Source organism: Sinorhizobium sp. BJ1 (genome assembly GCF_002531555.1).
GTDB classification, from domain to species: domain Bacteria; phylum Pseudomonadota; class Alphaproteobacteria; order Rhizobiales; family Rhizobiaceae; genus Sinorhizobium; species Sinorhizobium fredii_B.
In genome coordinates this window covers 1-44936 of record NZ_NWTH01000040.1, presented here as the reverse complement: position 1 = coordinate 44936, position 44936 = coordinate 1, and the positions used below count along the sequence as shown (strand labels likewise).

General features: G+C 61.8%; 54 protein-coding genes and 1 tRNA gene. 25 read left to right on the top strand and 30 right to left on the bottom strand.

Annotated features, from left to right (window positions below; translation table 11 throughout):
• Nucleotides 1–185: 185 nt before the first annotated feature.
• On the bottom strand, nt 186–1130 hold the full coding sequence (locus CO676_RS29970) for a LysR family transcriptional regulator (protein ID WP_014766083.1): 945 nt from the start codon (nt 1128–1130) through the stop codon (nt 186–188).
• A gap of 245 nt (nt 1131–1375) precedes the next feature.
• Between CO676_RS29970 and CO676_RS29965 the strand changes: the two genes are divergently transcribed.
• Genes CO676_RS29965 through CO676_RS29940 form a run of 6 tightly spaced genes read left to right on the top strand, consistent with a single transcriptional unit; the run spans nt 1376 to nt 7599 of the window.
• Nucleotides 1376–2581, top strand: coding sequence for an ABC transporter substrate-binding protein (locus CO676_RS29965; protein WP_097523757.1), 1206 nt, complete (start codon nt 1376–1378; stop codon nt 2579–2581).
• A gap of 13 nt (nt 2582–2594) precedes the next feature.
• Nucleotides 2595–3377 carry an ABC transporter ATP-binding protein gene (locus CO676_RS29960; RefSeq protein WP_014766085.1) on the top strand — a complete coding sequence of 261 codons (783 nt, stop codon included), beginning with the start codon at nt 2595–2597 and terminating at the stop codon, nt 3375–3377.
• Between the two features lies 1 nt (nt 3378).
• Nucleotides 3379–4080 (top strand): ABC transporter ATP-binding protein, encoded by a 702-nt coding sequence (locus CO676_RS29955; protein ID WP_014766086.1) that lies wholly within the window; start codon nt 3379–3381, stop codon nt 4078–4080.
• Nucleotides 4081–4083: 3 nt separating this feature from the next.
• Entirely contained in the window at nt 4084–4971 is an 888-nt protein-coding gene (locus tag CO676_RS29950; RefSeq protein ID WP_097523756.1) for a branched-chain amino acid ABC transporter permease, read from the top strand.
• Entirely contained in the window at nt 4964–5965 is a 1002-nt protein-coding gene (locus tag CO676_RS29945) for a branched-chain amino acid ABC transporter permease (RefSeq protein WP_041414698.1), read from the top strand. Before CO676_RS29950 ends, CO676_RS29945 begins: the two co-directional genes overlap by 8 nt.
• Before the next feature lie 35 nt (nt 5966–6000).
• Nucleotides 6001–7599: a GMC family oxidoreductase N-terminal domain-containing protein gene (locus CO676_RS29940; protein WP_097523755.1), complete on the top strand. Its 1599-nt coding sequence runs from the start codon at nt 6001–6003 to the stop codon at nt 7597–7599.
• Between the two features lies 1 nt (nt 7600).
• Here the strand turns inward: CO676_RS29940 and metH are convergent, their stop codons facing one another.
• The 4 genes from metH to CO676_RS29920 form a co-directional block, all read right to left on the bottom strand.
• The gene (metH, locus tag CO676_RS29935; RefSeq protein WP_097523754.1) at nt 7601–11371 is read right to left on the bottom strand and encodes a methionine synthase; all 3771 of its coding nucleotides are present in this window, start codon (nt 11369–11371) and stop codon (nt 7601–7603) included.
• A gap of 173 nt (nt 11372–11544) precedes the next feature.
• Complete coding sequence (pmi, locus tag CO676_RS29930; RefSeq protein WP_210202649.1) at nt 11545–12714, bottom strand: mannose-6-phosphate isomerase Pmi; 1170 nt, start codon at nt 12712–12714, stop codon at nt 11545–11547.
• Nucleotides 12714–13208 (bottom strand): heme-degrading domain-containing protein, encoded by a 495-nt coding sequence (locus CO676_RS29925; protein WP_097523753.1) that lies wholly within the window; start codon nt 13206–13208, stop codon nt 12714–12716. The genes pmi and CO676_RS29925 overlap by 1 nt, the downstream gene beginning before the upstream one ends.
• A 95-nt stretch (nt 13209–13303) precedes the next feature.
• Nucleotides 13304–14200, bottom strand: a complete 897-nt coding sequence (locus CO676_RS29920) for an ROK family protein (RefSeq protein WP_097523752.1) — start codon at nt 14198–14200, stop codon at nt 13304–13306.
• A 228-nt stretch (nt 14201–14428) separates the two neighbouring features.
• Between CO676_RS29920 and CO676_RS29915 the strand changes: the two genes are divergently transcribed.
• Nucleotides 14429–14505 (top strand) — tRNA-Arg (locus CO676_RS29915).
• A 209-nt stretch (nt 14506–14714) separates the two neighbouring features.
• Here the strand turns inward: CO676_RS29915 and CO676_RS29910 are convergent.
• The 3 genes from CO676_RS29910 to CO676_RS29900 are packed head-to-tail and all read right to left on the bottom strand — an operon-like array spanning nt 14715 to nt 15609.
• Nucleotides 14715–14996: a hypothetical protein gene (locus CO676_RS29910; RefSeq protein ID WP_097523751.1), complete on the bottom strand. Its 282-nt coding sequence runs from the start codon at nt 14994–14996 to the stop codon at nt 14715–14717.
• Nucleotides 14993–15364, bottom strand: coding sequence for a hypothetical protein (locus tag CO676_RS29905; protein WP_042778231.1), 372 nt, complete (start codon nt 15362–15364; stop codon nt 14993–14995). Before CO676_RS29905 ends, CO676_RS29910 begins: the two co-directional genes overlap by 4 nt.
• Complete coding sequence (locus CO676_RS29900; protein ID WP_097523750.1) at nt 15361–15609, bottom strand: hypothetical protein; 249 nt, start codon at nt 15607–15609, stop codon at nt 15361–15363. The genes CO676_RS29905 and CO676_RS29900 overlap by 4 nt, the downstream gene beginning before the upstream one ends.
• A gap of 194 nt (nt 15610–15803) precedes the next feature.
• Between CO676_RS29900 and CO676_RS29895 the strand changes: the two genes are divergently transcribed.
• From CO676_RS29895 to CO676_RS29880, 4 genes are all read left to right on the top strand, one after another.
• Nucleotides 15804–16037 carry a helix-turn-helix transcriptional regulator gene (locus CO676_RS29895; protein ID WP_097523749.1) on the top strand — a complete coding sequence of 78 codons (234 nt, stop codon included), beginning with the start codon at nt 15804–15806 and terminating at the stop codon, nt 16035–16037.
• Nucleotides 16034–16480: a hypothetical protein gene (locus tag CO676_RS29890; RefSeq protein ID WP_097523748.1), complete on the top strand. Its 447-nt coding sequence runs from the start codon at nt 16034–16036 to the stop codon at nt 16478–16480. Before CO676_RS29895 ends, CO676_RS29890 begins: the two co-directional genes overlap by 4 nt.
• Before the next feature lie 254 nt (nt 16481–16734).
• The gene (locus CO676_RS29885) at nt 16735–16935 is read left to right on the top strand and encodes a hypothetical protein (protein ID WP_097523747.1); all 201 of its coding nucleotides are present in this window, start codon (nt 16735–16737) and stop codon (nt 16933–16935) included.
• 349 nt (nt 16936–17284) lie between these two features.
• Entirely contained in the window at nt 17285–17758 is a 474-nt protein-coding gene (locus CO676_RS29880) for a hypothetical protein (RefSeq protein ID WP_097523746.1), read from the top strand.
• Here the strand turns inward: CO676_RS29880 and CO676_RS29875 are convergent.
• From CO676_RS29875 to CO676_RS29835, 9 genes are all read right to left on the bottom strand, one after another.
• Nucleotides 17755–18387, bottom strand: a complete 633-nt coding sequence (locus tag CO676_RS29875; RefSeq protein WP_097523745.1) for a DUF3102 domain-containing protein — start codon at nt 18385–18387, stop codon at nt 17755–17757. The two genes, CO676_RS29880 and CO676_RS29875, sit on opposite strands and share 4 nt — an antisense overlap.
• A gap of 2 nt (nt 18388–18389) precedes the next feature.
• On the bottom strand, nt 18390–21122 hold the full coding sequence (locus tag CO676_RS29870) for a phage tail length tape measure family protein (protein WP_097523744.1): 2733 nt from the start codon (nt 21120–21122) through the stop codon (nt 18390–18392).
• Nucleotides 21123–21129: 7 nt separating this feature from the next.
• Nucleotides 21130–21519: an HK97 gp10 family phage protein gene (locus CO676_RS29865; protein WP_042778962.1), complete on the bottom strand. Its 390-nt coding sequence runs from the start codon at nt 21517–21519 to the stop codon at nt 21130–21132.
• A gap of 4 nt (nt 21520–21523) precedes the next feature.
• Nucleotides 21524–21841, bottom strand: coding sequence for a hypothetical protein (locus CO676_RS29860; protein ID WP_244427943.1), 318 nt, complete (start codon nt 21839–21841; stop codon nt 21524–21526).
• A 73-nt stretch (nt 21842–21914) separates the two neighbouring features.
• The gene (locus CO676_RS29855) at nt 21915–22187 is read right to left on the bottom strand and encodes a hypothetical protein (RefSeq protein ID WP_097523743.1); all 273 of its coding nucleotides are present in this window, start codon (nt 22185–22187) and stop codon (nt 21915–21917) included.
• A gap of 17 nt (nt 22188–22204) precedes the next feature.
• Nucleotides 22205–23095: a hypothetical protein gene (locus CO676_RS29850; protein WP_097523742.1), complete on the bottom strand. Its 891-nt coding sequence runs from the start codon at nt 23093–23095 to the stop codon at nt 22205–22207.
• A gap of 13 nt (nt 23096–23108) precedes the next feature.
• A complete protein-coding gene (locus CO676_RS29845; protein ID WP_097523741.1) occupies nt 23109–24506 on the bottom strand; it encodes a hypothetical protein in 1398 nt (465 codons plus the stop codon).
• Entirely contained in the window at nt 24503–24781 is a 279-nt protein-coding gene (locus CO676_RS29840) for a hypothetical protein (protein WP_197560541.1), read from the bottom strand. Before CO676_RS29840 ends, CO676_RS29845 begins: the two co-directional genes overlap by 4 nt.
• 189 nt (nt 24782–24970) lie before the next feature.
• Entirely contained in the window at nt 24971–25627 is a 657-nt protein-coding gene (locus CO676_RS29835) for a recombinase family protein (RefSeq protein ID WP_097523740.1), read from the bottom strand.
• Nucleotides 25628–25727: 100 nt separating this feature from the next.
• Here CO676_RS29835 and CO676_RS29830 point away from each other — a divergent pair, with 100 nt between their 5' ends.
• Together CO676_RS29830 and CO676_RS29825 are read left to right on the top strand one after the other, a co-directional pair.
• Nucleotides 25728–26288 (top strand): hypothetical protein, encoded by a 561-nt coding sequence (locus CO676_RS29830; RefSeq protein ID WP_144340221.1) that lies wholly within the window; start codon nt 25728–25730, stop codon nt 26286–26288.
• Nucleotides 26289–26295: 7 nt separating this feature from the next.
• Nucleotides 26296–26499, top strand: a complete 204-nt coding sequence (locus tag CO676_RS29825) for a hypothetical protein (RefSeq protein ID WP_097523738.1) — start codon at nt 26296–26298, stop codon at nt 26497–26499.
• 1302 nt (nt 26500–27801) lie between these two features.
• Here CO676_RS29825 and CO676_RS29805 read toward each other — a convergent pair.
• The 3 genes from CO676_RS29805 to CO676_RS29790 form a co-directional block, all read right to left on the bottom strand.
• On the bottom strand, nt 27802–28311 hold the full coding sequence (locus CO676_RS29805) for a hypothetical protein (protein WP_097523734.1): 510 nt from the start codon (nt 28309–28311) through the stop codon (nt 27802–27804).
• 193 nt (nt 28312–28504) lie between these two features.
• Entirely contained in the window at nt 28505–28774 is a 270-nt protein-coding gene (locus tag CO676_RS29795; protein WP_097523732.1) for a hypothetical protein, read from the bottom strand.
• Nucleotides 28771–28959 (bottom strand): hypothetical protein, encoded by a 189-nt coding sequence (locus tag CO676_RS29790; protein ID WP_097523731.1) that lies wholly within the window; start codon nt 28957–28959, stop codon nt 28771–28773. The genes CO676_RS29795 and CO676_RS29790 overlap by 4 nt, the downstream gene beginning before the upstream one ends.
• A gap of 105 nt (nt 28960–29064) precedes the next feature.
• Between CO676_RS29790 and CO676_RS29785 the strand changes: the two genes are divergently transcribed.
• The gene (locus tag CO676_RS29785) at nt 29065–29385 is read left to right on the top strand and encodes an Arc family DNA-binding protein (protein WP_097523730.1); all 321 of its coding nucleotides are present in this window, start codon (nt 29065–29067) and stop codon (nt 29383–29385) included.
• A gap of 6 nt (nt 29386–29391) precedes the next feature.
• Nucleotides 29392–30627, top strand: coding sequence for a site-specific integrase (locus CO676_RS29780; protein ID WP_097523729.1), 1236 nt, complete (start codon nt 29392–29394; stop codon nt 30625–30627).
• 335 nt (nt 30628–30962) lie between these two features.
• Here CO676_RS29780 and CO676_RS29775 read toward each other — a convergent pair whose 3' ends face one another.
• Nucleotides 30963–31124, bottom strand: coding sequence for a hypothetical protein (locus CO676_RS29775; protein ID WP_097523728.1), 162 nt, complete (start codon nt 31122–31124; stop codon nt 30963–30965).
• A 174-nt stretch (nt 31125–31298) separates the two neighbouring features.
• Here CO676_RS29775 and CO676_RS29770 point away from each other — a divergent pair, with 174 nt between their 5' ends.
• The 4 genes from CO676_RS29770 to CO676_RS29755 all read left to right on the top strand — a co-directional run bounded on the left by CO676_RS29770 (nt 31299) and on the right by CO676_RS29755 (nt 33976).
• On the top strand, nt 31299–31610 hold the full coding sequence (locus tag CO676_RS29770) for a PepSY domain-containing protein (protein WP_014766115.1): 312 nt from the start codon (nt 31299–31301) through the stop codon (nt 31608–31610).
• A gap of 76 nt (nt 31611–31686) precedes the next feature.
• Nucleotides 31687–32292 carry a hypothetical protein gene (locus CO676_RS29765; RefSeq protein ID WP_014766116.1) on the top strand — a complete coding sequence of 202 codons (606 nt, stop codon included), beginning with the start codon at nt 31687–31689 and terminating at the stop codon, nt 32290–32292.
• 148 nt (nt 32293–32440) lie between these two features.
• Nucleotides 32441–33250, top strand: coding sequence for a hypothetical protein (locus CO676_RS29760; protein WP_014766117.1), 810 nt, complete (start codon nt 32441–32443; stop codon nt 33248–33250).
• 12 nt (nt 33251–33262) lie between these two features.
• The gene (locus CO676_RS29755; protein ID WP_097523727.1) at nt 33263–33976 is read left to right on the top strand and encodes a metallophosphoesterase; all 714 of its coding nucleotides are present in this window, start codon (nt 33263–33265) and stop codon (nt 33974–33976) included.
• 32 nt (nt 33977–34008) lie between these two features.
• Here the strand turns inward: CO676_RS29755 and CO676_RS29750 are convergent, their stop codons facing one another.
• Both CO676_RS29750 and CO676_RS29745 read right to left on the bottom strand, forming a co-directional pair.
• A complete protein-coding gene (locus CO676_RS29750) occupies nt 34009–35178 on the bottom strand; it encodes a zinc-dependent alcohol dehydrogenase (RefSeq protein WP_097523726.1) in 1170 nt (389 codons plus the stop codon).
• A 53-nt stretch (nt 35179–35231) separates the two neighbouring features.
• Nucleotides 35232–36215: an SDR family oxidoreductase gene (locus CO676_RS29745; protein WP_097523725.1), complete on the bottom strand. Its 984-nt coding sequence runs from the start codon at nt 36213–36215 to the stop codon at nt 35232–35234.
• Between the two features lie 269 nt (nt 36216–36484).
• Between CO676_RS29745 and CO676_RS29740 the strand changes: the two genes are divergently transcribed.
• On the top strand, nt 36485–37615 hold the full coding sequence (locus tag CO676_RS29740; protein ID WP_245424544.1) for a DNA topoisomerase IB: 1131 nt from the start codon (nt 36485–36487) through the stop codon (nt 37613–37615).
• Here the strand turns inward: CO676_RS29740 and CO676_RS29735 are convergent, their stop codons facing one another.
• The 3 genes from CO676_RS29735 to CO676_RS29725 form a co-directional block, all read right to left on the bottom strand.
• Nucleotides 37616–38305 (bottom strand): BON domain-containing protein, encoded by a 690-nt coding sequence (locus CO676_RS29735; RefSeq protein WP_097523723.1) that lies wholly within the window; start codon nt 38303–38305, stop codon nt 37616–37618.
• A gap of 117 nt (nt 38306–38422) precedes the next feature.
• A complete protein-coding gene (locus CO676_RS29730) occupies nt 38423–38617 on the bottom strand; it encodes a hypothetical protein (RefSeq protein ID WP_014766123.1) in 195 nt (64 codons plus the stop codon).
• 27 nt (nt 38618–38644) lie between these two features.
• On the bottom strand, nt 38645–38890 hold the full coding sequence (locus tag CO676_RS29725; protein ID WP_097523722.1) for a hypothetical protein: 246 nt from the start codon (nt 38888–38890) through the stop codon (nt 38645–38647).
• A 185-nt stretch (nt 38891–39075) separates the two neighbouring features.
• Between CO676_RS29725 and CO676_RS29720 the strand changes: the two genes are divergently transcribed.
• Nucleotides 39076–39933 (top strand): SDR family oxidoreductase, encoded by an 858-nt coding sequence (locus CO676_RS29720; protein WP_097523721.1) that lies wholly within the window; start codon nt 39076–39078, stop codon nt 39931–39933.
• A 124-nt stretch (nt 39934–40057) separates the two neighbouring features.
• Complete coding sequence (locus CO676_RS29715) at nt 40058–42034, top strand: protein-L-isoaspartate(D-aspartate) O-methyltransferase (protein ID WP_097523720.1); 1977 nt, start codon at nt 40058–40060, stop codon at nt 42032–42034.
• 29 nt (nt 42035–42063) lie between these two features.
• Here the strand turns inward: CO676_RS29715 and CO676_RS29710 are convergent, their stop codons facing one another.
• Nucleotides 42064–42387 carry a hypothetical protein gene (locus CO676_RS29710; RefSeq protein ID WP_014766127.1) on the bottom strand — a complete coding sequence of 108 codons (324 nt, stop codon included), beginning with the start codon at nt 42385–42387 and terminating at the stop codon, nt 42064–42066.
• Nucleotides 42388–42404: 17 nt separating this feature from the next.
• On the bottom strand, nt 42405–42536 hold the full coding sequence (locus tag CO676_RS36890; RefSeq protein WP_080605701.1) for a hypothetical protein: 132 nt from the start codon (nt 42534–42536) through the stop codon (nt 42405–42407).
• Nucleotides 42537–42710: 174 nt separating this feature from the next.
• Between CO676_RS36890 and CO676_RS29700 the strand changes: the two genes are divergently transcribed.
• Entirely contained in the window at nt 42711–43217 is a 507-nt protein-coding gene (locus CO676_RS29700; protein ID WP_097523719.1) for a DUF892 family protein, read from the top strand.
• Nucleotides 43218–43390: 173 nt separating this feature from the next.
• On the opposite strand, the gene CO676_RS29695 is transcribed toward CO676_RS29700, so the two are convergent.
• Nucleotides 43391–43909, bottom strand: coding sequence for a DUF1236 domain-containing protein (locus CO676_RS29695; RefSeq protein ID WP_014766130.1), 519 nt, complete (start codon nt 43907–43909; stop codon nt 43391–43393).
• 150 nt (nt 43910–44059) lie between these two features.
• Here CO676_RS29695 and CO676_RS29690 point away from each other — a divergent pair, with 150 nt between their 5' ends.
• Together CO676_RS29690 and CO676_RS35525 are read left to right on the top strand one after the other, a co-directional pair.
• Nucleotides 44060–44317: a hypothetical protein gene (locus CO676_RS29690; RefSeq protein ID WP_014766131.1), complete on the top strand. Its 258-nt coding sequence runs from the start codon at nt 44060–44062 to the stop codon at nt 44315–44317.
• A gap of 77 nt (nt 44318–44394) precedes the next feature.
• Nucleotides 44395–44568 (top strand): hypothetical protein, encoded by a 174-nt coding sequence (locus CO676_RS35525; protein ID WP_014766132.1) that lies wholly within the window; start codon nt 44395–44397, stop codon nt 44566–44568.
• Between the two features lie 26 nt (nt 44569–44594).
• Here CO676_RS35525 and CO676_RS35795 read toward each other — a convergent pair.
• Nucleotides 44595–44936, bottom strand: a 342-nt coding sequence (locus tag CO676_RS35795) for a hypothetical protein (protein ID WP_245424542.1), incomplete at its 5' end; no start/stop codon positions are given.

Genomic DNA, 44936 nt, shown 5'->3' with positions numbered 1-44936 from the left:
GCTTATAGACCCACCACCTCCAACACGTCAACAGACTTCTTCAAAAAAAAGATAGAAATTTGTAAGCTGTTGATTTGTAACGCAATTTCAACGCGAGTGCAAAAGCGCTCGAAATCGACGGCGCGTCCTGGACATCTGCACAAGGAGAGAAGCCCCTGGGGCGTGTTCCTTATATGGTTAACGCTTCATTGCTCTTCAAGAGGACGCTTCTGGCCGATTGCCGGGGCGCCTTCCCTGAGGAAGGAGCCGCGGCTCTCCCTGGCTGCTTCAACCAGAAAGTCGCGCACCGCCCTGACCCGCGGCATCGCCATCAGGTCGCGATGGCAGATCAGCCAATAGGTGCGTTTCAGCTCGATTTCCTCCGGCAGCACGATCTGAAGGTTGGGTTCGTCCTTCGCCATGAAATAGGGCAGCACGCAGAGGCCAAGCCCCTGCCGCGCCGCCTTCAGCTGCGTCAGGATGCTCGAACTCTGGAAATGGGCGCGCAGCCCCGGCTGGATCTCGCCGAGATAGTCGAGCCCCGGCGTGAAGATCATATCCTCGATATAGCCGACGAAGCGGTGGGAGCTCAGATCGTTGCGCGTCCGGATCATCGGCTGCCGGGCGAGATAGCTTCGCGCCCCATAGACATGCAACGTATAGGGCGTCAGCACCTCGGAATGGTAGGGGCCGGCCTTGGGCGCGGCGAGCGCCACGGCGATATCCGCCTCCTTGCGAGACAGCGACATGATCTGCTGGATCGCCACGAGCTCCAGCGAAATGTTCGGATAGCGGCTGGCGAATTCGGCTAGCCGGTCGGAAAGAAAGAAATTGCCAAAACCCTCGAGCGTGCTCAGCCGCACGACACCGCGTTGCGCGGTCATGCCATCGCTGATGTCGTGCTGGAGCTGCTCCGTCTCCCGTTCGATCCGTTCGGCAGTCTCGACGAAGCGTTGACCCATGCTCGTCAGCACGTAGCCGCGCGGATTGCGCTCGAAGAGCTTGACCTTCAGGGCAAATTCCAGCCGATCGATGCGGCGGGAGACCGTCGCGTGGCTGGTGCGCAACCGCCGCGCCGCAGTGGAGAGCTGGCCGGTGCGCGCCACCGCCAGAAAGAACTGCAGGTCGTCCCAGGTGAAATTCGGATTCATGCCCTCTCCCCTCTGTTCAAAAATGAACAGATGCTGTTTGCAATTTACGGTTCAACCGACTTGCTTCCAAGTAGAATTTTCTGGATGGTGAATGTCAGGCGGGGCATTTGAGGAGCATGTCTGGCCAAATTTGAACAGAGCGGTGCAGGGGAAGCGGCCGAGGCCTCGAAAGGCAACGGTGGAGTCCTATGTGTTTCCCGACGACCAACCCGTGTGGCCATAATGATTCTTTGGGAGGAGGACAGATGAACAAGAAACTGATCGCAACGCTCGCAATGCTGCTCGCCAGCAGCACCGCCGCTCTTGCCGACGCGTCCGACGGCAAGGTCAAGATCGGCATTCTCAATGACCAATCCGGGGTCTATGCCGATTTCGGCGGCAAATTCTCCTATGAAGCGGCGCTGATGGCGGTCGAGGATTACGGCGGCAAGGTGCTTGGCGTCCCCGTCGAGGTGGTGACTGCCGATCACCAGAACAAGGCCGACATCGCCTCCAACATCGCCCGACAATGGTACGATACCGAGCAGGTCGACAGCATCATGGAGCTTACGACCTCGTCGGTCGCGCTTGCCGTTCAGGCGATCTCGAAAGAGAAGAAAAGGATCGACATCGTCACCGGCGCGGCGACGACGGAGCTCACCGGCAAGCAATGCAGCCCCTATGGCTTCCACTGGGCCTATGACACCTATTCGCTCGCAGTCGGCACCGGCGGTGCGCTCGTCAAGCAGGGCGGCGACAGCTGGTTCTTCCTGACCGCCGACTATGCCTTCGGCTATTCGCTCGAGGAAAACACAAGCAACTTCGTCAAGCAAAGCGGCGGCAAGGTCGTCGGCGCGGTGCGCCATCCTCTCGCCACCACCGACTTCTCGTCCTTCCTGCTGCAGGCGCAGTCTTCCGGCGCCAAGGTGATCGGGCTTGCCAATGCCGGCCTCGACACATCGAACGCCATCAAGCAGGCAGCCGAATTCGGCATCGTCCAGGGCGGCCAGCGTCTCGCGGCGCTGCTTTTCACGCTCGCCGAGGTCCACGGCCTCGGGCTAGAGGCCGCGCAGGGGCTGACGCTCACCGAGGGCTTCTACTGGAACCGCAACGAGGAAAGCACCAAGTTCGGCAAGCGCTTCATGGAGCGCACCGGCAAGATGCCGAACATGGTCCATGCCGGCACCTATTCCGCCGTCACGCAGTATCTGAAGGCGATCGAAAAGGCCGGCACCGACGATGCCGACGCGGTCTCCAAGGAACTGCACGCGATGCCGGTCAACGACGTCTTCGCTGAAAACGGCACGGTGGCAGCGAATGGCCGCATGATCCATGACATGTATCTGCTCGAGGTGAAGAAGCCGGAAGAGAGCAAGGAGCCATGGGATTACTTCAAGGTTCTTGCGACCATTCCCGGCAAGGAGGCCTTCATCGATCCGGCCCAGAGCGGCTGCGACCTCGTGAAATCCTGACCGGCGACAAGCGATGAGCGTCGCCGCGCCTTTGGAGAATGGAGCGCCGCGGGTGGTTTTGTCCGCCCGCGGACTCCGCCGCGACTTCGGCGGCTTCACCGCCGTCAAGGACGTCGACCTCGATGTCCATCATGCCCGCGTGCATGCGCTGATCGGCCCGAACGGGGCCGGCAAGACCACCGTCTTCAACCTGTTGACCAAGTTCCTGCAGCCGACCCGCGGGACGATCACGCTGCTCGGCGAGGACATCACCAGCACTGCACCCGACAAGGTGGCCCGCATGGGCCTGGTGCGCTCTTTCCAGATCTCGGCGGTGTTCCCGCACCTGACCGTCATCGACAATGTCCGCGTCGCGCTGCAGCGGCCGAACGGCCTGGCGATCCAGTTCTGGAAACCGCTCTCGGCGCTGGATGCCCTGAACGGCAAGGCCGAACAACTGATCCGCTCCGTGGGCCTCGACAAGGAACGCAACGCCGTCGCTGCCGACCTCTCCTACGGCCGCAAGCGCGTCCTCGAGATCGCCACCACCCTGGCGCTCGACCCGAAGGTCCTGCTGCTCGACGAACCGATGGCCGGCATGGGCCACGAGGATGTCGGCATGGTGGCCGAGATCATCCGCGAGGTGGCGAGCGAGCGCGCCGTGCTGATGGTCGAGCACAATCTCTCCGTCGTCGCCACGCTCTGCCATCACGTCACCGTGCTTCAGCGCGGCGAGATCCTTGCAGAGGGCGACTACGCGACTGTCTCCGAGGATCCGCGGGTGCGCACCGCCTATATGGGCACGGAGGAAACCTGAGATGAAACCGTTGCTGAAAGTCTCCGGCCTCAACGCCTGGTACGGCGAGAGCCACATCCTGCACGGCGTCGACATGACTGTCGGCGAGGGCGAGATGGTGACGCTGCTCGGCCGCAACGGCGTCGGCAAGACGACGACGCTCAGGGCGATCATGGGCATCGTGCGCGAGCGCAAAGGCGAGATCACCTTCGCCGGCGAGGATTTGATCCGCGTGCCGCTCCATCGCGTCGCCCACCGCGGCCTCGGCTTCGTTCCCGAGGAGCGCGGCATCTTCTCGACGCTCTCCGTCTATGAGAACCTCTTACTGCCGCCGGCGGTCGCTCAGGGCGGCATGACGATCGACGAGATTTTCGAGCTCTTTCCCAATCTCCACGAACGTCGCAACAGCCAAGGCACCAAGCTCTCCGGCGGCGAGCAGCAGATGCTGGCGATCGCCCGGATCCTGCGCACCGGTGCCCGGATGATGCTGCTCGACGAGCCGACCGAAGGGCTCGCCCCGGTCATCGTCCAGCGCATTGGCGAGGTGCTGAAGAAACTGAAGGAGCGCGGCATGACCGTACTCCTGGTCGAGCAGAACTTCCGTTTCGCCAGCAAGGTCGCCGACCGCTTCTATCTCATGGACCATGGCCGGGTCGCAGGCGAGTTTCCGGTCTCGGAGCTTTCCGAGCGCATGGACATGCTGCATGACGTGCTCGGGGTGTAAGTCATGACGACGATCTTCGGAATTCCGCTCCAGGCCCTTCTCGGACAGCTCTTGATCGGCCTCATCAACGGCTCCTTCTATGCGCTCCTGAGCCTCGGACTTGCCATCATCTTCGGCCTGTTGCGCGTCATCAACTTCGCCCACGGCGCGCAATACATGCTCGGCGCCTTCATCGCCTGGCTGCTGCTCGCGCATCTCGGCATCGGCTACTGGCCGGCGCTGATCCTCGCACCGCTCCTCGTCGGCCTCATCGGCGCCATCATCGAGCGCACCATGCTGAGGCGCCTCTATTCGCTCGACCCGCTGTATGGCCTGCTCTTCACCTTCGGCCTGGCGCTGACGGTCGAGGGGACGTTCCGCTACCTCTACGGCGCTTCGGGACAGCCCTATGCGACGCCGGCTCTGCTGGCCGGCGGCGCTAATCTCGGCTTCATGTTCCTACCCATCTATCGCGGCTGGGCGATCGCCTTCTCGCTATTCGTCTGCATCGGGACCTGGCTCGTCATCGAGAAAACCAAGCTCGGCTCCTATCTGCGCGCCGCCACGGAAAACCCGGTACTCGTGCAATCCTTCGGCATCAACGTGCCGTTCCTGCTGACGTTGACCTATGGCCTCGGCGCGGCGCTCGCCGCACTCGCCGGCGTGCTCGCCGCTCCGATCTACCAGGTGTCGCCGCTGATGGGATCTAACATCATCATCGTCGTCTTCGCCGTGGTGGTGGTCGGCGGCATGGGCTCGATCATGGGGGCGATCGTCACCGGTTACCTGCTCGGCGTCGCCGAGGGCCTGACCAAGGTCTTCTATCCGGAGGCCTCCAACATCGTGATCTTCGTGATCATGGCCATCGTTCTCCTGCTGAGACCCGCGGGCCTCTTCGGCCGGGATGCTTGATATGACGCTGACACTCGAACTTGAAAAGCAGAAGGAACGCACACCGATCGTCGTCCAGACGGTGTTTCTCGGCGTGGGTCTCGCGCTTCTCCTGCTTGCCCCCCTGTTCTTCTACCCCGTCTTCCTGATGAAGATTCTGTGTTTTGCGCTCTTCGCCTGCGCCTTCAATCTGCTGCTCGGCTATACGGGGCTACTCTCCTTCGGCCATGCCGCCTTCTTCGGCGGGGCGGCCTATTTCACCGCCCATGCGGTCAAGGAATGGGGCTTCCCGCCCGAACTCGGCATCCTTGCCGGCGTTGTCGGCGCCGCCCTCCTCGGCGTGGTCATCGGCTTCTTCGCCATTCGCCGCCAGGGCATCTATTTTGCGATGATCACGCTGGCGCTGGCGCAGATGTTCTATTTCTTCTGCCTTCAGGCCGAGTTCACGCATGGCGAGGACGGCATCCAGTCGGTGCCACGCGGCCATCTGTTCGGCTTCATCGACCTCTCGCAGTCCTCGAACATGTATTACTTCGTGCTCGCCGTTTTTGTGATCGGCATTGCCATCATCTGGCGGATCATCAATTCGCCGTTCGGCATGATCCTGAAGTCGATCCGGGAAAACGAAACGCGGGCGATCTCGCTCGGCTATTCGGTCAGGAACTACAAGCTCGGCGCCTTCGTCATGTCGGCGGCATTGACCGGCCTTGCCGGAGGCTTGAAGGCGCTGGTCTTCCAGTTCGCGACGCTGACCGACGTCGGCTGGCAGATGTCCGGCGAGGTCATCCTGATGACGTTGCTCGGCGGCATCGGAACGCTGATCGGACCGCTCTTCGGCGCCGCACTCGTCGTGACGCTGCAGAATTATCTGGCGACCTCGGAATTTCCGGTGACGATCATTACCGGCGTCGTCTTCATGGTCTGCGTGCTTCTGTTCCGCCGCGGCATCGTCGGCGAGTTCTACAACTCGCGGCTCGGCCGCAGGCTCGGCTTCGAGCACCGGCACAAGCACTGACCCTGGGTCCATAGGATCCGAACAAGAGAAAGCTCATGGAAACGTTCGACTACATCGTCGTCGGAGCGGGGAGCGCCGGCTGCGTCCTCGCCAACCGTCTGTCGGAAAATCCGGCCCATCGCGTGCTGCTGCTCGAGGCCGGCGGCAGCGACAATTATCACTGGATCCACATTCCGGTCGGCTATCTCTATTGCATCAACAATCCGCGCACCGACTGGTGTTTCACCACGGCCGCTGAAGAGGGCCTCAACGGCCGGTCGCTTGGCTATCCGCGCGGCAAGGTGCTCGGCGGCTGCTCCTCGATCAACGGCATGATCTACATGCGCGGCCAGGCGCGCGACTACGACCTCTGGCGTCAGCTTGGCTGCACCGGCTGGAGCTGGAACGACGTGCTGCCCTTTTTCAAGAAATCCGAGGACCACTATCGCGGTGCGAACGATATGCACGGCGCGGGCGGCGAATGGCGGGTCGAGAAGGCGCGCGTCCGCTGGGCGGTGCTCGATGCCTTCCAGAAGGCAGCCGGCGAGGCGGGCATCCCCGAAACCGACGATTTCAACCGCGGCACCAACGAAGGCTCCGGCTATTTCGACGTCAATCAGCGCTCCGGCATCCGCTGGAACACCGCCAAGGCCTTCCTGAAGCCCGCAAGGCAGCGGCGCAACCTGACGATCTTGACCAAGGCGCATGTCCGCAAGCTGATCCTCGAAAAGGGACGCGTTGCCGGGGTCGAGTTCCAGCATGACGGCGTGACAAAAAGCGTACGCGCTCGGCGCGAGACGGTGCTTTCGGCCGGGGCGATCGGCTCGCCGCATATCCTGGAACTCTCCGGCATCGGCCGTCCGGAAATTCTGCAGGCCCACGGCATCGACGTCCGTCACGAACTGCCTGGCGTCGGCGAGAACCTGCAGGATCATCTGCAACTGCGCCTTGCCTACAAGGTCACGGGCGTTCCGACGCTGAACGAGAAGGCGAGCTCACTCATCGGCAAGGCGGCGATCGGCCTCGAATATCTCGTCCGCCGCTCCGGGCCGATGGCGATGGCGCCGAGCCAGCTCGGCATCTTCACCCGCTCGGGTCCCGAGAAGGACACGCCGGACCTGCAGTATCACGTCCAGCCGGTGACCCTCGAAAAATTCGGCGAACCGGTGCATTCCTTCCCGGCGATCACCGCCAGCGTCTGCAATCTGAGGCCGGCGAGCCGCGGCTCCGTACATCTGAAGGGCCCGGATTTCGCCGCCGCACCCGACATCCGCCCGCGCTATTTCACCGCCGAAGCCGACCGCGACGTGGCGGTGAAGGCGATCCGGCTTACCCGTCGCATCGTCTCGCAGCCCTCTTTCGCGCGCTACAAACCGGTCGAGTTCAAGCCAGGGCCGAGCTACGAGACGGACGAGGAGCTGAAGCGGGCCGCCGGCGACATCGGCACGACGATCTTCCATCCCGTCGGCACCTGCCGCATGGGTGCGGACCCGGAGAGCGTCGTCGACCCGGAACTTCGGCTACGCGGACTGGAGGGCCTGCGCATCGCAGACGCCTCGATCATGCCGACGATCACCTCCGGCAACACCAATTCGCCGACCATCATGATCGCCGAAAAGGCGGCCGCGATGATCCTCGCGGCAAACCGTCCCTAGACTATTCCGCCGCCTCCGTTTCTGGCATCGGCACATAGTTGAGGATCGGCGAGAGCCAGCGCTCGACCTCGCGAACGCTCTTGCGCTTGCGTGTCGCATAATCCTCGACCTGGTCGCGCTCGATCTTGGCAACGCCGAAATAGTAGGCGTCCGGATGGCCGACATAGAGGCCGGAGATGGAGGAACCCGGCCACATCGCGTAGTTCTCCGTCAGGCTGACACCGATCGCCGCCTCCGCGTCGAGCAGCCGGAAGAGCATTTCCTTCTCGGTATGGTCCGGTTGTGCCGGATAGCCCGGCGCGGGACGAATGCCCGCGTAAGGCTCGGCGATCAGCTCCTGAGGCGTGAAGGATTCTTCCGATCCGTAGCCCCAGAGCTCCTTACGGACATGTTCGTGCATGCGCTCGGCAAACGCCTCGGCGAAGCGGTCGGCAAGCGCCTTGACCATGATCGAGGAATAATCGTCATTGGCGCGCTCGAACCGCTCGGCGATCGCCACTTCCTCGATCCCGGCGGTCACCACGAAGCCGCCGAGATAGTCCCGCCTGCCGCTGTCGACGGGAGCGACGAAATCGGCCAGCGCCACGTTCGGACGCCCGTCGCGCTTCGTCAGTTGCTGTCGGAGGGTGAAGAAGGTCGCAAGCTCTCGCTGGCGTTGCTCGTCGGTGAAGAGGCGGATATCGTCGCCGGCCGCGCCTGCCGGCCAGAAGCCGACGACCGCCTTCGGCGCGAACCATTTCTCCGCAATGATCTTCTCGAGCATCACCTGCGCATCGGCGAAGAGCTGCCGTGCCGCCGACCCCTGATGCTCATCGTCGAGAATGCGCGGATAGACGCCCTTCAGCTCCCAGGTCTGGAAGAATGGCGTCCAGTCGATATAGCGGGCAAGCTCCGCCAGGTCCCAGCTTTCGAAGACACGCGTACCGAGGAACGAGGGCGTCTTCGGCTGATAAGCTTCCCAGTCGAGTTTCTGTGCATTGGCGCGGGCCTGCGACAGCGGCAGGCGGCGCTTCTCGGCCTCGTTCCGCGCATGCGTATCGGCGACCTTCAGATATTCGGCGCGGACCATCGCCTTGTAGCCGTCCCTCGCCGCCGGCGAGAGCAGGCTCGACACGACGCCGACAGCACGGCTGGCATCGGTGACATAGACGGTCTGGCCGAGGCTGTAGCGCGGATTGATCTTGACCGCCGTATGCACGCGGCTGGTCGTCGCTCCACCGATCAGCAGCGGAATGTCAAAACCTTCCCGCTCCAGTTCGGAGGCGACATGCACCATCTCGTCGAGCGAAGGGGTAATGAGCCCTGAAAGCCCGATGGCGTCAACCTTCTCTTGCTTCGCCACGTCGAGGATCTTCGCCGAAGGCACCATGACGCCGAGATCGATGATCTCGTAATTGTTGCAGGCGAGGACGACGCCGACGATGTTCTTGCCGATATCGTGCACGTCGCCCTTCACGGTCGCCATCAGGATCTTGCCGGCACTCTCGCGGGTCCCCGCGCCGCCATTGGCAAGCTTTTCCGCCTCCATATGGGGCAGCAGCACAGCCACCGCCTGCTTCATCACGCGCGCCGACTTGACCACCTGCGGCAGGAACATCTTGCCAGCGCCGAAGAGGTCGCCGACCACGTTCATGCCGGCCATCAGCGGTCCTTCGATGACGTGCAGCGGGCGCTCGGCGGCAAGCCGCGCCTCTTCCGTATCCGCCGCGATGAACTCGGTGATGCCGTTGACGAGCGCGTGCTCGAGGCGCTTCGCGACCGGCCACTCGCGCCAGGTTAGGTCCTTCTCTTTGCTCTGCGAGCCGCCCTGGCCGCGGTAACGCTCGGCGATCTCCAGCAGGCGCTCGGTCCCATCCTCACGGCGGTTGAGCACCACATCCTCGCAGGCCTCGCGCAGCTCCGGATTGATCGCGTCGTAGACGGCCAACTGGCCGGCATTGACGATGCCCATGTCCATGCCCGCCTGGATGGCATGGTAGAGGAAAACGGCGTGCATCGCCTCGCGCACCGGCTCGTTGCCGCGGAAGGAGAAGGAAAGGTTCGACACGCCGCCGGAGATATGGACATGCGGCATCGTTGCGATGATTTCATGCGCCGCCTCGATAAAATCGACGCCGTAATTGTTGTGCTCTTCGATGCCGGTGGCGACCGCGAAGATATTGGGATCGAAGATGATGTCTTCCGGCGGGAAGCCGAGCTCTTCGGTCAGCAGCCGATAGGCGCGCCGGCAGATCTCGACCTTGCGCACCTTGCTGTCGGCCTGCCCCTTCTCGTCGAAGGCCATGACCACGACGGCCGCGCCGTAGGCGCGCACCAGCCGCGCGTGATGCAGAAACGCCTCCTCGCCTTCCTTCAGCGAAATCGAGTTCACCAGCGCCTTGCCCTGGACGCATTTTAGGCCGGCCTCGATCACGTCCCATTTGGAAGAATCGATCATCACCGGCACCCGGGCGATGTCCGGCTCGGACGCGACGAGGTTCAGGAACTCGACCATGGCGCGGGTCGAGTCGATCAGCCCCTCGTCCATGTTGATGTCGATGATCTGCGCACCGTTCGCCACCTGGTCGCGCGCCACGTCGAGGGCCGCGGCATAGTCGCCGGCGGTGATCAGCTTGCGGAACTTCGCCGAGCCGGTGACATTGGTGCGTTCGCCGATATTGACGAAGGGAATTTCGTCGGTGAGCGTGAAGGGTTCGAGGCCGGAGAGCCGCATGCGCCGTTCGATCTCCGGTATCTGGCGCGGCGGATATTTTTGGACGGCCTCGGCGAGGGCGCGGATATGGGCCGGCGTCGAGCCGCAGCAGCCGCCGACGATGTTGACGAGGCCATCGCGGGCAAATGCCTCGACCTGCGCCGCCATCGCCTCCGGGCTTTCATCGTAGCGACCGAACTCGTTCGGCAGGCCGGCATTCGGATAGGCGCAGACGAGGGTGTCGGCGACGCTCGAAAGCTCGTCGATATGGGCGCGCATCGCATTGGCGCCGAGCGCGCAGTTGAGTCCGATGGTGAAGGGCGCCGCATGGCGCACCGAATACCAGAAGGCGGTCGGCGTCTGGCCGGAGAGGGTCCGGCCGGAAAGGTCGGTGATCGTGCCGGAGATCATCACCGGCAGGCGGATGCCCTTTTCGGCGAAAACTTCCTGGGTCGCGAAGATCGCTGCCTTGGCGTTCAGCGTGTCGAAGATCGTCTCGATCAGGATGATGTCGGCGCCGCCGTCGATCAGGCCGCGGAGCTGCTCGGCATAGGCAATCCTGAGATCGTCGAAGCTGACGGCACGATAGCCGGGATTGTTGACGTCGGGGGAGATCGAGGCGGTGCGGTTGGTCGGCCCGAGCGCGCCGGCGACGAAACGCCGCCTGCCATCATCCGCTTCGGCGCGCTTCGTCGCACGCCGCGCCAGACGCGCGCCGTCGCGGTTGAGCTCGTAGACCGCGTCCTCCATGCCGTAATCGGCCTGGGCGATCCGCGTCGAGGAGAATGTGTTGGTTTCGAGAATATCGGCGCCGGCGATCGCGTAGCGGTAGTGGATCTCCTCGATCGCCTTCGGCTGCGTCAGGGTCAGGAGATCGTTGTTGCCCTGCTGATGGCAGGCGCAGCCACCGAAGCGCTCGCCGCGGAAATGGCCTTCAGCGAAACCGAGCTGCTGGATCTCGGTGCCCATCGCTCCGTCCATGATCAGGATGCGGTCGCTGGCCGCCTGCCGCAGGGCGCGGAAAATTTCCGAGCCATCGGGCCTGGGGGAGAGATCTCCAAAGAGGGACGCGGCGGACATGGAAAATCTCCCGTTCTGAAAACGACAATTATTTTCTCGATTAAGTCACATAAAGATATCTTTATGTCAACATACGATCCGATCACAATTTTGGCCAGAGACAATGAACAGCGGCAATAAAAAAGCCCGCCGCAAGCGCGACGGGCCATCATTGGCAGCGACGGAGCCCAAGCTCACATCCGCTTCAGGCAATCCGTGAGTTCGTAGATCGCGCAGAGAATGTGATAGGAGCTGCTGGCCGGCGCAGGCTCGTCGATGAAGCTTCCATCCGCCTTCTGCTTGTCACGCCACAGACCGCGGGTCGGCGTGTCGAGGAACCGCTGAAGCGCCGCCGCGGCGCGCGAAGCCGAAGCGAGATAGCGTTGCCGCTCGCTGCCCTCCGAAAGCGTGGCGAAGCGGATCGCCGCCTTCAGCCATTCGGTCTGTGGCCAGAGCCGGGCCACCGAATCGGCGACCGACAGATCGTCGAAGAGCGTCATGACCGCGACATCGCGCTCCGGGCAGATGCCGTGCGCTTCGCCGATTTCGAAAAGGCGCCGCGCCTTGACGATGGCTTGCGCCTTGCCGCGCCGCTCGGCCCAGCGAAGGAGCAGCCATGCCCATTCGAACTGATGACCGGGCTCGACGATGCGGCCCTTTTCACCTGGAAATGGCCTCCAGTCGTGATCGAAGAATTCGCGCAGCACGCCCGTCTCGGCGTCGATGAAGCAATCCATCGCCAGATGGGCGATCTCGTCGGCGAGATTGGCCCAGGCGACCCGGTCGAATCCCTCGACTGTTTCGCTGGCGAGACAGGCCTCGAAAAGGTGCATGTGTGGGTTGGAGCCAAGCGGCAGGCGCGGCGGCTTGTCCTCCTCGAAGCCGGCGACCGGATGCTTGCAATGGGCTTCCAGCTTGTGCCGAAGCTCGTCGCTGCGCGCGATCATCTCGGCCTTCCGCTCCGGAAGGACCTCGGCCAGATAGGCGAAGGCAAGCAGCGCGAAGGCCTGGTTGTAAAGGTCGAAGGACGGATCGATGATTTCTCCGTCCGCATTGGCAAGCGCACCATAGAAGCCGCTCGGCTGCCGGTAGACGCGATCGAAATAGACAAGTCCGCCTTCGGCGACGGTGCGCCAGTCGCCGCGCCAGCCGCGCCGCCCCGCCTCGGCGAAGCAATAGACCTGCCGGGGCTGGACGCGCGAGCGGCGATTGGCTCGCGTCGGTTCGCCGGCCATGTCAATCGTCTCGACGAAACCGCCGCCGGCCGCATCAAATCCCTTGTCGCGCCAGAGCGGCAGGGCGGCTTCCGCGAGCCAACGATCGAGCTCCCTCGCCTGCAATGAAATCTCCATCGGCCGGCCCATCAATTCTCGAGTCTCAGCGCGTCGTGATCCGCACCGAGAAGTTCGGACAGTGCTTCGACGACGAGAGTATGGTCGTCGCGCTGCGGCAGTCCGGATACGGTGACGGCACCGATGCAGCCGGTTCCCTTCACGACGATCGGGAAGCTGCCGCCATGCGCGGCGAACTCGGCATCTGGCAGCCCGAGCTTCGCCTGCAGGGTCGTCTGCTGCTTGAGAAGACTGAGACCGGTGGCGTAGCTGCTTCTGAACAGGCGGAAAACCGTGTTCCGCTTGCGCCGCACCCAGTTCGGATTGTCCGGCGTCGCGCCGTCGAGCGCCGCATAGAAGACCTGCATGGAAAACAGCGTGATGTCGATGACCACGGCTAGCTTGCGCTCTGCCGCCATGCGGCGGAGCGTCGAACCGAGCGTCCAGGCCGCGTCGAGATCGAAGCGGTCGAACTGCAACTCTTTTTCCTGTTGCGCGATCCGGCGCAGATCGTTGTCGATATTCATGATGCCTCCGCTGTCCTATTCGGTTCGGATGAGTGGGACGCGAAATACGGGTTGAAAATTCCCGTGTCTCTGTCGGCCGAAGCCTGGTGTGTACCCTAGTCCTTCCAGAGCCATGCGGCGCCGCGCACGCCGGAGCTGTCGCCGTGCACCGCCTTGCGTATCGGCGTCTCGAAACTATCGCCGAACAGATATCGGGTAATCAAATCGGGCAATTCGCCGTAAAACTCGTCGACATTGGACATGCCGCCGCCGAGCACGAAGACGTCCGGATCGACGATGTTGGTCAACAAGGCGAGGCTGCGGGCGAGCCGGTCGACGAAGCGGTTGTAGACGCCGGTGGCGGCCGCATCGCCCGCACGTTTAGCCTCGATGATGTCGCGGCCGCGGCGGTCGACGCCCGTCGTCAAACGATAGTCGAGCTCGAGCCCGGTGCCGCAGGCATACATGTCGAGGCAGCCGAGCTTGCCGCACCAGCATTTGTGGCCGGGATATTCGTCTTGCCGCATCCACGGCAGCGGATAGTGGCCAATCTCCGCGGCGACGCCCTGGTAGCCGGCATGCACCTTCTTGTCGATCGCCAGCCCGCCGCCATGGCCGGTGCCGACGATGATGCCGAAGACGACATGCGCATCCCTGCCGGCCCCGTCGACCGCTTCCGAGACCGCCAGGCAATTGGCGTCGTTGGCAAGGCGCACCTCTCGGCCGAGCGCCGCCTCGAGGTCGCGTCCGAGCGGCTTGCCGTTGATGAGGACGGCGTTGGAGTTGCGGACGATGCCGCTGCGCGGATTGGGGCTGCCGGGAATGCCGATGCCGATCGACCCGCGCTGACCCGCCGTCTGTTCGGCGGCGGCGACGAGATCGACCACGGCGCGAATGCACGCGTCATAGCCGCTGGTCGGGGTTGCAACACGGTGCCGCGCACGCGTCTCGCCATCGCGGTCGAGCGCGATGACTTCCATTTTGGTGCCGCCCCAATCGATTCCGATAAACATGTGCGGATCAGGTCTCAGATGGATGTCGCTTCGGGAAGGGCGGCATCTCCTCCGATCGCCGCCGGCTCCTGCTTAGCATTCACCCCGTCGGTGACGCTAGCCCCATGATTTCGCATCGGCCGATCGCCCCTCGCCACGCGCAACGCTGTCTCCGGCGGCAAATCGCCGGCCTCGAACGCAAAAACACTTGGCGAAAAGGCCTCGCTTTTGTATGGGTCTATACCGAGTGGTCCCGTAGCTCAGCAGGATAGAGCACCAGATTCCTAATCTGGGGGTCGCGCGTTCGAATCGCGCCGGGATCACCATCAACAGCCCAACGATTTCAATCGGTTACGGTCTTTGAAAGGCTTCGATAGGCGCCTTTTCGTGTCGCATGCGGTTGCAACAATTTCCGTTGATTTCCAAGGATTACCAACCCGTTGCGGCGACTCCGTGCGACATGGAATGCAACATGAAAATCCCGCCTATCCTCTCGGAAGGGCGGGAGATCTTAGGTCGGCTGTTTTCTTTGGGTTCAGGCAGTCGGCGCCGGCAGGAAGCCGCTGACCAGTTGCGCGCGCGTAAAGTCGGGATCGCCACCTTCGCCCCCTACGAAGACGAAGCAATCCGACATGTAAGCTGCCTTCAGGTGGACGCCCTCGATCGTGGCGGGGCGATAGACGCACAGCGCCTCAGCGGTCGTCATCATCTCGGCTTCGATGTCATCCGGGACGTCGCCGTCCGGGAGGCCGTCGTAGCGCTCCATGGCGGCCCTGTGGGCGTCTATCAGGGCCTGGACAGTCGGAAGATCGGTCATAGCTGACCCTCCATAGCCTTCCGGAGAAAGCGCTCGTCCTTGACCTTGATTTCGGCGATCACGAAGCCGACGACGCACTCCTCGAATTTCTCAAGGGTCAGCACGTATTCCTCATATCGCTTGTTGTCCCTGAAGAGACGCAGGCCCTTGCCAAACGCGGACGTGACGCGGAAGAGATCAGGAACTCCAAAGCCGTCGAAGATCGCGTAGATACCCTCGCCGACGTAGCTCGAGATCGGCGCCAGCAGGACATAGTCCCGGCGCGCCTTAAGATCGGGTTCCATCCCGTCGCTCATGACCGCATGAACGCGGAATTTATCGGACAAGATGTGTTCGGCAGGAATGACCGGGGCGACAAGATTGTTCATTTCAGCAACTCCCTCAGATCTTCGATGCGGTCGCGCAACGAAGCGATGTCCTTGTTGATCTGCATCGACAGGGCCTGCAGGGCATTGCAATGGCGGGGCTCCTCGATCGAGCCGGCGGCCAGGAACATGGCATCATTCAAGCAGTCGATGGCGCCGAGGCGGTCGTCGACGACAAGCAGATCGGTGGAAGAGATGCGGTTTTTCGGCAGACCTTCGGCGGCTGCCTGAATCGGTCGATCAAGCATTTCAGGGACTCCGGATTGTCGGGTTAATCAGACCAGGTAGATGTCTCGCAGCAACCAAGCGGCTGCGAAGGCAAAGAGGATGACGACAAGGGCTCCGAACATAGCGGTTGAGCTCCAAATGGTGATATTTACACCACTAACGATAATATCATTACCGATTTGCTGTCAACCATATTTGGTGATAAAAACACCACATGAAGCCAAATCAATGTCGCATGGGGCGTGCAGCCCTCAATTGGAGCACTCAGGAACTCGCGCGCAAGTCGGGCGTGGGGGCCAACACCGTCAATCGCTTTGAGTCTGGCCAGGATGCCCGCGTGAGCAGCGTCGACAAGATGCGGAAGGCTATGGAAGACTCTGGCGTCGTCTTTATCACGGAAGGAGAGACGTCAGCCGGCGGCGGACCTGGGGTGAGGCTGAGCAAGTGACTGCGGAACATGACACGCCCGAACGGATCTCACTGGAAACGCGCTATCAGGTGGCTAAGGAGATGTACTTCGCGACCGCCGAACGGCAGTACTCGTATGGCAAGTGGCTTTTAGCCTCATTGTTGGCGGTTCATGCCGGATCGCTGGTCGCGATCTCACAGGCCGAGGACGCTGCGCCGCGCCTTTATCAAGCTTGTGGTCCACTGTTGATTTATGGTGTCGCCGTCACGCTCATTTCCGGTGGGCTTGGTTGGATCAACTTCTCAGTTGCCGCCAACGTTTATGCCTTCGCGATGAAGGACCTTCGAGAGGGGCGAGATCCATCGCCGACCGCTCTAAAAAAGGTGCTCGTCAATTTCACTTTCTGGTTCACACCTCTGGTAGCCATGGCCTCGCTGATACTCTTCATCATCGCGGCAATCCGGGCGACCACTGTTCTCTGAATGAAGGTCCCTTCCTCAAAATTCCCGTGTAGGAGGCGGATTTCCGCCGTCCGGCATGGTGCGGGTATCCAGGCATAGGCGAGCACCTGGCCGATCGTTTTCCCGCTGTAGGGAGATGCGTCACGCAATCGACATGATCGGCGGTTACACAGATCTCACTTCGTCATTGACCACGGATGTACTGGCAATGGCTGCAGGAAGGTCGGGTTAAGCCCGGCCTTTTTTGTTGCCACCGGTAGCCCCACATAGGTGGAATGGCTGACACAGTCCTCGAGGCCGCTCGTCGGCGCTACAACGAGCTCTATCCGGATCGCCCGATCAAGCGCATCGGCGACACGACGGACCCGTATTATTACCTGGTCCTTCTGAGCGTGGTCTGGCTGAACGGCAGGCCGCTGTCGGATCGGCAGATCGCCGCCGTCGAGGCGATGACCCCGGCCGGATGTTTCTCATGAATTGCAACGCGATCTCGTGCCCATTTGTGCGGCCGAAAGTTCGAGGCTGAACGGCTTTTTTGTTGCCTTTAGGACCGATCCAAAAGCAAAGCGCCCGCTGTTTGGACGGGCGCCGAGTCGTCTCTAGGACTCTTCGCTCCTGTTTGGGGATTCCGCATAGGGCATATATGCGTGGAGCGATCTGAGTTAACTCATTGGCAGGCAAAAGGTTCCTGCGATCGATCGAGCCATAGACGACGAAAAAAGGCTCCACGTTTCAGTAGCCCGATCGGGCGACTCCCCTAATTCTTGACTGCAACCTACGCTGTGAGACGCTGAGCCTTTCGCTTGTAGTGCGTAGGGGGTAAGGATGATGATACGGCGCGCGAACAAAACGGCCAGTGCACTCCTGATATTGTCGGCGCTGCCTGGCTGCAGTTTCTTCGATTCCGAAATGCTGACTGCATGCGAGGCCAGTTTGAAAAAGCGGCTGCGGTCCCCATCAGAATATGAGCGAATCGAGATCCACCGCTCCGAAGAAAAGTTGGATCGGAATGCTTTTTCAAAGCACCTTGCGTCGATCAACAGCACTACCTACTCAAGCACGATGAGGCGATTTGACAGCGGGGATCTAAGCCCCACGCAGTTTACCCTTATCATCAGCTATGACGCGCCGAATGCGTACGGCACACCAATTCGCGGAATCGTTCAATGCGAATATGTGGACATAGGGGGAGACGAGTCGCGAGCCCATGAAGTCACTGTAGAGATCGACGGGCAGACATACACGGATTGGCTCACCGACGCTATTATGGCGGAGGCAGCGTCCTCTGCCGCGGACTAGGCAGCCGCTCTATCTTGCTGCTGGTCTGCCTCTCTGGCGAGGCGCATGTAGTTATGCACCGTCGCGGGAGACAATCCGGACTTATCCCGCACCCAGGGCCCGAAATGACCGTGCGGCAGATCTGCCTTGATCTTGATTAGGCGCCGGCCGAGCTCGATACGCCGCTCGAGAGTGTTGGCTTCACCGACACGCTTTCTCAGTTTGTCGGTCGCGCCTTTGCCGGTCATGCTTTCCTGTGCCATCACCCATAGCCGGTGATAGATCGCCCCAGCCAGGGCGTGGCGCTGCTGACTGACGCCGCGGAGATGGCTGACCGAATACATGATCCAGCCGAGCGGCAGCTTGTCCCACCATTCCAACCATTCGGAAGTGCGCTTCTCCACCCACTCGGGGCAGGCCCTCACAAGGTCTGAGACGGCTCCGAGGCTGTGCTCATCAATAAGCCCTTGATTGTCCTTAGTTTCGGCCAACGTCGTCATGACGAGCCGGAAATGGCCTTCACCATGGTTACGCAAGATCCTGCACATGGTTGCAACTGCCCGCGTCTGCCCGGGCATCGGAAAGACATTCGCCGGGACGATCTCAATCTCGAACTCCGCGCAGATGGATCGGACGAGCGCTTCGGACATGGTCAGCTCCTCACTGCCTGTTGAACAACGCGGCGGATTTCATCTGCCTGTGCCTGGCGGGACCGCTGATCGCGCTGGTCGACGCCGTACTGGTTGATGGTGACTTGAACCGGACGTTCGGAGCGGCTCGACTGCGGCGCCCCGCGCTGATCCGACACACGGTTGTCATCGACGATGATCACCCGTTCCTTGTTGCGCTTGAAGAATTCGACCTTCTGGTCCTCGCCGGCCATGATCTGGCCGTTGTTGGCGAAGCCGACCTGACGCTTGAGGCGATCGAGCAGCGACGGCATGTTATGACCGCTGAGCAACCGGGCAATCCCCTGGGTCGGGCCGCCGCTGACGCCATTCAGCGCCGCGGTGTTGCCGTTCAGCATGGCATCGGCCACGGGATCATACCGGCCGCCGCCCGTGCCCGCGAAGTTGCGAGCCGCGTTGAAGTAATAGGCCGAATACGGGTCGAGATGGCTGGAGCCGCCGCCGGACGACCCGCCCGAGTAGCTGCCCCGCGAAGACGACGAGCCGGAATAGGACGATCCGCCCGAATACGAGACCGAACCGGAGGCGGACTTCAGCGCCTTCAGGCAGGCAATCATCTCCTGATCGTTGCTCTCGGCCGTCTCCCAATAGTTCGTGTGGATGCGGAGCTCCTGCACGACGTTGAAGAGATGGTCCTCGATCAGCGACAGCGCGTCACGGCCGCCGGAGAGGATGGATGCGGTCGCGTTGGTGTTGGCGACACTGCCGGCGCCGGACATCTTCAAGAGTTCCGGACCGTTCTCGCCGACCAGATAGGTGCCGCCGGCGGATACGGGACCGCCAGCCGCACGCGCCCCGCTGATGGAGTAGCCGAGCGTGCTGTTCATCGTGTCTATGTCGTCTTGCGTGACGAGATAGCCGGTCTGGCGGCCATAGTAGCCATTGCCGCCAGAGACGCCCACCGTCTTGCCACCACCGACCTGATACTGCTGATACGAGAAATCAGCATTGCCCCCGTAGACGTTGACGCCCTTGGTGCCGCCGCCTGCGGTCCCTACGGTATATTGCTGGATGCCGATCTGAACGACACGGTTCGGAATGCCCATGATCGAGGCCGACAGCGACTTGATAGATGCCTCGAGGTCGCGAACCCGCATATTCCCGTTGATGAGGGCATTTATGAAGCCATCGATGACGCGCGGATCTCCACCGATCTGATAGAGGCTCTGGCGGATGAGCTCCAGGCTCTCATGAGCCTTCGCGGCAGTGATTTGGCCGCCCTCAAGTGCTTGAAACACCTTCTGAATTGAAGATGCAGCCCGAGAGACCGCGTCCGTGGCCGCCGAACCCTTCACACCGTCGCCGAATACCGTCGACAGCGGAGTCTTGGCCGCGTTGGCAAGGGTTGCCTGTATGTCCGCCAGCTCGGTTTTCATGCCACGGAGTTGAGTGCTCGTCTGCTCCAGCGACGCCAACGACTGCCGGCGCGCCTGGGCAAGAGACTCGGTGACGTTCACAACACCGGTGTTCGCGGTCTGAGCGGACGTCGCTACCTGGCTAACCGACGTTGCCAGCGAGGAAGCGCCCTGAGCGGCCGACGTAAAGCTGGTGCCGAGCGTCGAAAGCCTATCCAGTCCGGACGATACAGCAGCGCCGCCAAAGGTCTGCGACAGCGTGTCCTTGAGCTTTTTGGCCTGGTTTTCACTCAGCGCCAGTTCAGCCGACATCTTGGCGATCTCCAGCGCAAGGGGGCTGTTCGCGATGGTGCTGTTCAGCTTTTCAAGGCCGGTGACGGAGTCGGGGAGTTGTGTGAACCGGCCGATGCGCGGATCGGAGAAGCCCTGCGCCTCGAGATCGCCGCGCGTGAAGACCTGGCCGCCGATTTCCTCGCGAAGCTGCGCCTTCTTGACCTCCAGATCAGCCCGCATCGTGGCAAGCTTCGCGTCCTGCAAGCGGGACTCGATTTCGAGCAGCGAACGTTTCGCCTCATACTCCCGGCGAAGGTCGGAGACGATTGAAGATGACGTGCGGGTCTGTATTCCGGCACTCTCGCCGATCGCTGCGCTGTAGTTGCCTTGCAGGGTGATCAGTTCGCCCAACGCGCCCTTGACGCCCATTGCTTCGACCAGGCCCTCCCTGAGAACCACGAAATCGGCAATCGACCCCTTCAGGGCGCCTGCGGACTGCGCCTGAGCGGCCATGCTACGGGTTAGATCGTCGACCTGGAGGCGAGCTTCAGCGGAATAGGACGTCACAAGCTTATAGGCGCCGTAGACTCCCGCTGCGGCGGCTGCGACAGGCCACAGACGGGCGACGAGGGACGTTGCCATTGCCGCAGTCTCTTTGAACGCCCTGCCGATTCCACCCTCTCCTGCACCGTAAATCTGGGCAAGCTGCGGGCCCTGCTGCAAAAGCACCTGCTGAACGGGCATTCCCAGCGCCATCGACTGGAATACATCGTTCAGTTGGAAGGCAAGCATCCGGCTCTGCGAAGTGGCGAGGCTCGCGTTCCTGCTGACTGTCGTAAGCGCTTGCTCAGTCGTCATGGAGAAGTCTTTGACGTGGCGCGCGCTCTCCCTCGTTGCCTCGCCGACGTCGCGGATCGCCTTCGTACCCTTCGATGAAAAGCTGTCGATCGCCCGTTCGGCCTTCGCGGCTGAAGTGGCCACATCCTCAATCGTTCGTGTAACGACGCGACCGCCGGTCTGCGCTCCGGAGGGGTCAATGACGAGGCTGAGTGTCTTAGTCGTGGTCATGTCGCCCTCACAGGATGATGGATTCGAGTTCAGCGAACGTCAGAGCGACGACGCCGGCCGGTGCTTGGTTGGAGTGCCCATTTTCGAGCGCGACCGCATAACTGACGTTGTTGGAGATGCAGATCGCCTGGTCCGGTTCGGCCGATGCGATTACCGCGGCGCCCTTGGCAATGACGCTTCCCCCGGATTTGTCCGTTTCACCGGTTACGGAATAATCGATCCGATTGACTGCCACATTCCAATTGCCACGGAAGCGGCCAGTGTCGACAGGGGATTTCGTCACGACCCCGCGCAACGCATGCATTGCGAGCTTCTGAACAACCGGCTTCACCATCTCCTCAGGGATGGAGTCGGCGAATTTCCGAAGATCGAGCGCAAAGTTAAACGCGTTGGCCATCCTCTCACCCCTTTTCATGCAAGATGTTCACGCCACGGCGGAATTGCTTGTAGAGCCCGTCCAGATTCGTCAGGGAGAGCTCCAGGGCGAACCGCAGCAAATTGCGGTCGTCTTCCGTCACGCAACGCCGACCGAATGCCTCGGCAATCCGCTTGATCTCCGCTCTACGCTGTCGATGGAGCGTAACCACGTTGGCCCTGGCCGCCTTGCGGTCGACGTCTGAACGCAAGAGCTCGTCAGTCGCAGCGCAACCAAAAGCGTCGATGCTCTCGACGAATGCTGCGCCTGCCTGCTCTGCGAGCGCGCTATGACCTTCAGGCAAGGGTGCGCCCCCCGCCGCTGTGACGCCACGATCTATGGCCGGAAAACCGTGGAACGGCGGGGGGCGCATCTCGTCAGGCCGCCTTGGCCGAAACGTTGGATTCGGTGCGCGAAATCCGCAGAACTTCGCGGGCGAAAGCACGAGCCGTTTCAAAGGCTTCGCGTTCGCCGGCGCCGCTCTGGCCGGCTCGCTCGATGTTCGCCACCTTCGCGAGGAAGCGATCGAAATGACCGTCGATCCGGTTCGCGATCTCCGCCGGCGGCAAAGTGGTGTTGGCAATGTCCTCCAGAGCGGCCCGCAGGAGCCCTCTTGCGAGGTCGGTAAGTTCGATGCTGTTCGTGTCCATAGTCTGTCCTTTCCCGGTTAGGCGGCCTCGCCGCTCAGTCTGGCGATCTCGTCACGAAACGCGCGGTCATCGGCGCGTCTTTGTTCGAGTTTAATTGCATTCACGAGTTCTTCCTGCTCATTCACGTTCAAGGCCTTCACGGTCGACATGACGGAATCGAAGTCGATCTTAGGCTGAGGCTTGGAGGCGCGAAGCGCTGCAAGGCGGTCGATCTCGTCCTCGACGTCCCGGAATTCAGCGGTGAAGTCGTGCTCGCGCATGCCAAGAGCCTCGCGGACGTCATCGCGGGCGCCGTCAACCGCCCGTTCCACCGTCTGAACGGCCTGGTCCAGTTCGTTCAGGGCCTCGAGCTCGCCACCGTACCGTTGCTCGATGAGCTTCTGCGCAAGGTCGTCGCGGGTCGACGGCAGCAAGCCGCTCAGTTCCGCCGGAACCGAGATGGCAGCTTCCACGATGAACGGGTCACTGGCACGTCTCACGGCATTGGTGCGCTCGTCCGGTTTCATGGTCCGAAGCCATGCCCGCACCTCCTGGCGCCGCATTTCGCTGACGATGTCTTTGGGATCGTGGTCGAACGGCTTCATTGCCGCACGGCGGGATTCGATCTCGAGACGATATTTACGCACCTGTTCGGCTGCGGCCGTGCGGATACCGGGGATAGTTTCGGCGCGTGCCACTTCCTTCAGCTTGTCGGCAATGCCGGCGTCCGTGTACTTGCCCGACTGTTTCAGCGCGTCGCGCTTCGCCTTCAGCCCTTCAGCTGCGTCCTGAACGTCGCTATAAAGCTGTCGCAGGGTCGTGAACGGCCCTTTGTCGCCTGGGTCACGCCAGCGCGGCATCCAAGGCCCGACCCACTTACCTTTGTCTGATCGTTCCTTGCCCGGGAATTTCGAAGCTTCGTTGATCATCGATGAGATCCTTTCAAATCCTAAGCGGTTCGCTGATGACGACATTGCGCGGCTTGACCGATGCGTTGAGAACGCCGGCCACCGCGTTCGCCAGGTCGTCATGACCGCCTGGCGCGTGATCTATGGATTCCTTTCCGCCGCGGCTCACACGACGCTCGAGCCCAACGATCTGATTGACCAGACGATCGGAATCGAGAAGATCAGCCGTCCCGCTGTTGAGCAGCGGTAAGAGGTCGCGATAGAGATCCGACCGCGGCTTTTCGCAAAGCTTGTAAGCAATGCCCTTTTTGCGGAACTGCTCTCTGGGCCATTCGCCGGCGTAACGGTCGCCTTCGACCTCCCGGACCCTATACGACGCCAACGTGTCGGCGAACTCTGCCACGACAGCCTCGGGGCTGAAGGGCGGCTTGCGCTCCCGCGTGCAGTCGAGAATAACGCGCTCGCCTTCGGTGTGGCCGATCGCCAAAGTCATGCTGTCGTTGCTGCCACCGCTCGGGTCCACAAATGCGCGATAGCGAATGCTTGAGATCGGCGGCCGCTCGCGAACACCAGGGGTAACGCAGGCCTCCACCACTTCGATATTCACAAACTGCTCGATATCGGCGCGGAACTCGGCTCCGAATTCAGCCATTGCCGATGCATGGTCACGCTCGAGCGCCCGGTCGACGACATCTTGCGAAATCGTAGGGTTCATTTCCCTGGTGGTGGCCTTCCAGACCAGCGGAGCGTCGTCCTTGGCCCAATACCGCCTGAAGGCATCCCAGAGAGCCCCGCGGCGCGCATGAGGCGATGAGGCACACAGGAGCATGCTGCTAGGGATGGAGGCCATTCCGGGCCTAATCGCATCCAGGATCGCATAATCCGGTTCTGCCGCGTCATCCGTCCTCCAGAAGGCGAGCTCGTCGCATAGAACGGCGGCGTAGGTGTAGCCGCGCGTCGATCGGAAGGAAGCAGTGCCGACTTCAATGGTCGTGCTGTTGTCGAGGTCGTAGGAATCGGCCGTGTCGCGCTGAACCATCGCCTTGAGCACGTCGATGTTGTCGAGCATGGCCCGGACATAGCGAAGGATGACACGCGCTTGCCGGCGATCGGTGGCGATCACAAGGACCGTTGCACGCTCGCCCGGTGCCAGGTATTGGCGATAGTCGAAAAAGCAGGCCAGGTAGACCGCAATCAACGCCATGTGGAAGGACTTGCCCCCGCGGCGCCCGATCACCATCCAGGCCTCTCTCTGAGCCGCCGTGGGGGCCTCTTTGCGGCCGGTATGGTGTTGGTAGAGCTCTAGCTGCTCATCTGTCATCGGCAGCCCAAACATGGCTGCAAGGAAGGCATGCCACGCCCGATAGGTCTCCGGCTTCCGGAACCACGGAGCAAAGATCTTCGGATGCTGGCAGGCCTCGAGGATGTTCATGCAGCCTGCCCCGCCAGAAGGTCAGCGAGGGACTCGCGGGGCTTGGCCGGCGCTTCACCCATGCCGAGCGAACGCAGGCAGCGGGTCAGGCTATTCGACCAGGCCAGATATTCCCGGCTATCGCGTTCGGAGAGAGGGCCTTCACCCTCCAGGAGCTTGGCATCCATCAAGGCGCAATGCAGGCTCAGCCATGCCGCGCGCTCGATCAATGCCCGCTGGGGTGCTGTTGGCTTACCGCCGACATGCTGGGTGAGCTCATCCCGGACGCTTTGCATGAGGCGTGCTTCCCGCCTGCGTCCGTCCAGCTTCGCCAGCACGTTCGGCCTCGAATGGGGGCCTAGTTGGCGCATAGTAGATCCTTCTAAGGGCCATGGGCGTCATCTCGACGGCCACCACCGCATGTTGTGCGATGTCACCTATATCTACCCCATATCTTGGGTATATTCAAATGCCTGCGGGATATCCTAGACGGTCCTGCGAGCCACTCGGCTCACCTGCATGGCCGTCCACTTGCCCCCGCGGGATGTGGCTATCCCCATCTCGTCCAGGGTCCGGGCAATCTGCGATAGGGAGGCGCCGGCTTCCCTCATCGGGGCAATCAGCTTCATGACCTTGGCTGCCTCAGCGTCTGCCTTGGCCTGGATGGCGACGTTCCGCTTCATGGTGGCATCCCGCATGCCCCCGAGCTTCACACCGCGTTCCTTCGCCACTTTGAGGGCTGCCTTGGTCCTTTCGCTGATGAAGGTGCGCTCCTGCTCTGCCAGGGCTGCGTAGATGTGCAGTTGGAACTTGTCGGCCTGGGGCATCTGGGCAACGCGAAGCTTAACCTTCGGATCGTCCATGAGGGTGGCAATAAAAGAGACCTTGCGGCTTAACCGATCTAGCTTTGCAATCAGTAGCTCGGCACCTGTCTTGCGCACCAGGGCAAGAGCCTTGTTCAGTTCGGGCCGGCCGTTGTTGGCGCCGCTGTCGACGTCCTGAAACCGGCCGATGATCTCGTAAGGGACGGCGCTAAACCGATCGAGGAATATCCCGATATCCCGCTCTTGTGCCTCGAGCCCCAGTCCTGACTTGCCCTGGTCCTCTGTCGAGACGCGGGTGTAGATGCAATATCTCAACATGGCTTTTCCCCTCCGCCTTGCTGGATATTCTCACGACCATATCAAATGTCAATGGACGTTGAGACTGTTAAGCCTTTGATCTGTAAAGGATGCTGGAGGAATGGCGATCGGAATTGCGGCTTTTCGTTTCCCAGCATTTCTCCGCCATGGTTGCATTTTTTCGCATTTCGCTTCAGCGTTTGCTGGGGAATCATCGCGAGAGGCAATGATGGCTTGGGTAGTTGGTATCGGCATATTCTTGTTCTTGCTTCTGGGCTTTCCCAAACAGGTGGGCTCGCTGATCTTGCTCATCGTTCTCGCCGGTGGGGGAGTCGCGCTATATTACTACCTGGATCAGCAGGCCTACGCGCGTAAGAAGGCCCAGATCATCACCGAGGTCGGAACTGATCCGGCATGCAGTGATCCTCGGTTCCCGCTGAAAATTCAGTTCACCAACACCACGGCTGAGACCCTTATGCGAGTGAGCTTTAGCTTAGAGGGATTCCGACCAGGCTACAGCGACGTGGTGGTGTCCGACTATCTGCTCTCGTCCGATCGAATAATGCGACCCCGAGACGTCTACGCGGCCTGCTGGGGCTATCCCGTACGCTATGGGAAGCAGGTGAACTACCCCGGGCTAAAGTGGGTTGCGAAGGTAACTACGGCGACCTTCGCGAAGTGAGACAAAGATGGGTTTACGAACAATAAGCATCGACGAGCTCGACCATTTCAAACTGGACGAGCACGGCCGCCTTTACTGGAAGGGCGAGGCCGTCATTCTCGAGAAACGCCTACGGCTGGAGACCTACCAGATCGTCCTAGCCACGCTCGCCACTGCTGGCGCGGTGCTCTCCGGCATTCACCCGTTCGGGGCCAGTTTCGGCTGGTGGTAGATACAAGAAACCCCGCCACGCTTGTTATCGCCTTGGCGGGGTCTGCCTCTGGTGAGGTCTTGAGGCTGAACGGCTCTCGCCGCCAGCGATCAACTCGAATATGGGTATTCTGGCATTAACGTCAAGTTAAAATCCGAGCCCAGCGCGCACACCGATTAGAATTCTCTCGAACGTTTCCCGGTCGACACGCCGGTTCATGTATTTGCGCTTTCCATTGTGATCACGACCGGTGCGGAAGAGATCAAGCCGACCGAAACACACCGTAGCGATCATGTCGCATTTCGCCCACATCACCGGTGAATCGAATGGTGCCGGTAGCGGCGGATCTAGCGTAAACTCCACCACGTACGCCAGTGAGCGCTCCGGAGGTGAGGTTGAAAGCGGCACAACTGCGTGAAGCCCATCACGGTGGGGGAGGCGCGGGGAAACGACTAATGCCGGCCGGCGCTTCACCATTTCAGGCTCGACAAACCCGCCAAGGGCGTAATCACACAGCAGTAAGGTACCAGGCGCAACTGAGTATCGAATCGACATGGCGAGACTTTACTCAGCTTCCGAACAGCTCACCAACTCACCCGAGTGTGCGCTCCCCAGGTTTGTCGAGTTGTCCCCAAGCACAAAGTCGTCCGGCTTCCCGTAAAGGTTCGCCTCCACCCAATCGCTGAAGCGCTGCAGAAACGCTTCCCTGCCGTCTCCGGACGGGGATGGAGCCCATTCATCGCCCGTGGCTAGGCGATATGCCCGGATGGTCGGCGCGTGTCCCAGTCCCCACTCAAGGAAGTCGAGATAAGCCGGCAGATCAGCGTGGTTACCCCATGAGGTAACGAGGGCGGCCGTCATGCGGCATCTCCATCGCACGCGCGCGCGGCGTCATACTCGGATCTTTCTTCATGGGCTTGCAGCCCATACCCGCCCAAGGGCACGGCCCTTGGAACCGGTGCGCCGGCTTCGCCGCCGCCGTAACCATGCTGGTTCGCCGATGAACGCGGCAACGTGAGAGAAACAATCACCGCCCCGGCTTTGATTTGCTTTGGAGGAAGGGGGGCAGCCTCCCTGTGCGCGATCTGAGCACGGATCACGCGAATGAGGTCATCAGCGATCTTCTCTGCCCGGGCCTCTCCGAAAAGGGGCTCCATGCGTTTCCGCGTCTGAGTGCGAAGACTGTTCAGCCGTCCGGTGCGTTTCGGCTTATCCAGAGCGAAAATGGCCCTCGCTACAACCGCTGTAGCCCCATGAGACCTATGAACCGGGAACGGCAGAAGATCGGCCGGGGGCCTCCAGTCGAGGAGGGAAAGTTGCTGCTCAGTCATCGCGGCATTCTCCCTTATCAAGAGTCTCCACGTATGGGGGATACGTGGAGACGACTTCGGTCATGTCAGAGAGGGGGATACGTGGAGACTTCTTCTGTTGCGCCGGAACGGCAATTTTCAGTTTACGGACACGCTTTCGAAATCCGCTGCCGCCCTCATACTCGGCAATCACGCGACCGAGTTTCTTCAGTCGATCGATATCTCGCTTCGTCGATGCGAGCGACCTGCCGGATCGAGCCGCCAGCGCCCTGTCTGTCAGGCAACATGACCCGTCGCGCCTCGATACATGCGAAGCGATGCACTCCAAAGTGAGCTTGGACAGCCGCCTCTTTCCCAGTTCCTCAGAAGTACTCGCGAGCCAGTCAGCGATGTAGTCGTTAGCCACGTTCGCCTTTGTGGGCCAGATATACGGAAGGGCTTCGACGGGTTCGAACTTCCGCCGCTTTCCGGGGAACTCGAATTCCGCGGCCGTTGCTGTGGCGGTCTCCAGATGAAGGTTCAAGCCATAGCCCTCCGGATCATCCGGAACCGCTCGGACATCGCCGCGGCTTCTGTCGCCTCGAGGGCGCTCAGATTGAAGCGCTGCCGCAATGCAGGGATGATCGGCTTAGGGCGCGGGTTTTGGTCTGCCAGCCACATTGCGGCTGTTTCGACCAGGGCGTTGTGCTCGTGCTCGGGAGGGGTCAACGACGCAGTCATGCAGCCTCGCTTTCCGTGAAATCCGTTTCCTGGAGCGGGTTTTTCATCCTTGCTGACGTGTAAGGGTGCGTCCCACTGCGGAAGGGCCACAACGGGCATTTGACAGTCTCACAGGCGCGGATTTCACTCGGCTGGTTGCAGCAGCAATCGAGACACTTCTCGCGGATCGCCTTCATCGGCGACATCTGCTTGTGACCGGCAGCCTTCGCGACCGCGGCAGTCGGCGGCCAAGTTGAGGCGAGTTCGGTTCGGGAAGGCGCCGTCATGCGGCGGTCTCCATGAAGAAGCGGATGAGCGTCCCGCGTTCAGCAACCCACCGGCCGCCGACCTTCTTTGCTGGCAGCTGACCGGATTGGAGCATGTGGAATGTCTGCCGCTCGGTGCGGCCGATCAGCCTTGCAATTTCGGTGACTTCCCAGATGAGATCTAGGCTTTCAGCTTTCTCTGCCATTTCGTCCCTTTCATGGGTTGACATTTAGTGATGGCTAGTAGCCATAATTGACCATGGCTAACAGCCAGCATTGTGTCAACTTAAAAAACGTGGCTAGTAGCCATCATGACCAAAAAGCCCGTGATACAGCCCCAAGACAAATACGTCCTCCGCCTTCCTGATGGCATGCGCGACCGGATAAAGGCCGCTGCCGACCGTAACGGCCGAAGCATGAATGCTGAGATCATCGCGACATTAGAGGAGGCTTACCCCAACCCTTTCGAGCAGGAGCTACATTTCCTTGACGAGATCGATGACCTCGCGAAGAAACTGGAGCGGATCCGTGCTGCGCGGATAGCTGAAATTGAGAAAGGGCGCGTGGAGGTGAAGGAGATTGAGCGATTTCTCGACAACCGCGACGAATTCGTGAAGAAGCCGGAGAAGTGATCCGCCATGTCAGTCCGAAAGCGCAAATGGAAGACGGCTGGGGGCGAGGAAAAGACCGCGTGGATAGTCGACTATTTCGACGCGGCCGGTAAGCGCCGGCTGAAGACCTTCACGAAGAAGAAGGATGCCGACGCTTTCGCTGCAACGGCAAAGGTCGAGATTCGGGAAGGCGTTCACGTTGCCGACAGCGCCAGTGCCACCGTCGAGGAAGCTGGTAAGCTGTGGCTTGCAAGCGCCAGGGCGGCCGGGCTCGAGCGCGCGACGATCATGGACTACGAGCGCCACCTTCGAATCCACATCGTTCCGTTCCTCGGTGCGTCGAAGCTGCCGGGCTTGTCGATAGCGAAGATACGAGCATTCGAAGACCAGTTGCGTGAGGCGGACAGGTCGACAGCCATGATCAAAAAGGTGCTGGTGAGCCTCGGCACCCTGATTGCCGACGCCCAGGAGCGCGGCCTAGTCGCCCGGAATGTCGTAAGGGACATGAAGGGTCGTCGCGGATCTGGTGAAAAGCGACAGGAGAAGCGCCAGAGAGGCCGATTAAAGATCGGCGTCGATATTCCGACCCGTGATGAGGTCAAAGCGCTGATCGGCGCGATTTCCGGCCGTTGGAGGCCTCTTTTCCTGACAGCGGCCTTCTGTGGCCTAAGAGCTTCCGAGCTTCGCGGCCTCAGATGGCAAGACATCGATTTCGAGAAGGGACGAATCCGTGTCCACCAGAGGGCCGACAGATTCAACGACATAGGCCGGCCGAAGTCTCATGCGAGCGAAAGGACGGTGCCTGCCCCACCGATGGTTTGCAACGCTCTGCGGGAATGGAAGCTTGCTTGTCCGAAGAAGGACACGGGCAAGGTCGACGACGCGGGCCAAAAGATCATGGATCTCGATCTAGTATTCCCGAACGGTCAGGGCAAGATCGAGCAATTGAACAACATCCTTCGCCGCGGACTTCATCCGGCCTGGATCACCGCCGGCGTCGTTGTCGACACCGGCGAGGTCGACGAGAAGGGGAAACCAGTGCTGACGCCGAAGTATACCGGGCTGCATTGCCTTCGCCATTTCTTCGCCTCATGGTGCATCAATCGCAAGGAAGACGGCGGGCTCGGCCTGACACCGAAGATCGTTCAAGAGCGCATGGGACACTCGACGATCGCGCTTACAATGGACCGCTATTCGCACCTCTTCCCGAAGGACGATGACGCCGACGAAATGGCCGCAGCCGAGCGTGCATTCCTCGCCTGACTGCAACATGGATGCGACATGGAACGCTCTAAGCCATGCATAGAAAGGCTTTGAAGCGGTTTCCTAATCTGGGGGTCGCGCGTTCGAATCGCGCCGGGATCACCATTTGTTACCTCTCTTCCTCGGGCGATCAGCCGTGAGGCGCCCGGTGGAAGCTCGCTGGCTGAAGCTGTACTAACCAAACACCCTCACCCTTTTGATCGTCTTGCCACTGTAACAATCGCCGCCTACACTGCCCTTACTGTCCCTCTCGCCGCTGACCACGGATGTACTGGCAGCGGCGGGAGGTGGCGATGAAAGGTCGGGCTGAGCCCGGCCTTTTTGTTTGGTGCTCCTCAGCCCTTGCCCCGCTGCGGGTCCTTGCCGGCCGCCTGGCTGCTCTTCTTGACCTCGTCTTTCTTGCCCGCGTCTTTCTTGGCCTGGTCGCCGGCGCGGTTTCCGCCGTGCTTTCCACTGGAACTCTTGGGCGCCTTGCCGTCCTTCATGTTGGTAGCCATTGCGCTCTCCTCGAAGATCTCGGTTCACGGGAGCGTGCAACCGGAAAATCGCAAGAAAGTTCCGCAATTCTACTCCTCTTGCCGCGCTCGATCGTCGCTCGAGTACACCGCGGAACCAAACCATGCCCGGCCGGTTTGGTTGGTCGGGAAACGATCCCCGAGAGAGGAAAGGCTATGAAAATCACGATCTTTGGCGTTGCAGTGCTTTTAAGCGCTGCCGCAATGCCGGCTTTTGGGCAGTCGGCAACCTCGGGCGGAAGCACACCGGCGATCGCCACGCCCGGCACCCAAAACCCGGAAGCTCCCGTCGCAGGCAAGAACAGCTTTACGGAAGACCAGGCGCGCGAGCGGATCGAGGGAGCCGGTTACGCCGACGTCACGGGGCTGAAGCTCGACGACCAGGGAATCTGGCGTGCAACCGCGATGAAGGACGGCAAGTCCGTTGCCGTTTCTCTCGATTACCAAGGCAACGTCACCGCGCTCTAGGTCACGATGATTTCGGTCGGAAACGGGCGGAAATCTGCTCGCTTCCGTTTCCAGCGCTACAGAAAGGGAGAAGAAGATGAGAACTGTGGCAGGGCTTTTCGACGACTACCATGACGCTCGACAGGCGGTGAACGACCTGGAGGCAGCCGGCATTCCGTCGGAGGATATCAGCTTGGTCGCCAATAATGTCGGCGATCGCTATTCGGGCGAGAGTTCCGGGGCTGCCGAAGGCGCCGGCGTCGGTGCAGGGCTGGGTGCGACCGGCGGCGGCGCGGTCGGCCTCCTGACCGGGCTGGGGCTGATGGCCATACCGGGCGTCGGGCCTGTCGTCGCTGCCGGTTGGCTCGCATCGACAGCCGCGGGTGCCATCGCCGGAGCGGTGGCGGGTGCCGCCACCGGTGGCATCATCGGTTCGCTGACGGATTCGGGCATACCGGAGGAGGACGCGCATCTTTACGCAGAGGGCGTGCGCCGGGGCGGCACGCTGGTGGTGGCCAAGGTCGACGAGGCGCTGGTCCCGCAAGCCGATGCCATCCTCAGGAACCGTCATGCCGTCGACACCTCGGTTCGCAGGCGCGCCTACACCGAAGAAGGCTGGAGCACTTTCGACGCGGCCTCCGCGCCCTTGAGCCTCGATGAGGTTCAGCGCGAGCGTGAACGCTATCGCCCACCGGCACTTTAACGCTCGACATTGACTGCGGGCGCGGCCTGCGGCTGCGCCCGTGAATTCATCTCTCCCACAGCACTTCCGGGAGCGTTCGCCTCGATGCTGCGGAACCTAGCCGAGTTCTCGGGTGTTGTCGTAGGTGTTCCTTCGCAGGAGAGAAAGCATGCCATCGGCAATGCCACCGAAGTCGAAGTCGCCGCGAACGACCCGCGCTCCCCTTGCCCTGCCGCAACTCGTCGACGAGAAGGCCGAGGCCTTCGTCGCCACGTCCATAGCCGAGCTCGTCAAATGCAAGATCCCCTTCCTGATCGCCGGCACCTTCGCCGTCAGCGCCTATACCGGCATTTCAAGGCCGACGAAGGATCTCGACGTGTTCTGCAAGGCCGGCGACTACACCCGCATCCTCAAGCATTTCAAGTCGCGCGGTTACTCGGTCGAAATCGAGGACGACCGGTGGCTCGGAAAGGTCTACAAGGGCAAGTTCTTCTTCGACGTCATCTTCGCCTCGCCGAACGGAACCATGCTCGTCAACGATGCATGGTTCGAACATGCCTTGCCAGTGGAGATCAGCGCGTCCCCGGTGTCGATCGTCGCTCCGACCGAATTGGTCTGGTCGAAATCCTTCATCCAGCTTCGCGAGCGCTACGACGGTGCCGACGTCGCCCACACGATTTTAAAGACCCACGACCGGATCGATTGGCGCCGGCTGCTCGAATATATGGAAGCGCACTGGGAGGTGCTGCTGATCCATCTCCTCAATTTCCGGTGGATCTACCCCTCTGAGCGCGACAGGGTTCCCCTGTGGCTGATGGACGAGCTGCTGAGCCGGCTGGCGGCCCAGCGGGACTTGCCGCTGCCCCAGACGAAGATTTGCCGCGGCAGGATGTACTCGCGGCGCGATTACGAGATCGACGTGACCGAATGGGGATTTGCCGACGTCGGCGGCGACCTCGAGATGCGGACAGGAAAATAGGGAGTTGTTACCATGGGCAACAAGCTGAAGGTGGCCGCGGTTGCCGACCTCCACATGAAAGAGGATGGTTCGGTCTCCTATGCGGAACTGTTTTCGGAAGTGTCGAAAGTCGCCGATGTGCTGGTGATCGCCGGCGACCTGACCGATCTCGGCAAGCCCGCCGAGGCGGAGCTTCTCGCCTCCGACCTGAAATACTGCACCGTCCCTGTGGTGGCGGTTCTCGGAAACCACGACCACCAATGCAATGCCGTCGAGGAGATCTCGTCGATCCTCATGAAGGCAGGTGTCCACCTCCTTGATGGGCAGGCGGTCGAGATCGCCGGCATCGGCTTTGCCGGCACGAAAGGATTTGTCGGCGGCTTCGGGCGCCACATGCTCGGTTCTTTCGGCGAAACAGCCCTGAAGACGATGGTTTCCGCCACCGTCGACGAAGCGATGCGCCTCGAAAACGCCCTGCGAAAAACCAGTGCCCAGCACTCCGTGGTCGTGCTCCACTACGCGCCGATCGCCGAGACCGTTGCGGGAGAGCCGGAAGAGATCTATCCCTTCCTCGGCTCCTCTCGTTTCGCCGAAACAATCGACCGGTTCCGCGTCAGCGCCGTCGTCCACGGTCACGCTCACAAGGGCACTTACAAGGGCACGACGCCAGGCGGCGCGCCCGTCTTCAATGTCGCCGCCCATGTGGAGAAGCCGACTGGCCGGCCCTATGCGATCCTGGAATTCTGATCACGCCGAGGCGGGATAGCGACATCTTCCGTTCAAGGTTTCAGGACAACCTTCACACAGCCGTCCGCCCTCTTGTTGAATGTCTGATAAAGGTTTGGCCCGCCGTCCAGGGAGCCCCGGTGGGTGATGACGAAGGAGGGATCGATCTCGCCCTTGCGGATGCGATCGAGCAGCAAGGGCAGGTAGCGCTGAACGGGTGTTTGCGCCATGCGGAAGGTCAGCCCCCGATTGATCGCCGAGCCGAAGGGTATCTTGTCGAGATAGCCGCCATAGACTCCGACGATGGAGACCGTACCGAAATTCCGGCAGCAGTGGATCGCCTGGCGCAGCACATGCGGACGATCGGTGCCGAGGTAGGTGGCGACCTTGACGCGGTCGACGAGGGAATCGAGGCTTGCCCGGCTGTCGGCCTCCGTCCCCACCGCATCGATGCAGGCATCCGCGCCGCGCCCATGGGTCATCTCCATGATGCGGTCGTAGATATCCTCCTGCATATAGTCGAGCGTGACCGCGCCTGCAGTTTCCGCAAGCCGCAGCCGCTCGGGAACCGTATCGACGGCGATCACCCGTTCCGCCCCGAGCAGGAAGGCCGAACGGATCGCCATCTGGCCGACAGGCCCGCAGCCCCAGATGGCGATCGTGTCGCCCGGCTCGATGCCGCAGAATTCGGCAGCCATGTATCCGGTCGGAAAGATATCCGAGAGAAACAGGACCTGCTCGTCGGTGAGTTCCTCCGGTACCTTGATCGGCCCTACATCGGCGTGCGGCACACGCAGATACTCGGCCTGGCCGCCGCGGTAGCCGCCGAGAAGATGTGAATAGCCGAACAGGCCCGAGGGCGAATTGCCCCACATCTTCATCGCTTTCTCCCGGTCGGGATTGGTTCGCTCGCAGGCGGAGTAGAAGCCCCGCTGGCAGAAGAAGCACGCGCCGCAGGCGATGGTGAAGGGCACCACGACGCGCTCTCCGACCTTTAGCTTCGTCGCAGCCCTGCCGACCTCGACGACCTCGCCCATGGTCTCGTGACCAACGACGTCGCCATGCTCCATCGCCGGTATCAGCCCGTTGAAGATGTGCAGATCGGAGCCGCAGATTGCGCAGGCAGTAACCTTGATGATGGCGTCGTGCTGGTCCTCGATTATCGGATCGGGAACACTCTCGCACCGGATGTCGCCCTTGCCGTGCCAAGTCAGAGCCTTCATTGCGAGATCCCTCCACTGTTGTCGAACGCGCTCTGTGCCCGGCAAGCGAGCCTTCAGTGCCGTCGATACGAGGTGCGGGGTACGCCGCCGATCACCGCCGCGAGCGCAAGGCCAACGACGGCCGCGGCCGCAACGGCGGCGATTGGAACTCTGCGCTCCGAACGCCACCCGCCTTCGATGCCGCCGGGATTTGCAGGGGCCCTGAACAGGTTGCCGTTGCTCCTTTCGGCACGCGGCGCTCGCCTGAGATAGGACGACGTCAGGCGGGCCAGCAGGCGGGAGGTCGTATTGGGGGCGAGAAAATGCGCGAGCCGCGCCAGGTCGGCGACGACGCCGACGGTGACGGCGCTGCGTGGATATTGCGCCAGGCGGACGACGGCGCGGGCGGCCCGGCGCGCATCATAGACTGGAGGCGGAACGCTGAGCCTGCGGCCGGTGTAGTTCGCGCCATGCGCGACGCCGGGCGTATCCATGAAGGTTGGATAGACATCGCAGATGTGAATGTCGGGTTCATCGGCGAGTTCGGCACGCAGCGCTTCGGAAAAGCCTCGGAGGCCGAACTTGCTGGCACTGTATGCCGCCGCAAAAGGTGTCGAGGCAAAGCCGCCGAGCGAGATCATGTTGATGAAAGTGCCGTGGCCCTGCTTCAGGAAGACGGGAATGGCGGCATGCGCATCGTTGACGTGCCCGATCAGGTTCGTGCGAATGACCTGCTCGTGAGCCTCGATCGGCGTTTCCTGGAAGCGGCCGACCGCGCCGACGCCGACATTGCTGAACCAGACGTCGATTTTGCCGAAGCTCAAGGCCTTTCCTGCCAGGTCCCTGACCGCATCCGCATCGGTGACATCGGTCGGCACGACCAGCACAGCCGCCCCGAGATCACGGCAGGTGCGCGCCACCTTTTGCAGCGCCACCGCGTCGCGCGCGGCCAGCACGAGTCTCGAACCTTGCCGGGCAAATTCCTCCGCCGTCGCCTGTCCGACTCCGGACGAGGCTCCGGTAATCACCACCACCGCATCTTTCAACGCTTTCCGCATCGCGCGTCTCCCTCTGGAACGACATCGCCGTGCGTCTTTGAAAACACAAAGGCCGCTTCAGCACATTGATGCGCCGATGGAACCACCTGCGGCCGATAATGTTCCGCTGCCAATGCGGGCGCCGAGGAAATCGATCCGGCGGCGCATCCGGCATGGAACCCGACCCGCATGGCAGGGCGTTAGTCTGCGATCGAAATTTCACCGCCTGAAGGAAGACCCCGTCCATGCCGCTGCAAGTCAGTTCCAATTCGGCCCGCCATGCGGCGGCGATGCGTGATCGATCCGGCGCCGGGCGCAGCCGCAATGGGCGCGATGTGGCGGCAGGCGAAGGTCCCGCGAAGGAAAGCGGGCTCGTCTATGTCAGCGATTCGGTGCCGGGCATCAGGCGGCAGCGCTCCGGCAAGGGGTTCGTCTACCGGCTGCCGGACGGCTTGATCCTGACCGACCCCGTCGTGAAGGCCCGTATCGCATCGCTGGGCCTGCCGCCAGCCTACGAGAACGTGTGGATTTGCCTGGACGAGAACGGGCACCTGCAGGCGACCGGCTATGACGCGCGCGGTCGAAAGCAATACCGCTACCACACGGAATGGCAGGTGCAGCGGAGCGGCGACAAGTTCGCTCAGCTCCTTCTCTTTGGCAAGGCGCTGCCGAGGATCCGGCGCACGACCCGCCGCCACATGGAAGGAGGAGCCGGCGACGCACGGACGGTGCTCGCCGCTCTGGTCGCCTTGCTCGACGAAGCGCATCTGCGAACCGGAAGTCCCGCCTATGTCGAGGCGAATTCGACCTATGGCGCGACGACGCTGTTGAAGCGCCATTTGCGGCTCCTCGACGGTTGCATAGAGCTGCGGTTTATCGCCAAGGGAGGCAAACGGGTGCAGCGGCGGCTGCGGCGCCCGAAACTGCAGCGCCTGCTCGAGAACATCGCCGACCTGCCGGGACGGCAGCTCTTCGTGTGGAGGGACGACAACGATGTCCTGCGCCCGGTCGACTCGGGTCGTCTCAACCGCTATCTGGCGGAGATTGCCGGCTTCTCGGTTTCGGCCAAGACGTTCCGGACTTGGGCGGGCAGCGTTGCCGCCTTCACGGCAGTACGCGAAGCACTGGAGAGAGGCGAGCGCCCGACCGTCAAGACGATGTGCGAGGCGGCTGCCGCGACTCTCTGCAACACGCCGGCTATCTGCCGCAAAAGCTACATCCATCCGGATGTCATCGCTCTCGCGGATACCGGCTCTGCTGTCTCCGCCAAACAGCTGCGCCGCCGCGGACGCGCAAACCCTGAGCTACGGGTGGAGGAAGCGCGCATGCTCAATTTTCTTGTGCGCGCCGCACGTTCGGAGACCAAGGCAGCGGTCACGATGAACGGAATAACGGCGGGACCGAGCCCCGCCGTTATCTGATCAGAGATTTTGATTGCTTCCGCCCGGGTTCCAGCCGGACGTTCCCCCGGACGAACCGGCGCCTCGAAGGCGAATATTGTTCTGGACGTGGCTAACGCCGGAGACGTTTTCCGCCAGGTCCTCGGCGCGGCGTTTCGCCCATTTGGTCTCGACGAAACCGCTGAGCTGAACCTCGCCACTTGTGACCGAGACCTCGATGTCGGAAGCGTCGAGTGCCCCGTCATCGCTCAGACGGTCGCTGACATCTTCCTGGATGCGGCTGTCGGAGCGGGTATAGCCCTTCGGCCCTTTGCCACGATGCTGATCCATTTGGCGCCGGCGCTCGGCATCTTCGTCACCGAACCATGAGGCTACCTCGTCGCCGGCCCGTTCGAAGAAGCCTCGCTCCTCGTCCCAGTCCCGGTTGGACCGCGGAGAGGACGGCCGCCCCCGATAGCCGTAGTCGGAACCATAACCGCCATAACCACGCTCCCAGCTCGAACGCCCGTAGTCCTCACCCATCCTGCGATAGGGACCGGCACTGGATTCCGCATCCGGGAAATACTCGGAATTCTCGTAATCGGCGCCGCGCGGTTCGACCGTCTCCGCAAAGCGCCGCCGGGCGCCTCTCTCATCGCCGTACCAATCCCTGCCGGATTCGCGCGAGCGCCAATAGGGATCATCTCGCCTCCAATCTTTTCTCCTGGGCATCTGTTGCTCCTTTCCTTTCGGTTCCTTGACGACTTCGACGATTCAAACCACCGAACAGCGTCTCGGTTCCGGTGCGCAGCACGCATCGGCCAAGCGCCCCAGCCGAGCGGCGCGGGCTCAGTCGTCCTTTGTCTTGAGGGCGTCCGAGGGTTTGCCTCGGTGCGGGTCCTTCAGGTTTTCGCCGGCCGCATCCCGGTCATGCTCCGGGTCATCCTTCGCCGGCAAATAGCCTCTTGGCCGCGTCTCCTTCGGCCCTTCCCACCGCGGCGATTGCTCCGTGGTGCCGGGCGCTCCATTTTTTGGGGTCTTCATGATTTTTCTCCTGTGCAGCCCGCTGTGTCACTCCTGGTCTTTCATTGTCGGAAGCGGGAAGCGCTGGTCTTCGTCCTCGAGGTCGGACTCGACGATATAATCGTCCCTTTTCCTGCGCATTGCCTCGCGCGCGGCCCGCTTTTGGATGAGTTCGTCCGGCTCCAGCGGCTGCGTGCCGGCTTCCGGATGCAGGTCGCTGTCGGTCTTGACGGGCTCACTGGAACCGGTCCTGACGTCCGGGACGCGCTTGGACTTGTTTTCGACTTTTCCCATTTCGCCCTCCTCGGGGTTGCCGCTTGGTCAACGCCAGCCCGGAGGCGAAGTTCCATCATGGGCCGTTCCAACGAGGCTCTCGGCCTCGGAACAAAGCCCGGCGAGCCCGAGTTAGGAATCGCGCCCGTTATCGACGACTGGCCGAACAATCATTCGCGCCGAAATCCAAGAAGGAGGCCTGGACCATGGAGAGTTACCCGCGCCCGCCGTTCAAGCGTCAGAGCCAGCCGATGCCTGGAACCACGGACCGTATGGACCCCCTGCCGGACCACGGGGAGAAAACCTACCAGGGATCGGGCCGGCTGCAGGGTAAGAAAGCCATCATCACCGGCGGAGACAGCGGCATTGGCCGAGCTGTGGCAATCGCCTACGCACGAGAGGGCGCCGATGTCCTTATCTCTTACCTGAACGAGCACGAGGACGCGAAATCGACCAAGACGCTTGTCGAAGAGGCGGGATGCAAGGGCGTCCTCGTCGCCGGCGATATCCAGACATCGGACCATTGCAAGCGAATTGTCGAGACGGCGCTCAACGAACTCGGCGGTATCGACATCCTTGTCAACAACGCCGCGCACCAGGCCTCCTTTCCGGATATCGCGGACATCTCCGACGAGGAATGGGAACTGACCTTCCGCGTGAACATTCATGCGATGTTCTATCTCACCCGCGCAGCGGTCCCGCATATGAAACCGGGCAGTTCGATCATCAACACCGCCTCGATCAATGCGGATGTCCCGAACCCGATCCTGCTGGCCTATGCGACCACCAAGGGTGCGATCCAGAATTTCACCGCCGGCCTGGCGCAAATGCTTGCCGACAAGGGCATACGCGCCAATGCGGTGGCGCCGGGCCCGATCTGGACACCGCTGATCCCCTCCACCCTTCCCGAGGATTCGGTCATGAATTTCGGCAAGCAGGTGCCGATGAAGCGGCCCGGGCAACCGGTGGAACTCGCCTCGGCCTATGTAATGCTGGCGGATCCGCTGTCGAGCTACGTCTCTGGCGCGACAATCGCCGTCACCGGCGGCAAGCCGATACTGTAGCCGCACCCGTTACCGTCAGCGGCAATGCCATGTCTCGCGGGCATGGGAACATTGGTAGCGTTTGGTGGTTGTCGAGTTGCGCGACGCCGATGCCGGCGGTTGCAGCGTTGCAGGAGGGTCCGTTATGATCGATTTTTCCCATGCACGCGAAAGAATGATCCTAACCCACCTCTCCCGCCGCGGCATCCGGGATCCCGATGTTCTCGAAGCGATGCGCATCGTTCCGCGCGAGGCCTTTGTCGACCCCGGCTTCGAGGAGTTTGCCTATGAGGATTCGGCACTGGCGATCGGCCACGGCCAGACCATTTCGCAGCCGTTCATCGTCGCGCTGATGACCGAGCAGGCCGAGGTCCAGCCGGGCGATACGGTCCTCGAGATCGGCACGGGATCCGGCTATGCGGCGGCTGTGTTGAGCCGCATCGCCGCTCACGTCTACACCATAGAGCGCCACGCCGGCTTGGCCGAGGCGGCCCAAGGGCGCTTCGCCAAGCTCGGCTACGACAATATTTCCGTACGCGTCGGGGACGGCACGACGGGTTGGCCGGACGCCGGGCCGTTCGACGCCGTCCTCGTGGCAGCGGGCGGTCCGGACGTACCGCAGGCTCTCAAGGAGCAGTTGGATCTCGGCGGCCATGTGGTCATTCCGGTCGGCCCACGCGACGAGCAGCGCCTGATGAAGATCACCCGCGTCAACGCCACCACATTCGAGGAACAGGACCTCGGCGGCGTCAGGTTCGTGCCGCTCATCGGCGAGCAGGGCTGGAAGGAAGCGGGGACAGAACTGCGCGCCAAACCCAGCCGCACGCCCACGCTGCCCGAATTGATCGCCGACGCGGCCGAGCCGCTGCCGGATCTCGACGACCCCGCCTTCGGCCGTCTTTTCGACCGCTTCGCCGAGCGACGGCTGGTGCTGCTCGGCGAGGCAAGCCACGGCACGTCGGAATTCTATCGGGCCCGCGCGGCCATTACCCGCCGGCTGATCGAGGCGCATGGCTTTACCATTCTCGCCGTCGAGGCGGATTGGCCGGACGCGGCGGCGGTCGATCGCTACGTCCGTCACCGGCCGCCCAGTGCCCGGCTGCAGGTTCCTTTCCAGCGCTTCCCCGCCTGGATGTGGCGAAACCGCGAGGTGATGGACTTCGTCGAATGGCTGCGCCGGCACAATGAAGACAAGGCCGAAGCGCAGAGAGCGGGATTCTACGGCCTCGACATCTACAACATGAGCGGCTCGATCGCCGCCGTCCTCGAATATCTCGACAAGATCGATCCGCAGGCGGCAGCGATTGCGCGCCAACGCTATGGATGCCTGACGCCCTGGCAAAACGAGCCGTCCACCTATGGCCGGGCCGCGCTGAGCAGGAGTTTCCACAAATGCGAGGAGGCGGTCGTCCGCCAATGCCGCGACTTGCTGGAGAAACAGCTTCAGGCGGGGCAGGAAAACGGCGACGATCTTCTGGACGCGGCACAGAATGCGCGGCTCGTCGCCTCAGCGGAAAAATACTACCGCATCATGTACTACGCCGGTGCCGAGTCCTGGAATATGCGCGACTCCCATATGTTCGAGACGCTGCAGCACGTTGTCGACGCGCGCGGATCCGGCGCAAAAGCCGTCGTCTGGGCCCACAACTCGCATATCGGCGACGCCCGCCACACCGACATGGGAATGGCCCGAGACGAGCTCAATATCGGTCAGCTTTGCCGCGAGCATTTCCGGCATGAGACGGCGCTCATCGGTTTCGGCACCCATGACGGACATGTCGCCGCGGCAAGTGACTGGGGAAGCGAAATGGAGGTGAAGGCGATACGGCCGTCGCTCGACGACAGCTACGAGCGCCACTTCCATGATTCCAAGGTTCGACGCTTTCTCCTGGATTTCTCTCGAGACCGAGTGCTCCGCGACCGCCTGCTGGAGCCGAAGCTCGAGCGGTTCATCGGCGTGATCTACAGGCCGGACACCGAACGGCTGAGCCACTATTCCTATGCCTCCCTGCCGCGACAGTTCGACGCCTTCGTTTGGTTCGACAGCACGTCGCCTATCACGCCGCTCGGGCCCGAACATATAGGATCGGGCGTGCCCGAGACCTTCCCGTTCGGTCTATAGGAGTGCGCGTCGGCTTAGCGCGGCGATACTCAAAGCTCGGTGGAAATAATGTTGTCGACGGTGACTTGGCCGGCGATCACGCCGCGGTTCGAACCCGGCGGTGCCGGTCCCTCTTCGATCACGGTGTAGAGCTTTTCGCTGCGAAAGGCGCTCGCCATGTCGGTGGTCACACCCTCTGCCGGTTTCGCATCGATCTCGCGGAAATCGAGCTCTGCCTCCGAGGCAACAATCCTGGCATCTCCGCTGGAGCGCGCAACGACCACCACTTCCCCTTGGTACTTGGCGTTCTGCCAGTTGGGATCAGAGGGCCCGGCCAGCGGCGACAACCGGTAAATCTTCAGTTCTTCCTGCATGAGCATCCTCGATGTGGTCATTCGGACTGATCGATCGCATGCGGCGCCGGCTGTCCCTCTTCCGACGGACCATCGAACGGAAAAATCGTCCAGAGCACCGCGACCAGTATCAGAACGACGATCCCTGCTGCGGCTACGCTTTTCGACATCATACTTCCGGCATTTGCTGTGATTGGATCAGAAAAATCTGCGGTTTTACCGCCTCTCCTATCAATCGCCAGGCATTGGAATTGTTCCCCCGTCGAGGCGTCGCTTCGCACCCTCCCGTTCGGAACCATTCGCCATACGGCCGGTTGGATCACCTTTTAGAGGAGGAAAGCGCGATGCATAAGGCGAGCGACCATTTGCAGGCCTGGCTGAGGGATGCGCATGCGATGGAAGAACAGGCGATCACGATGCTCACCAGTCAATCCCGGCGGCTGGAAAACTACCCTGAGCTCAAGGCGCGGATCGATCGGCACCTACAGGAAACCCGCGATCAGGCCGCAATGCTCGAGCGTTGCCTTGAACGATTGCACGGCGGGAGCTCGGCCATCAAAGATATCAGCGGCAAGATCGTAGCCATCGGACAGGGTCTGAGTGGGCTCTTCGTCAGCGACGAAGTCGTCAAGGGCTCGCTTGCCAGCTATACGTTCGAGCATATGGAAATCGCCAGCTACAAGATCCTAATCGCTGCCGCCGACTACGCGGGCGATCAGGAAACGAAGCGGATCTGCGAGACCATTCTGCAGCAGGAAGTCGAGATGGCCGAGTGGCTCGGCCAGCATGCCGCGGAAATCACCCGCACGTTCCTGGAACGGGATCAGCGCGGCGTGACGGCCAAGCACTGACAGGTGAGCGGCGCGACGAGCCTCCTCCTGGGGCGGCGCAGGATAGATCGCCGGTGAAGCTTGAGCTGCACCCGAAGTCGAAACGTCATCACGCCAGACTGGCGACGAGACGGTGATGCAAATGAGGCCCGCCTTAGCCAAGGCGGGCCTCATCGCTGACGGCGTTTCGCCGGTCAGGCGATGACCGCGACAATGTGCATGTTGTTCGGATCGACAATGACGATCCGGCCATCTGCGAGCATGAAGTATTTGTAGCTCTTGTAAGCGGGAACGATCTCGACAATCCGCGGCGGCAAGGCGTGGAGAGTCACGCTCTGCGGCACGGCAACGCCGACGGACACGTCAAAGTCCACCTTGTCAACCGGTTGAACGCTGCTTTCCTTTATGACGCTGCGCAGCTGGGTTTGCTGCTCGGCCGTCACTTCTACTCCAGCCGAAGAGCTGATGGCGCCGGTCGTACCGGTGTCAGGGGTTTTTGGGCAGTCGGCCGGCGCATTGGGTTTCGAGCAACGATCGTCCTTCTGGCCGGTTACGGCCTGACTGTCGCTACCCGGCATTTGCTGGGTCTCGGTCCCCTGCGACTCCGGGGCTTGCTGCTGCGGTTGTTGGGTGTCCTGTGCCACGGCAACTCCACCAAGAGCGAGGGGCGATACGGCGAGTGCGAATGCGAGTACTGAGTGCCTGAATTTCATTGTTTCCTCCTTCCCGGATTTCGGCGCTCCAACCGCGTCGCCGAAGATTTGTTCCTGCTAATATAAGTGATCCCACAACAGCCACTCGTTGACACAGCGGAACAAAGTGCTGGTCTTTGCTTTCCCCTCTCAGGAAGAAGGAGGGATATGATGGCACGCAACAGCACCAAGAAACCCACCCGCGAGAAACCCATGCTGCCGACCGATGAAGAGCCGGCTGGCACGCCGAAAAGCATGAAAGTGCAGACGGTCGTTCAAGGCCGGGTCCGCCCGGTGCGCAGCAGAGACGAGCAGAATGTAGATCCGGACGAAACGCTTCCCAACGACGAGGAAGAGCAGTCGATTGCCGACAATCCCTCGCGCGAAGAAGTGCGCTTTGGCGAGGTGAAAACGCCAAAGCCCGACTGACTTGCGAGCAAACGCGTTACGACCAGGAACCTTCGCCGGCAACGCCGGTTGGCTTCACTGCAAGGAGGCACCGAAACATGTTGATGGACTATTTCTGGCTACTGGTGACCGGCGGCGGTGCCTTCATCCTGGGCGCTGTGATTGCCTATGCGGTCATGCGGCAGAAGCCGCTCCCGCCCGTGACCAAGGAAGCGCAGAAGCGGGAAATCGACAGGCTGTACGAGCGCCCGCCGGAAAACAAGGCCCGCTGATTCAGCCCATTGACGTCGCACTGGCCTCAGGGCTCACTCGGCCGAGCTTGGAGGACGAGTGCCTTTGCGCGTTTCAGCGCCGCGAAGGCCGCCTCCTCGGAGCGACACAACAGCTTGAGCTCGGGACGCCGGAGGGCAATTCGGATATGATGCGGTCCGAGCACGCGGATCAGCCCGTAGCCGGGAAAGTGTCCATTGCCCGGGCCGCGATTGTTCCAGCAATTGATCTTGAGGGAGCGTGGCGCCTCATATGCGTGCGAGGCTCCAAGGATGCGCGAACACTCCTCGTAGAAGGCACTTCTGTTCAGTAAGCGCGAATTTCCCAGCACCTTTTGCGGTTGAGTGTGCTGAGGCATGAGGTGTCCACC

Bases quoted from the DNA above. Each gene is read 5' to 3' on its own strand.
- CO676_RS29960 (WP_014766085.1), top strand. From the start codon at position 2,595: ATGAGCGTCGCCGCGCCTTTGGAGAATGGAGCGCCGCGGGTGGTTTTG.
- CO676_RS29955 (WP_014766086.1), top strand. From the start codon at position 3,379: ATGAAACCGTTGCTGAAAGTCTCCGGCCTCAACGCCTGGTACGGCGAG.
- CO676_RS29700 (WP_097523719.1), top strand. From the start codon at position 42,711: ATGCATAAGGCGAGCGACCATTTGCAGGCCTGGCTGAGGGATGCGCAT.
- CO676_RS29895 (WP_097523749.1), top strand. From the start codon at position 15,804: ATGAAGCCAAATCAATGTCGCATGGGGCGTGCAGCCCTCAATTGGAGC.
- CO676_RS29870 (WP_097523744.1), bottom strand. From the start codon at position 21,122: ATGACCACGACTAAGACACTCAGCCTCGTCATTGACCCCTCCGGAGCG.
- CO676_RS29790 (WP_097523731.1), bottom strand. From the start codon at position 28,959: ATGGCAGAGAAAGCTGAAAGCCTAGATCTCATCTGGGAAGTCACCGAA.
- CO676_RS29690 (WP_014766131.1), top strand. From the start codon at position 44,060: ATGGCACGCAACAGCACCAAGAAACCCACCCGCGAGAAACCCATGCTG.
- CO676_RS29970 (WP_014766083.1), bottom strand. From the start codon at position 1,130: ATGAATCCGAATTTCACCTGGGACGACCTGCAGTTCTTTCTGGCGGTG.
- CO676_RS29850 (WP_097523742.1), bottom strand. From the start codon at position 23,095: ATGATCAACGAAGCTTCGAAATTCCCGGGCAAGGAACGATCAGACAAA.
- CO676_RS29965 (WP_097523757.1), top strand. From the start codon at position 1,376: ATGAACAAGAAACTGATCGCAACGCTCGCAATGCTGCTCGCCAGCAGC.
- CO676_RS29865 (WP_042778962.1), bottom strand. From the start codon at position 21,519: ATGGCCAACGCGTTTAACTTTGCGCTCGATCTTCGGAAATTCGCCGAC.
- CO676_RS29855 (WP_097523743.1), bottom strand. From the start codon at position 22,187: ATGGACACGAACAGCATCGAACTTACCGACCTCGCAAGAGGGCTCCTG.
- CO676_RS29695 (WP_014766130.1), bottom strand. From the start codon at position 43,909: ATGAAATTCAGGCACTCAGTACTCGCATTCGCACTCGCCGTATCGCCC.
- CO676_RS29845 (WP_097523741.1), bottom strand. From the start codon at position 24,506: ATGAACATCCTCGAGGCCTGCCAGCATCCGAAGATCTTTGCTCCGTGG.
- CO676_RS29830 (WP_144340221.1), top strand. From the start codon at position 25,728: ATGGCGATCGGAATTGCGGCTTTTCGTTTCCCAGCATTTCTCCGCCAT.
- CO676_RS29740 (WP_245424544.1), top strand. From the start codon at position 36,485: ATGCGTGATCGATCCGGCGCCGGGCGCAGCCGCAATGGGCGCGATGTG.
- CO676_RS35525 (WP_014766132.1), top strand. From the start codon at position 44,395: ATGTTGATGGACTATTTCTGGCTACTGGTGACCGGCGGCGGTGCCTTC.
- CO676_RS29770 (WP_014766115.1), top strand. From the start codon at position 31,299: ATGAAAATCACGATCTTTGGCGTTGCAGTGCTTTTAAGCGCTGCCGCA.
- CO676_RS29920 (WP_097523752.1), bottom strand. From the start codon at position 14,200: ATGTTTATCGGAATCGATTGGGGCGGCACCAAAATGGAAGTCATCGCG.
- CO676_RS29880 (WP_097523746.1), top strand. From the start codon at position 17,285: ATGATGATACGGCGCGCGAACAAAACGGCCAGTGCACTCCTGATATTG.
- CO676_RS29900 (WP_097523750.1), bottom strand. From the start codon at position 15,609: ATGCTTGATCGACCGATTCAGGCAGCCGCCGAAGGTCTGCCGAAAAAC.
- CO676_RS29710 (WP_014766127.1), bottom strand. From the start codon at position 42,387: ATGCAGGAAGAACTGAAGATTTACCGGTTGTCGCCGCTGGCCGGGCCC.
- CO676_RS29875 (WP_097523745.1), bottom strand. From the start codon at position 18,387: ATGTCCGAAGCGCTCGTCCGATCCATCTGCGCGGAGTTCGAGATTGAG.
- CO676_RS29715 (WP_097523720.1), top strand. From the start codon at position 40,058: ATGATCGATTTTTCCCATGCACGCGAAAGAATGATCCTAACCCACCTC.
- CO676_RS29725 (WP_097523722.1), bottom strand. From the start codon at position 38,890: ATGGGAAAAGTCGAAAACAAGTCCAAGCGCGTCCCGGACGTCAGGACC.
- CO676_RS29840 (WP_197560541.1), bottom strand. From the start codon at position 24,781: ATGCAAAGCGTCCGGGATGAGCTCACCCAGCATGTCGGCGGTAAGCCA.
- CO676_RS29760 (WP_014766117.1), top strand. From the start codon at position 32,441: ATGCCATCGGCAATGCCACCGAAGTCGAAGTCGCCGCGAACGACCCGC.
- CO676_RS29750 (WP_097523726.1), bottom strand. From the start codon at position 35,178: ATGAAGGCTCTGACTTGGCACGGCAAGGGCGACATCCGGTGCGAGAGT.
- CO676_RS29720 (WP_097523721.1), top strand. From the start codon at position 39,076: ATGGAGAGTTACCCGCGCCCGCCGTTCAAGCGTCAGAGCCAGCCGATG.
- CO676_RS29735 (WP_097523723.1), bottom strand. From the start codon at position 38,305: ATGCCCAGGAGAAAAGATTGGAGGCGAGATGATCCCTATTGGCGCTCG.
- CO676_RS29745 (WP_097523725.1), bottom strand. From the start codon at position 36,215: ATGCGGAAAGCGTTGAAAGATGCGGTGGTGGTGATTACCGGAGCCTCG.
- CO676_RS29775 (WP_097523728.1), bottom strand. From the start codon at position 31,124: ATGGCTACCAACATGAAGGACGGCAAGGCGCCCAAGAGTTCCAGTGGA.
- CO676_RS29905 (WP_042778231.1), bottom strand. From the start codon at position 15,364: ATGAACAATCTTGTCGCCCCGGTCATTCCTGCCGAACACATCTTGTCC.
- CO676_RS29945 (WP_041414698.1), top strand. From the start codon at position 4,964: ATGCTTGATATGACGCTGACACTCGAACTTGAAAAGCAGAAGGAACGC.
- CO676_RS29940 (WP_097523755.1), top strand. From the start codon at position 6,001: ATGGAAACGTTCGACTACATCGTCGTCGGAGCGGGGAGCGCCGGCTGC.
- metH (WP_097523754.1), bottom strand. From the start codon at position 11,371: ATGTCCGCCGCGTCCCTCTTTGGAGATCTCTCCCCCAGGCCCGATGGC.
- CO676_RS29910 (WP_097523751.1), bottom strand. From the start codon at position 14,996: ATGACCGATCTTCCGACTGTCCAGGCCCTGATAGACGCCCACAGGGCC.
- pmi (WP_210202649.1), bottom strand. From the start codon at position 12,714: ATGGGCCGGCCGATGGAGATTTCATTGCAGGCGAGGGAGCTCGATCGT.
- CO676_RS29885 (WP_097523747.1), top strand. From the start codon at position 16,735: ATGGCTGACACAGTCCTCGAGGCCGCTCGTCGGCGCTACAACGAGCTC.
- CO676_RS29835 (WP_097523740.1), bottom strand. From the start codon at position 25,627: ATGTTGAGATATTGCATCTACACCCGCGTCTCGACAGAGGACCAGGGC.
- CO676_RS29950 (WP_097523756.1), top strand. From the start codon at position 4,084: ATGACGACGATCTTCGGAATTCCGCTCCAGGCCCTTCTCGGACAGCTC.
- CO676_RS36890 (WP_080605701.1), bottom strand. From the start codon at position 42,536: ATGTCGAAAAGCGTAGCCGCAGCAGGGATCGTCGTTCTGATACTGGTC.
- CO676_RS29755 (WP_097523727.1), top strand. From the start codon at position 33,263: ATGGGCAACAAGCTGAAGGTGGCCGCGGTTGCCGACCTCCACATGAAA.
- CO676_RS29785 (WP_097523730.1), top strand. From the start codon at position 29,065: ATGACCAAAAAGCCCGTGATACAGCCCCAAGACAAATACGTCCTCCGC.
- CO676_RS29825 (WP_097523738.1), top strand. From the start codon at position 26,296: ATGGGTTTACGAACAATAAGCATCGACGAGCTCGACCATTTCAAACTG.
- CO676_RS29795 (WP_097523732.1), bottom strand. From the start codon at position 28,774: ATGACGGCGCCTTCCCGAACCGAACTCGCCTCAACTTGGCCGCCGACT.
- CO676_RS29765 (WP_014766116.1), top strand. From the start codon at position 31,687: ATGAGAACTGTGGCAGGGCTTTTCGACGACTACCATGACGCTCGACAG.
- CO676_RS29925 (WP_097523753.1), bottom strand. From the start codon at position 13,208: ATGAATATCGACAACGATCTGCGCCGGATCGCGCAACAGGAAAAAGAG.
- CO676_RS29730 (WP_014766123.1), bottom strand. From the start codon at position 38,617: ATGAAGACCCCAAAAAATGGAGCGCCCGGCACCACGGAGCAATCGCCG.
- CO676_RS29780 (WP_097523729.1), top strand. From the start codon at position 29,392: ATGTCAGTCCGAAAGCGCAAATGGAAGACGGCTGGGGGCGAGGAAAAG.